Source organism: Celeribacter sp., from assembly GCF_048270365.1.
Classification (GTDB): domain Bacteria; phylum Pseudomonadota; class Alphaproteobacteria; order Rhodobacterales; family Rhodobacteraceae; genus Celeribacter.
The window spans coordinates 335,607-390,588 of sequence record NZ_JBLWTA010000001.1 but is presented as its reverse complement, the minus strand read 5'-3'; the positions used below and the strand labels follow the sequence as shown (position 1 = coordinate 390,588).

At 61.4% G+C, this 54,982-nt stretch carries 60 protein-coding genes (2 of these 60 only partly in view); 43 read left to right on the top strand and 17 right to left on the bottom strand.

Annotated elements, in window-relative coordinates:
• Window positions 1-847 carry the 3' portion of a LysR family transcriptional regulator gene (locus ACN0X0_RS01945; RefSeq protein ID WP_417262999.1) on the top strand. The gene continues 71 nt to the left of window position 1, outside the view, so only the last 847 of its 918 coding nucleotides appear in the window; its start codon lies off the left edge, out of view; the stop codon is at window positions 845-847.
• A gap of 38 nt (window positions 848-885) precedes the next feature.
• Here ACN0X0_RS01945 and ACN0X0_RS01940 read toward each other — a convergent pair whose 3' ends face one another.
• From ACN0X0_RS01940 to ACN0X0_RS01930, 3 genes are all read right to left on the bottom strand, one after another.
• Window positions 886-1,260 (bottom strand): hypothetical protein, encoded by a 375-nt coding sequence (locus tag ACN0X0_RS01940; RefSeq protein WP_417262998.1) that lies wholly within the window; start codon window positions 1,258-1,260, stop codon window positions 886-888.
• Between the two features lie 3 nt (window positions 1,261-1,263).
• Window positions 1,264-1,887 carry a hypothetical protein gene (locus tag ACN0X0_RS01935; protein ID WP_417277791.1) on the bottom strand — a complete coding sequence of 208 codons (624 nt, stop codon included), beginning with the start codon at window positions 1,885-1,887 and terminating at the stop codon, window positions 1,264-1,266.
• Between the two features lie 142 nt (window positions 1,888-2,029).
• Window positions 2,030-4,369 (bottom strand): hypothetical protein, encoded by a 2,340-nt coding sequence (locus ACN0X0_RS01930; RefSeq protein WP_417277790.1) that lies wholly within the window; start codon window positions 4,367-4,369, stop codon window positions 2,030-2,032.
• A 262-nt stretch (window positions 4,370-4,631) separates the two neighbouring features.
• Here ACN0X0_RS01930 and ACN0X0_RS01925 point away from each other — a divergent pair, with 262 nt between their 5' ends.
• Window positions 4,632-6,911: a secretin N-terminal domain-containing protein gene (locus ACN0X0_RS01925; RefSeq protein ID WP_417277789.1), complete on the top strand. Its 2,280-nt coding sequence runs from the start codon at window positions 4,632-4,634 to the stop codon at window positions 6,909-6,911.
• Between the two features lie 60 nt (window positions 6,912-6,971).
• Here the strand turns inward: ACN0X0_RS01925 and sctT are convergent, their stop codons facing one another.
• A complete protein-coding gene (gene sctT, locus ACN0X0_RS01920) occupies window positions 6,972-7,787 on the bottom strand; it encodes a type III secretion system export apparatus subunit SctT (protein ID WP_417262994.1) in 816 nt (271 codons plus the stop codon).
• Between the two features lie 123 nt (window positions 7,788-7,910).
• Between sctT and sctW the strand changes: the two genes are divergently transcribed.
• The 9 genes from sctW to ACN0X0_RS01875 are packed head-to-tail and all read left to right on the top strand — an operon-like array spanning window position 7,911 to window position 14,398.
• Window positions 7,911-9,101 carry a type III secretion system gatekeeper subunit SctW gene (sctW, locus tag ACN0X0_RS01915; protein WP_417277788.1) on the top strand — a complete coding sequence of 397 codons (1,191 nt, stop codon included), beginning with the start codon at window positions 7,911-7,913 and terminating at the stop codon, window positions 9,099-9,101.
• Window positions 9,102-9,110: 9 nt separating this feature from the next.
• Window positions 9,111-9,491 carry a hypothetical protein gene (locus ACN0X0_RS01910; protein ID WP_417277787.1) on the top strand — a complete coding sequence of 127 codons (381 nt, stop codon included), beginning with the start codon at window positions 9,111-9,113 and terminating at the stop codon, window positions 9,489-9,491.
• Window positions 9,492-9,548: 57 nt separating this feature from the next.
• The gene (locus ACN0X0_RS01905) at window positions 9,549-10,127 is read left to right on the top strand and encodes a hypothetical protein (protein ID WP_417277786.1); all 579 of its coding nucleotides are present in this window, start codon (window positions 9,549-9,551) and stop codon (window positions 10,125-10,127) included.
• Window positions 10,117-11,115 carry a hypothetical protein gene (locus ACN0X0_RS01900; RefSeq protein ID WP_417277785.1) on the top strand — a complete coding sequence of 333 codons (999 nt, stop codon included), beginning with the start codon at window positions 10,117-10,119 and terminating at the stop codon, window positions 11,113-11,115. The genes ACN0X0_RS01905 and ACN0X0_RS01900 overlap by 11 nt, the downstream gene beginning before the upstream one ends.
• A gap of 22 nt (window positions 11,116-11,137) precedes the next feature.
• Window positions 11,138-12,067 (top strand): hypothetical protein, encoded by a 930-nt coding sequence (locus tag ACN0X0_RS01895; RefSeq protein WP_417277784.1) that lies wholly within the window; start codon window positions 11,138-11,140, stop codon window positions 12,065-12,067.
• Window position 12,068: 1 nt separating this feature from the next.
• Window positions 12,069-12,602 (top strand): hypothetical protein, encoded by a 534-nt coding sequence (locus ACN0X0_RS01890; RefSeq protein ID WP_417277783.1) that lies wholly within the window; start codon window positions 12,069-12,071, stop codon window positions 12,600-12,602.
• 26 nt (window positions 12,603-12,628) lie between these two features.
• On the top strand, window positions 12,629-13,084 hold the full coding sequence (locus ACN0X0_RS01885; RefSeq protein ID WP_417277782.1) for a hypothetical protein: 456 nt from the start codon (window positions 12,629-12,631) through the stop codon (window positions 13,082-13,084).
• Window positions 13,077-13,655: a hypothetical protein gene (locus tag ACN0X0_RS01880; protein WP_417277781.1), complete on the top strand. Its 579-nt coding sequence runs from the start codon at window positions 13,077-13,079 to the stop codon at window positions 13,653-13,655. Before ACN0X0_RS01885 ends, ACN0X0_RS01880 begins: the two co-directional genes overlap by 8 nt.
• A complete protein-coding gene (locus ACN0X0_RS01875; protein ID WP_417277780.1) occupies window positions 13,652-14,398 on the top strand; it encodes a hypothetical protein in 747 nt (248 codons plus the stop codon). The genes ACN0X0_RS01880 and ACN0X0_RS01875 overlap by 4 nt, the downstream gene beginning before the upstream one ends.
• On the opposite strand, the gene ACN0X0_RS01870 is transcribed toward ACN0X0_RS01875, so the two are convergent.
• Genes ACN0X0_RS01870 through sctV form a run of 4 tightly spaced genes read right to left on the bottom strand, consistent with a single transcriptional unit; the run spans window position 14,373 to window position 18,298 of the window.
• Entirely contained in the window at window positions 14,373-15,008 is a 636-nt protein-coding gene (locus ACN0X0_RS01870; RefSeq protein ID WP_417277779.1) for a hypothetical protein, read from the bottom strand. The two genes, ACN0X0_RS01875 and ACN0X0_RS01870, sit on opposite strands and share 26 nt — an antisense overlap.
• A complete protein-coding gene (locus tag ACN0X0_RS01865; RefSeq protein WP_417277778.1) occupies window positions 14,996-15,373 on the bottom strand; it encodes a hypothetical protein in 378 nt (125 codons plus the stop codon). Before ACN0X0_RS01865 ends, ACN0X0_RS01870 begins: the two co-directional genes overlap by 13 nt.
• Window positions 15,357-16,190, bottom strand: coding sequence for a MotA/TolQ/ExbB proton channel family protein (locus ACN0X0_RS01860; RefSeq protein WP_417277777.1), 834 nt, complete (start codon window positions 16,188-16,190; stop codon window positions 15,357-15,359). Before ACN0X0_RS01860 ends, ACN0X0_RS01865 begins: the two co-directional genes overlap by 17 nt.
• The gene (gene sctV / locus ACN0X0_RS01855; protein WP_417277776.1) at window positions 16,190-18,298 is read right to left on the bottom strand and encodes a type III secretion system export apparatus subunit SctV; all 2,109 of its coding nucleotides are present in this window, start codon (window positions 18,296-18,298) and stop codon (window positions 16,190-16,192) included. Before sctV ends, ACN0X0_RS01860 begins: the two co-directional genes overlap by 1 nt.
• A gap of 168 nt (window positions 18,299-18,466) precedes the next feature.
• Here sctV and ACN0X0_RS01850 point away from each other — a divergent pair, with 168 nt between their 5' ends.
• From ACN0X0_RS01850 to sctS, 11 genes are read left to right on the top strand one after another with little or no spacing between them, the layout of a single operon-like run.
• The gene (locus tag ACN0X0_RS01850) at window positions 18,467-18,856 is read left to right on the top strand and encodes a hypothetical protein (RefSeq protein ID WP_417277775.1); all 390 of its coding nucleotides are present in this window, start codon (window positions 18,467-18,469) and stop codon (window positions 18,854-18,856) included.
• Window positions 18,853-19,410, top strand: coding sequence for a hypothetical protein (locus tag ACN0X0_RS01845; protein WP_417277774.1), 558 nt, complete (start codon window positions 18,853-18,855; stop codon window positions 19,408-19,410). Before ACN0X0_RS01850 ends, ACN0X0_RS01845 begins: the two co-directional genes overlap by 4 nt.
• Window positions 19,411-19,414: 4 nt before the next feature.
• Window positions 19,415-20,197 (top strand): type III secretion system inner membrane ring lipoprotein SctJ, encoded by a 783-nt coding sequence (gene sctJ / locus ACN0X0_RS01840; RefSeq protein ID WP_226550556.1) that lies wholly within the window; start codon window positions 19,415-19,417, stop codon window positions 20,195-20,197.
• Window positions 20,194-20,853, top strand: coding sequence for a hypothetical protein (locus ACN0X0_RS01835; protein ID WP_417277773.1), 660 nt, complete (start codon window positions 20,194-20,196; stop codon window positions 20,851-20,853). The genes sctJ and ACN0X0_RS01835 overlap by 4 nt, the downstream gene beginning before the upstream one ends.
• The gene (gene sctL, locus ACN0X0_RS01830) at window positions 20,850-21,464 is read left to right on the top strand and encodes a type III secretion system stator protein SctL (protein ID WP_417277772.1); all 615 of its coding nucleotides are present in this window, start codon (window positions 20,850-20,852) and stop codon (window positions 21,462-21,464) included. Before ACN0X0_RS01835 ends, sctL begins: the two co-directional genes overlap by 4 nt.
• Window positions 21,465-21,468: 4 nt before the next feature.
• Window positions 21,469-22,833, top strand: coding sequence for a type III secretion system ATPase SctN (gene sctN / locus ACN0X0_RS01825; RefSeq protein WP_417262976.1), 1,365 nt, complete (start codon window positions 21,469-21,471; stop codon window positions 22,831-22,833).
• Window positions 22,830-23,315, top strand: coding sequence for a type III secretion system stalk subunit SctO (gene sctO / locus ACN0X0_RS01820; protein ID WP_417277771.1), 486 nt, complete (start codon window positions 22,830-22,832; stop codon window positions 23,313-23,315). Before sctN ends, sctO begins: the two co-directional genes overlap by 4 nt.
• Window positions 23,315-23,974, top strand: coding sequence for a hypothetical protein (locus ACN0X0_RS01815; RefSeq protein ID WP_417277770.1), 660 nt, complete (start codon window positions 23,315-23,317; stop codon window positions 23,972-23,974). Before sctO ends, ACN0X0_RS01815 begins: the two co-directional genes overlap by 1 nt.
• 11 nt (window positions 23,975-23,985) lie before the next feature.
• Window positions 23,986-24,957, top strand: a complete 972-nt coding sequence (locus ACN0X0_RS01810; protein WP_417277769.1) for a FliM/FliN family flagellar motor switch protein — start codon at window positions 23,986-23,988, stop codon at window positions 24,955-24,957.
• A complete protein-coding gene (gene sctR / locus ACN0X0_RS01805; protein WP_417263098.1) occupies window positions 24,950-25,594 on the top strand; it encodes a type III secretion system export apparatus subunit SctR in 645 nt (214 codons plus the stop codon). The genes ACN0X0_RS01810 and sctR overlap by 8 nt, the downstream gene beginning before the upstream one ends.
• 12 nt (window positions 25,595-25,606) lie before the next feature.
• Window positions 25,607-25,876, top strand: coding sequence for a type III secretion system export apparatus subunit SctS (gene sctS, locus ACN0X0_RS01800; RefSeq protein WP_417263099.1), 270 nt, complete (start codon window positions 25,607-25,609; stop codon window positions 25,874-25,876).
• 6 nt (window positions 25,877-25,882) lie between these two features.
• Here sctS and ACN0X0_RS01795 read toward each other — a convergent pair whose 3' ends face one another.
• The 4 genes from ACN0X0_RS01795 to ACN0X0_RS01780 all read right to left on the bottom strand — a co-directional run bounded on the left by ACN0X0_RS01795 (window position 25,883) and on the right by ACN0X0_RS01780 (window position 27,733).
• On the bottom strand, window positions 25,883-26,278 hold the full coding sequence (locus tag ACN0X0_RS01795; RefSeq protein WP_417263100.1) for a hypothetical protein: 396 nt from the start codon (window positions 26,276-26,278) through the stop codon (window positions 25,883-25,885).
• 79 nt (window positions 26,279-26,357) lie between these two features.
• Window positions 26,358-26,675 carry an EscF/YscF/HrpA family type III secretion system needle major subunit gene (locus ACN0X0_RS01790; protein ID WP_417263101.1) on the bottom strand — a complete coding sequence of 106 codons (318 nt, stop codon included), beginning with the start codon at window positions 26,673-26,675 and terminating at the stop codon, window positions 26,358-26,360.
• 1 nt (window position 26,676) lies between these two features.
• A complete protein-coding gene (locus ACN0X0_RS01785) occupies window positions 26,677-26,895 on the bottom strand; it encodes a hypothetical protein (protein WP_417277768.1) in 219 nt (72 codons plus the stop codon).
• A 139-nt stretch (window positions 26,896-27,034) separates the two neighbouring features.
• A complete protein-coding gene (locus ACN0X0_RS01780; RefSeq protein ID WP_226550568.1) occupies window positions 27,035-27,733 on the bottom strand; it encodes a Crp/Fnr family transcriptional regulator in 699 nt (232 codons plus the stop codon).
• 246 nt (window positions 27,734-27,979) lie between these two features.
• Here ACN0X0_RS01780 and ACN0X0_RS01775 point away from each other — a divergent pair, with 246 nt between their 5' ends.
• The 9 genes from ACN0X0_RS01775 (at window position 27,980) to sctU (ending at window position 37,140) form a co-directional block, all read left to right on the top strand.
• Window positions 27,980-28,918 carry a helix-turn-helix transcriptional regulator gene (locus ACN0X0_RS01775; protein WP_417277767.1) on the top strand — a complete coding sequence of 313 codons (939 nt, stop codon included), beginning with the start codon at window positions 27,980-27,982 and terminating at the stop codon, window positions 28,916-28,918.
• A 162-nt stretch (window positions 28,919-29,080) separates the two neighbouring features.
• Entirely contained in the window at window positions 29,081-29,821 is a 741-nt protein-coding gene (locus ACN0X0_RS01770) for a hypothetical protein (protein WP_417277766.1), read from the top strand.
• Window positions 29,811-30,257, top strand: a complete 447-nt coding sequence (locus tag ACN0X0_RS01765) for a hypothetical protein (protein ID WP_417263106.1) — start codon at window positions 29,811-29,813, stop codon at window positions 30,255-30,257. The genes ACN0X0_RS01770 and ACN0X0_RS01765 overlap by 11 nt, the downstream gene beginning before the upstream one ends.
• A 39-nt stretch (window positions 30,258-30,296) precedes the next feature.
• Window positions 30,297-32,213 (top strand): hypothetical protein, encoded by a 1,917-nt coding sequence (locus tag ACN0X0_RS01760; protein ID WP_417277765.1) that lies wholly within the window; start codon window positions 30,297-30,299, stop codon window positions 32,211-32,213.
• Window positions 32,214-32,215: 2 nt separating this feature from the next.
• Window positions 32,216-33,760 carry a hypothetical protein gene (locus tag ACN0X0_RS01755; protein ID WP_417277764.1) on the top strand — a complete coding sequence of 515 codons (1,545 nt, stop codon included), beginning with the start codon at window positions 32,216-32,218 and terminating at the stop codon, window positions 33,758-33,760.
• Between the two features lie 10 nt (window positions 33,761-33,770).
• The gene (locus ACN0X0_RS01750; protein ID WP_417277763.1) at window positions 33,771-34,244 is read left to right on the top strand and encodes a type III secretion system chaperone; all 474 of its coding nucleotides are present in this window, start codon (window positions 33,771-33,773) and stop codon (window positions 34,242-34,244) included.
• A 92-nt stretch (window positions 34,245-34,336) separates the two neighbouring features.
• Window positions 34,337-35,440 carry a hypothetical protein gene (locus ACN0X0_RS01745; protein ID WP_417277762.1) on the top strand — a complete coding sequence of 368 codons (1,104 nt, stop codon included), beginning with the start codon at window positions 34,337-34,339 and terminating at the stop codon, window positions 35,438-35,440.
• A 131-nt stretch (window positions 35,441-35,571) separates the two neighbouring features.
• Window positions 35,572-36,018, top strand: coding sequence for a hypothetical protein (locus tag ACN0X0_RS01740; protein WP_417277761.1), 447 nt, complete (start codon window positions 35,572-35,574; stop codon window positions 36,016-36,018).
• 9 nt (window positions 36,019-36,027) lie between these two features.
• The gene (gene sctU, locus ACN0X0_RS01735; RefSeq protein WP_417277760.1) at window positions 36,028-37,140 is read left to right on the top strand and encodes a type III secretion system export apparatus subunit SctU; all 1,113 of its coding nucleotides are present in this window, start codon (window positions 36,028-36,030) and stop codon (window positions 37,138-37,140) included.
• 66 nt (window positions 37,141-37,206) lie between these two features.
• Here sctU and ACN0X0_RS01730 read toward each other — a convergent pair whose 3' ends face one another.
• Complete coding sequence (locus ACN0X0_RS01730; RefSeq protein WP_417277759.1) at window positions 37,207-39,117, bottom strand: protein kinase domain-containing protein; 1,911 nt, start codon at window positions 39,115-39,117, stop codon at window positions 37,207-37,209.
• Window positions 39,118-39,128: 11 nt separating this feature from the next.
• The gene (locus ACN0X0_RS01725) at window positions 39,129-39,590 is read right to left on the bottom strand and encodes a type III secretion system chaperone (RefSeq protein ID WP_417277758.1); all 462 of its coding nucleotides are present in this window, start codon (window positions 39,588-39,590) and stop codon (window positions 39,129-39,131) included.
• Window positions 39,591-39,919: 329 nt separating this feature from the next.
• Here ACN0X0_RS01725 and ACN0X0_RS01720 point away from each other — a divergent pair, with 329 nt between their 5' ends.
• From ACN0X0_RS01720 to ACN0X0_RS01710, 3 genes are read left to right on the top strand one after another with little or no spacing between them, the layout of a single operon-like run.
• Entirely contained in the window at window positions 39,920-40,615 is a 696-nt protein-coding gene (locus tag ACN0X0_RS01720) for a response regulator transcription factor (RefSeq protein ID WP_417277757.1), read from the top strand.
• Window positions 40,616-40,647: 32 nt separating this feature from the next.
• Window positions 40,648-41,916 carry an FIST N-terminal domain-containing protein gene (locus ACN0X0_RS01715; protein WP_417277756.1) on the top strand — a complete coding sequence of 423 codons (1,269 nt, stop codon included), beginning with the start codon at window positions 40,648-40,650 and terminating at the stop codon, window positions 41,914-41,916.
• Entirely contained in the window at window positions 41,913-44,135 is a 2,223-nt protein-coding gene (locus ACN0X0_RS01710) for a PAS-domain containing protein (protein WP_417277755.1), read from the top strand. The genes ACN0X0_RS01715 and ACN0X0_RS01710 overlap by 4 nt, the downstream gene beginning before the upstream one ends.
• Here the strand turns inward: ACN0X0_RS01710 and ACN0X0_RS01705 are convergent.
• Window positions 44,110-44,916, bottom strand: a complete 807-nt coding sequence (locus ACN0X0_RS01705; RefSeq protein ID WP_417277754.1) for an ABC transporter permease — start codon at window positions 44,914-44,916, stop codon at window positions 44,110-44,112. The genes ACN0X0_RS01710 and ACN0X0_RS01705 overlap by 26 nt on opposite strands.
• 98 nt (window positions 44,917-45,014) lie before the next feature.
• Here ACN0X0_RS01705 and ACN0X0_RS01700 point away from each other — a divergent pair, with 98 nt between their 5' ends.
• Entirely contained in the window at window positions 45,015-47,111 is a 2,097-nt protein-coding gene (locus ACN0X0_RS01700) for a 4Fe-4S binding protein (protein ID WP_417277753.1), read from the top strand.
• On the top strand, window positions 47,108-47,992 hold the full coding sequence (locus tag ACN0X0_RS01695; protein ID WP_417277752.1) for an FAD:protein FMN transferase: 885 nt from the start codon (window positions 47,108-47,110) through the stop codon (window positions 47,990-47,992). The genes ACN0X0_RS01700 and ACN0X0_RS01695 overlap by 4 nt, the downstream gene beginning before the upstream one ends.
• A 3-nt stretch (window positions 47,993-47,995) precedes the next feature.
• On the opposite strand, the gene ACN0X0_RS01690 is transcribed toward ACN0X0_RS01695, so the two are convergent.
• Both ACN0X0_RS01690 and pedF read right to left on the bottom strand, forming a co-directional pair.
• On the bottom strand, window positions 47,996-48,898 hold the full coding sequence (locus ACN0X0_RS01690) for a substrate-binding periplasmic protein (protein ID WP_417277751.1): 903 nt from the start codon (window positions 48,896-48,898) through the stop codon (window positions 47,996-47,998).
• Between the two features lie 6 nt (window positions 48,899-48,904).
• Window positions 48,905-49,591 carry a cytochrome c-550 PedF gene (gene pedF, locus ACN0X0_RS01685; RefSeq protein ID WP_417277750.1) on the bottom strand — a complete coding sequence of 229 codons (687 nt, stop codon included), beginning with the start codon at window positions 49,589-49,591 and terminating at the stop codon, window positions 48,905-48,907.
• A gap of 149 nt (window positions 49,592-49,740) precedes the next feature.
• Here pedF and ACN0X0_RS01680 point away from each other — a divergent pair, with 149 nt between their 5' ends.
• The 7 genes from ACN0X0_RS01680 to ACN0X0_RS01650 all read left to right on the top strand — a co-directional run.
• Complete coding sequence (locus tag ACN0X0_RS01680; RefSeq protein WP_417277749.1) at window positions 49,741-50,919, top strand: ABC transporter substrate-binding protein; 1,179 nt, start codon at window positions 49,741-49,743, stop codon at window positions 50,917-50,919.
• Window positions 50,903-51,871 carry a YVTN family beta-propeller repeat protein gene (locus ACN0X0_RS01675; protein WP_417277748.1) on the top strand — a complete coding sequence of 323 codons (969 nt, stop codon included), beginning with the start codon at window positions 50,903-50,905 and terminating at the stop codon, window positions 51,869-51,871. Before ACN0X0_RS01680 ends, ACN0X0_RS01675 begins: the two co-directional genes overlap by 17 nt.
• Window positions 51,872-51,953: 82 nt before the next feature.
• Complete coding sequence (locus ACN0X0_RS01670) at window positions 51,954-52,394, top strand: hypothetical protein (RefSeq protein ID WP_417277747.1); 441 nt, start codon at window positions 51,954-51,956, stop codon at window positions 52,392-52,394.
• A 21-nt stretch (window positions 52,395-52,415) separates the two neighbouring features.
• Window positions 52,416-53,132, top strand: a complete 717-nt coding sequence (locus ACN0X0_RS01665; RefSeq protein WP_417277746.1) for an ABC transporter ATP-binding protein — start codon at window positions 52,416-52,418, stop codon at window positions 53,130-53,132.
• Window positions 53,129-53,920 (top strand): ABC transporter permease, encoded by a 792-nt coding sequence (locus ACN0X0_RS01660; RefSeq protein ID WP_417277745.1) that lies wholly within the window; start codon window positions 53,129-53,131, stop codon window positions 53,918-53,920. Before ACN0X0_RS01665 ends, ACN0X0_RS01660 begins: the two co-directional genes overlap by 4 nt.
• Window positions 53,921-54,012: 92 nt before the next feature.
• A complete protein-coding gene (locus tag ACN0X0_RS01655; protein WP_417263127.1) occupies window positions 54,013-54,582 on the top strand; it encodes a tetratricopeptide repeat protein in 570 nt (189 codons plus the stop codon).
• 128 nt (window positions 54,583-54,710) lie between these two features.
• A protein-coding gene (locus ACN0X0_RS01650) for a c-type cytochrome (RefSeq protein ID WP_417263128.1) crosses the window boundary here: on the top strand, window positions 54,711-54,982 show its 5' portion. Its footprint extends 127 nt past the window's final position; only the first 272 of its 399 coding nucleotides appear in the window; its start codon is at window positions 54,711-54,713; its stop codon lies beyond the right edge, outside the window.

Sequence of the window (54,982 nt, the reverse complement as noted above, 5' to 3'; positions counted from 1 at the left end):
GCTCAGGATTTCGCAAAGTTCGATCACCACCGCCGTGCGCGAGTTGGAACAGGATCTCGACGCCATCCTGTTCGTGCGCACCGCGCATGGCATGGAGTTGACGCCGCCGGGGCGCGAGCTTTTGGGGGCGGCGCGCGAGATCATGGAAAAGGTCGAAATGGCGCGCAATGTGGTGCAGGGGCATTCGGAGATCGAAGGCACGATCAACATTGCCGCGACCTATACGGTGATCGGATATTTCCTGCCCTTCCACCTCGACCGGCTCAAGCATCGGTTCCCCAAACTCGACATTCGCCTGAGCGAGTTGAACCGTGAGAGCATCGAGGAGGGGTTGGTCACCAATCGCTTCGATATGGCGGTGCTTTTGACCTCGAACACGCAAAGTCCCGAATTGGACACGCAAACCCTGTTGCGTTCACCGCGCCGGCTGTGGGTGCCACAAAACCATCCGTTGCAAATCAAAGGTCAGGCGCATTTCGAGGAGATCGCCGAGGAGGATTACATCATGCTGACGGTCGATGAGGCGGCGCATACCTCGATGAAATATTGGGGGCCGACGGGCTTGGTGCCCAAGGTCAAGCTGCGGACCTCTTCGACCGAGGCGGTGCGTTCCATGGTCGCCAACGGGCAGGGCGTGACGATCCTCTCCGATATGGTCTATCGGCCCTGGTCGCTTGAGGGGCGGCGGATCGGCACGGTGGTGGTGGATCGCGACATCCCGTCGATGGACGTCGGTCTGGCCTGGCGCAAGGGGCAGGAATGGAGCGAGGCGACGCGCATGTTCTTTGACTATTTCAGCGAAGTGTTCCAGGCGCCGCAGATGGGGCATTTGGGGGTGAGAGGCTAGGGGCCTGAGGCGAAGGGCCTGAGGCGAAGCGAAACGTTTTAGCCCCGCATCAGCTCCGCCAGCGCCTTTTGCACCTCTTCGTCCAGCCCGGCTTCTTGCTGCAAGAGCGCTCCGGCGGCCTGCATCGCGGGCCCGTCGCCCGAGGCAAATTTCTCCGCCAGCGCAAGTCGCGTGGCGCTCAGAGCGGATGGGGTGATCAGATCGGCAGAGATGCTCTCGGGCACCACATCGAGTGCGAGGCGTTCATCCAGCGTATGGCGGGCCAGAATCGCATCGAGCGCCTGCACCTGCGGTAGGAAAATCGCGCGCGCGACGGGGCTGTCGGTTGGCAGATGCACATCGTCTTCGGCCCGCAGCCGGTCGATGCCGCTGACCCCGATGTGCATCCCGGCAATGCGTGTAGAGCTCGCCAAGGGTCAGCTCCCTTTCAGCGCATCGGCAATCGGACGGGTGCGCCGATCGGAGAATTGCTGTTGCAACAGTTGCTTTTGCGAATAGCGCAGCACATTCACGAATTTCGGGTTGCGGCGGGACATATGCGCGGCCCCCGACAGGTGCTTGCGGGCCTCTTTCAGATGACCGAGCGCGCCGTCGATGGTGCCCAAAAGCGCCAGAGAACGCGGTTCTTCGGGCCAGACGCGGGTCAGGAAACTGGCCACGCTATGTGCCATCTTGTTCTGGCCCATCGCATGCAATTGCGTGGCAAGACCATACAAAGACTGAATTTTATGTTCGGCCAGCGCCGCCGAGGACAAAAAAGCGGTCGCGGCCTGTTCGGCCTGACCGGCGGCGGCCAATTCGCAGGCGGTGAAATAGTTGGCGTCATTCCAGACATCGGGTTCTGCGGCGCGCAACATGTCAAGAAGCTCGAAGACCTCGAGGCGCGTCGCCCCGCTTTCAAATCGCACGCCCGTCGCTGACGTCAGGTCAGGGGTTTCGTGCTCAGGCAAAAGGCTGCTGATGACATCGGGCATGTCCAATCCCTCGAAGTCCGTCAAGGCTCCGGGATCCAGAACCCTGTCCAGCATGGTATTCAGCATATGTCCATTTCCTTGTTTGAATGGAACCGGCGGTTCGGACATGATTTCGCATCATCACACTGTCAGAGTTCATCTGTCCTATATTTATCATTTAACACACCCCGACGTCGATAAGTTCCGCAAGGCGTGGGCGGTGCGGCGCTTATTCGGACGTGCTGACCTTCCAGCTCAACCTATCCGGGTAAAGCGCGACCTGATATCCCGAGGTCAACCGCAACAGCACCCCCAGTTCGCCAATCGAAACGATGCGGCTGTCGAGGGTCGGGGCCGAGCCTTCGTGCAATTTGCGACCGTTTTCCAGCATGACGTAACGTGCGCCACTTAGATCGACACCGGTCATCACCAGAGGAAAACGCGGCGTGTCTCTGAAGATGTAATCGGCAAATCTGTCGTTGCGTTCGGTTTCCTGCAAAAAGGTCGAGGAGGTCGCGAGCCGCATCGAAAAGGGGCTGACCTCCTGCATGAGGCAGGCGCGCAGGCGATCCGGCGACAGCGCAGCTTCGAGAATTGTCTGACGGGTCGCGTCGTCGAACCCCGACAGATCGGCATCCCTCCCGAGGCTTAGAATATCGAGCCAGAGCATGACGGCGGGGAGCGTTTCGGCGTGCAGGCTGGCGCCGGGCCAACATTGTCCCTCTGTGGAGAGGTCGCGATACGGCTGGGCGGAGAGAGGGCGCGGCCCCCGCAAAAGGGTTTGGCCGTCTTGCAAGGCCGCCTGTTGGCGCTGCGCCAGATTGAACAGTTCCGGCGACAGCTGCGCCAGCCCGGGCAACAGGGCCTGCGCCGTCTCAGACAGCGCCAGATCCCCGGTGTCCGTCGCGGCAAAGAGACGGGCGCTTGCGCTCATCAGCTGTCTTGAGCGCGGATCGTCGGGCGCACCGACCGGGAAGCGTTCGTAATCGGTGCCCGTTGCGGGCAGGGCGCTCAGCCCGGTTTGCGCCTCTGTGTTGTCCTGAAGCAGGGCGGCAATCGTGCCCGCGGCGGCGGAGCCGGGCATCGCAATTTGAGGGGGGATACCTGCGGAGGAGAATTGCCCGGCCTGAAGTGCCGACAGGCTGGTCACCCGGCCGTTGGTTGCCGACGCGACGATGGCATCGACCACATCGGGGTTGTTTGCGGCGTAATCGGAAATCACCGAGGCGATCAGCGGCGGCACTGTGGTGCGCGTCGGGGGGCTGTTCGGTGCGCCACCGCTTGCGCTCTCTGCCTCGGAAAGCTGCGGGTCACTGTCTGGCGTGAACGGTCCAAACACCTGATCCGGGCCAAGGGTCACGCCATCGGTGAGCGATTGTGACGAAAGCTGTCGTCCGCCCAGAGCCCCGATGATCTCGCTCTTGCCGACCACGAGAGGCACGGAGTTGTCGCTGACCGGCGCGTTTTCCAGCGTCACGAAAGACCGAAGCGGCACGTCGTTGGCAAAGCGTTTGGCGTAGGCCTGTACGAAACCGACCCAATTGTCGGCCTTTTCCGCAGGGATCACGCCGGTGGTCTCGATCAGCATGCCATCGAGGCGGGCGATCACCAGATCGGTCAGGGACAGCCGGTTGATCAAGGCTTGCACTTCGGCAAGATAGGTGCCGGCGGTGCGGATGTCATTTTGCACGGCGCTGAGGCCAAAGACCTGTGTGCGAATGGTCGTGACGATCTCATCGGTCTCTGCCGGATCGAGGTGCACACCTGCAAGCGTCACCACACCATCCGGCGCCAAGGAGGCCGTGAGATTGGGGTCTTGCGCGCTCAAAAGCCCGTCGATGTCGGCCTGCATCGCGTCGAGGGCCCAGATCCGCCTGTGGACGTTCAATCCGGTCTCGGCGATGGCATTCTCCACTGCGCGCCGTTCTGCCGCGCCGGGCACATAGCCGGTGACGATGAGCCTGCCGTCGGCTTCGGCGGCGGCGTCCAGCTCTGCCGGGAAGGTCAGGGACGCAAGCACGCTGCGCAGCGTGGCGATCTCGCCTGCGGTGTCGGCCGATTGCGCGGAGGGCGAGGTTTCTTGCGGGGATTGCAAGGCGACCCCTGCGACGCCGAGCCCCAACAGAACCACGAGTGCCGCCGCCGAGGCTGGCATGGTCCAGCCTTCCAGTTTCGGCAGCGACCAGGATTTTGCGTTTTTCGAAGCCTGCGCGGCTGAGGCGCCCGGGATCAGAAGTTCCGCCCAATTTGCGCCTTCGACGCCCAAGGCAAAGCGCGTGGTCGCGGCGGTCACCACGTCGAGCTGGGCGATCTCGCGCCAGTCCTCGCCGCCCGGTTCGATCACCAGACCCGAGGCCATGGAGAGCGGTGTCCCCAAGGCTTGCAGCGCGATCTTGCTGCCGCTCACTCGAATGCGCCCCTGAAGCGCGGGCATGGCGATGTCGATCAGCCGCAGGTCGGCATCCTCGCCCGATCCGAAACTGTAAACGCCATCGGACAGCGCGACCTCGGCGCCGGATTGGGTGCCGTTGAGAAGTTTGAGAATGATGGTGCGGTCGGTCTCTGACATGGTGATCTTTCGCCCCCTCCGGGGTGCTGCGCGACGGCGCATTGCGGGCTGATTTGCGGGCTGAAGCTAGGGAAAGCGGGGCCTTGCGTCCACGTCTTGTCCCTTTTCGCGCGACCGCTGGTGACAAATATCACTTGTGGACCGACGGCATGCGCCGGGGACCGTAGGATCACTTTTTTCCTCCCCAGAGGCCGATATAGTTGCCGCAAAACAAACGGGCGCTGTTTCTAGTGGTGCATGCGTCGTGGCAGGAGTTGAGAATATGGGCATGAACGGTTTGCGGTTTCTCGGGGCAATGTCCCGGCCGTTGCGATATGGGGTCGTGGGCGTCTGTTTTTTGCTGGCCTCTTGTACGACGTCGGGCACAAGCTCTTCCGGTGCCGCGCCGCAACTGGTGTCGGCGCATCCGCGTGGCGGCGGGCCTGAGGTGATCACGGTCGCCCGCGATGAGACCGCGCTCAAACGCTTTTTCTCGGCGCAGAACCTGCGCGAAACCGTGTTCTCCGCCCAGCCCACGCCGCGCCTCGCCTCCTCAGGCGCCCAGCCGACCGGCTTTCTCGACACCCGTCAACTGAATGCGCCGGGGGTGACCGGCGCCAATGCCGAGGAGCAGTTCAACTTCGACACCTCCATGTTGGTGATCGAACCGCTGCGTCGGCAACAGATCATCGGCGGCGAATGGCAGGCCGATCTGGGCCGTGGCCCACGCGTGGCGCTGGACTACACCAACGAGCCGTTGCGCAACGTGACGGAGAATGTTCTGGGCGGCATTCTGGGCGTGAACTACATCGTCTCCGACACGGTAGAGGGCACGGTCACCTTCCGCTCCGAAAGAGAATTTTCGAAATCCGAGCTGTTGCAGATCCTCTCTGACATTCTCGCCAGTCGCGGCTATCTGATCCAGTATTTCAACTCGGTCTATCACATCGGGCTGCCCGAAGAGTTGGAGCAGCTTACAGGGCTTCGCGGACGCAGCACGCTTGAGAGCGATCAGACCTATGTTATTGAACTGGCAGGACCTTTGCCGGAAAACCTTGCCGAAGTGGCGGGTTCTTTGGTGCCGCCGGGCAATGTTGTGGCCGCGGTGCCGGGCAGCAACAATCTTGTGGTGCGGGGCGATCCGTCGCAATTCCAGTCAATCGAAGACATGGTGCGGATGCTGGCCGGGCGTCCGGGGCGGTCGCAAAAGCTGGCTATTTTGCCGCTGCGCCATGCCGCGCCCAACATTGTCGCGACGCAAATGGGCGATGTCTATGCACAGCGTGGGCTGGGCGACGCCTATTTCCTGCCGATTGAACAGCGCAATTCGCTTTTGATCGTGGCCGAAAGCCAAGCCGCCGTGAATGCCGCGCGCGAACTGGCTGTCGGTCTCGATGTGAACAACCGCGACGAGATCGGCCTTCGGGTGATCCAATTGGCGCACCTCGATGCCACGGAAGCCGCAGATCAGCTCAACGAGATTTTCGGCGGCACCGGGCAGGCGGGGGTCACGAGTGAAACCACCGGTGACATCTCGGACATCGTGACGGCGGCCTCGGAAATCGCCAATTCGGGAACGTCGGCGCGGGGGGTGAGCAGGAATGGCGCCAATGCGCCACGCTTCTTGCGCAATGGTGAAAGCGAAGACCAGGACGAGGCCGCGCCTGCGCCCCGTGTGGTGTCCGGCAATGCCGTCACCTCGCCGGTGCAGATCACCGCGAACACCCGCAACAATGCCCTGATGGTGCGCTCGACCTATGCCGATTTCAAACGCATCAACAATGTGGTGCGGGTGCTCGACACGCCGCAATCGCAGGTGGTGATCGAGGCGACCATCGTCGAGGTGACGATCAATGATGCGCTGCAATATGGCGTTCAGGCCTTCCTCGAGACCAGCGGCGTCTCCGTGCGCTCTTCCAGCTCGACGGCGGCCTCTGACAGTGGCGGGGCTGGGTTCTCTGCCATTTTGGGCAAGGACAGGAACCGGCAGCTGGTGCTGAGCGCCTTGCAATCTGCGACCAATGTCAAAGTGATCTCTTCGCCCTATCTGACGGTGACGAATGGCTCCATGGGCCGTCTCGCGGTGGGCGATCAGATCCCCTATGTCACCGCGTCCCAGACCTCGAGCTCGGGCGGCGATGTGGTCGTGACACAAGAGGTGCAGGCCAAGGATGTCGGTGTGATCCTTGAGGTCCAGCCGACGATTTCGCCCTCCAATGGCGTGACGCTCGATATTTCGCAAGAAATCAGCAGCGCCGCCTCTATCGAAACGGCCGCCGGGGCGAACCCCATCGTGTCTCAGCGCAGCGTGCAGAGCCAGGTCAATGTGCAATCGGGCGACACGATCCTCTTGGGCGGGCTTATTCAGGAGCGCTCGGAGAACAACGAAAGCGGTGTGCCGGTGCTGCGCAAAATCCCGGTGCTGGGCAATGCGTTCAACCAGACGGAAAACACCCAGGTGCGGACCGAACTGTTGATCCTCCTGACCCCGCGCGTGGCCCGCAACAACAGCCAGATCAACGACCTGACGCGTCAGTTGCAGTTGATGTCTGCGGCGAATTGATCGCGGACGGATGTCTGATCGGCACGCCTCTGTCTTGAGAGGGGCGTGCCGTGGTCGGGCTTATTGCGCCTGACTTGCGACGCGCATGATGGTGTAGAAGGTCTCGAGAAAGCCCCACATCTGATCCTCTTGCCCCAGCGCATAGCGGAACAGGAGCGGGATGTAGAAAATCAGGATGAACACGGCGATGGCGCTTTTGATCGGCATCGCGAGGATAAAGACCTGAATTTGCGGCGCAAAGCGGCTGACCATGGCCAGCGCGAATTCGGCCAGAAACATGATCGCGATCACCGGCCCGGAATAAAGCACGACAAGCATCATGCCGTGGTCGAGCACGGTGAGCAAAAGCTCGGGAAAATCGGTGATGGCCAGTGGCAGGGCCTGAAAGATCGGCCAGCTCGTGTAGGACCGGTAGAGCATCTGGATCATCACCAGAAAGCCACCGACCGAGAAGAAATAAGTGATGAAAGCCTGCGAAAACAGGATGCCGAGGGGCGAGGCCTCATGGCCCTGAAGCGGGTCGATGGAGGAGGCGATCGCGGCGCCACGTTGGTTGTCGATGTAATTGCCCGCCGCCTGCATCGCCCAGAACATCCAGAACACCAGATAGCCCATGACAAAGCCCAGAGCGACCTCCTTGGCGAAATAGATCATGAACAACCCGGTGTTGTCGCGCAGCGCTGGCGCAAAAGGGATCGCAAGCGGCGTGAGTGGCAGGGCGATCACCAGAATCGCGACATTGCGCGCCATGCGCGGCACGGCGGTCGGCGCAAGCAATTGCGAGGCCGCGACAAAGGCATAGGCGCGGGGCAGGCACAGCAAAAATGCCGCCAGCATGTGTTCGCTCTCGCGAAACAGGGCAACGATCTGATCCAAGCTAAAGGTCCCTTTTTGACATCTGCATCATGCACGCGCGCGCGCGCGTGACTTGTGTCGTCTGACACCGCGCTGAGGGTCAGGGGCGTGCTAGCCTGAGGCGACCAAAATGAGGGACCCATTGTGAGCATCACCTCCGCCAGAGAAACCGTTCAGAGTCAAATCGCGACCCATAATGCCGCATCTCCCGTCGGCAGTGACGTGATGGCAGGGCAGGCCGGAAAGTCGCGTCTGTCCGGCGAAAGCGTGCAGGTTTCGCCCAGTCAGGCCGACATCACCGATGCGCTCGAAGAGCTGGGCATGGCGGCGGCCACGCGTGGCAAATCCGATCTCGACAAGATGAAAATGCGGCGCGGCGCGGCGGCCAACCTCGATGCGCTGGGTCGTATCGCGGAGTATTACGACAAGCTTCCCGACATGCCATCCGACGACCGGCGCCGTGAGTTGGTGCGGGAGTTTAAGGGCTATGAGGAACTGTTCCAGAATGGCGGTGACGGCTCGAATCTGCCGACCGCCGAAGACCTGCGCGAGCTGTTGCAGAGCTTCGATGGCGACATTGCACATCAATTCGCAGCGCTTGAGAATATCCGTGAAGAGGCGGTGCAATCCGGCGCGCCTCAGGCCTATGTCGCGGTGCTCGACACCCTGCGCGAAGACATGCGCCGCCCGGAAAACGCCCGCGAGATCATGGCGGGGTTTGCCTCGGCTGGACAGGCGCAGAAACTGGCGGGTGAGCTTGGGACAGAGCCAGAAGCCTATCGCAATTCCTACCGCGAAATCCTGCGCGAGACGCCCAATCTCGGGCGGTTGTTCGGTGCGTTGCGCCAGTTCGATCTGACGCAGAACTACGATCAGGTGATCGACAGTTTCATCGCCACAGCGGGGGCGGATATGTCCAGTTTCGGCCCCTCGACCGATGCGGTGCAATTGGGCGGCGTGGTCGCCGAGCTGTCCAAGCTCAAAACCCTGCGCACTGTGCTCGATATGTCCGTGACGGTGGGGGCCACGCTGGATCGCATGTGCCCACCGGACGGCAAGGCCGCCCGTCCCGATGGTGAAGAGATCGCTGCGCGGATGTTTGGTTTTTCCACGATGCCGACGCCGTCGATGGCCGAGGCCGAGAAATTGATCAAGCCCTATGAGGCGGAAGAGGCCGAGGTGCCGGTCGCGGCGATCAACCTGTTGCGCGATCTGCATGGCCAGTTGCCCGATGCGGTGATGCCCTCGGATGCGGCGCGGCTCGGCCAGTCGCGCATTCTCATGACACTCTCGGATCGGCTCGTCGCCGCCGAAGACGCCGCTTACGAGGCATAAGGACACAGTATGACAACGCTTTCCAGACCGGCGACCTCCGCCGTGAGCCGTTTCGCCGAAAATATGGGGCTGACCGCTTTGCCCGCCACGGACGGCAGCTTTGGCTTCGATTTCGAACGCATGGGGCGGGTGTCGATCACCGGCTCGGAGAGCGGCGATGTGTTGGTGTCTCTGACCCGGCGGCTATTGCTCGACGGGGTGCAGAACCTCGCGCATTTGGCCGGGCAGGCGGGGATTTCCGATCTCGACGGGCAGGTGATCCATGCCGCGCGCAACCGCTATGACCAACCGGTGCTGATTGCCCGACTGCGTGAAGAAGAGCTTGAGACCTCGCGCATCGAAACCGTGATTTCCGATCTCGACGGGCGGTTCGCAGCGCTCGGGTGGTGAGGCTTTGGTGTGACCAATGTCACCCGGTATTTTTTGGCGCGCAGATAAGGTGACCGCATGACACAGCGCACTGCAGAGACATATGTGGCCGAACTCCTCGCCCCCGAAAACCGGGAGGCGGTCGAGGCCATTATCGCCGCCACTGAACGGTTTGAGGTCGAGTCCGGCATGGCCGAGAACCCCGTCTATCAGGGGCTGAAAGAGGGCCGGACCCTGGCACAGATCCGAGGGATGAGCCGCGAGGACCTCGAGGTGCTCTACGGCTACGGCTACACGCTTTTGACCCAGAAGTTTCTCGACAAGGCGTTGGTGATTTTCAGCCATCTCGCGCTGATCGATCCGCTGGAAGCGCGCAATCACTATTGCCTTGGCGCCTGCCTGCAACAGCAGGGCAACATGCGCACCGCGCGCGACGCTTTTGCGACGTTCATCGCATTGGACGCCACCAACCCCGAGGGGCTGATGCGGCTCGGGGAATGTTTGCTGGCGGAGGGGGATCGCGAGGCGGCTGGCGATGCGTTCCGGCTGGCGCTCGGAGAGGCCGAGAAAGGCCATGGCACGGCGAAATCGCGCGATGCGGCAGAGGCCCGGATCGCGATGCTTGACTTGACGACGGGAGACCAGAATGCGGATTGAAGATAGGGGGCCGCTCGGCGGCACCGGTGCGCTCGGCCCGGATGCGGAAAAAGAACGCGAGGTGCGCTCCAAAGGGACGTCGGGGGCGAGCGGTGCTGTCCCGGACGCCGTGCGCCCGAGTTATGCCAGCATGCTGGAGGGCCTCGCCGCCTTTGCGCCCACCGATCTGGGCACGGATTTCGAAGCACGCCTGGCAGAAATCGCTCAGAAAATGCAGGACGCGAAAGGCGAGGCCGATATGGATCGGTTGAGCAACGAACAGGAAACCAAACGCAACCAAATCCAGGAAAACCGGGACCGGCTCGATGCCGCGCAGGGTAAGATGGAAGGCTCGGCTGTGGCGGATGATGCGGGACGTGTCAGCGCCATCATCGGGTCTGTGGCGGCGGGCCTCGGCGCTGCGGCCATGATGGTCGTCGGGGCGGTCGTGACAGCCGTGCCGGGGCTTCAGGTGCTCGGTGGGGCCATGTTCATCGGCGGCATGTTTATGGCTGCGGGGGCGATCAATGGTCTTGTCGCAGGGGCCAGCGACAGTGGCATGGGCGTGACTGGCAATTTTCTGACCGCCATCGGGGTGGAGGACGACGTGGCTGCGGGCTGGGATATGGCGGCGACCATCACCTTGGCCGTGGGGGCCGTGGTCTCCGCCGTCGTCGGGACTGCGATCTCGGGGGGCGCGGGGGCACCTGCGGCTGTGGGGGCCATGCTGACCTTGGTCAATGCGGTCAACGCCGCGACATCGAGCGTCACGGCGGTCGCGACCAGCACCTCTGGCCTTGTCGCCAATGCGCTGAGATCCGATGCCGCTGAAATGCGCGCCCAGACCCAAGAGTCGCAAGCGGTCATCCAACAGATCGATGGCCTCATGGAAGAACTGATGGATTTCCTGAGAACCTCCACGGACCAAGTCAACGCCTTGCTCGACAGCGCCATGCAATTGCACCGCGACACGGGCGACAGCCTGTCACGCACCCGTTTCGCCGGGTGAGACATCACGAAAGGATACGATCATGCCTATTCAATTCATTCCCGGCCTTGGCGCAACCACCGGTGCTCAGCCCTCGCAATCCGAAGATATGGCCCCGACAAAGGGGGATGCACAAGCCGGCGCAGGGGCGCTGAGTTCGAGCTCTCCGCTTGAGGAGATGAGGGCCCTGTTCGAGTCCGCTCTCTTGAACAACGGAAATCGCGCGGGCCAAGACGGGGCCGCGGGCGGTGCTGGCGCGGAATGGGGCACAAGCGATCTCTTTTCTGACCCCAATGATTTCGATTTGAACGGCAGCTTTGGACGGTTGGAAGCGGCCGCAGAGAAACTGACCCAAGCCGGGATGGATCCGCTTGAGGTGTTGAATGAGCTTCTGGGCGAATTGGGCGCCGCCGAAGATCTTGCGGCGCTGATGATCGAATTTGCCTCCATGGGGCGTCAAAACGCGCTCGATCAACGTCTCAGCGCGCGCGATCAGGCGCGGGCCGATCTGGAGGGACAGGCGCAAACCATGCGCGAGGCCGCCGTCACGCAGCTCGTGGTGTCCGTCGTCTCGACCGCCGCCGCCGTTGGGGCGTCGGTCGTCTCCTTCAAAGGGGCGGGGCAGGCCGGCAAGCTGGCTGGCGCTGCGAAAGACGCTTCTATGGAAGGGGCATCAGAGATGTCCACGGCGCTCAACACGCAGGCCCAGAATGTCAGCACGCGGGCACAGGCCGTGTCCGGGTTGATCAATGCGGGCTCCTCTGCGGGCGAAGGCGGCGGCAGTATGATCTCGAAGAACATCGAAGCCGGGGGGCAGGAACTGGCCGCAAAAGCGCAGACCGAACAATCGAATGCCGAATTGGGCAAGAGCGTCATGGACGATTTCAAGGACTTGGTGCGCTCCATCATTCAGTTCCTGAAAGATCAACAACAGGCCGAGATCGATCGCATGGCCACAACCACCCGGATTTGAGATGCAACGCAGTTTTCCGTCTTCGCGAGGCCCCGAGGTTGCCGATGCCGTGACCCACATCTGGCAGGTGCTGGGCCTCTCCGCTCCGATGGAGCCGATCGGCGCGCGGTTCGATTTCGAACTTGAGGACACGCCTGTCGAGATTGCGCGCACCCCTGATGGGGCGGCGCTTCGGATCACCGCCACGCTCGGTCACCTCGCTGGCGACCCGCATCTGTGCGAGGATCAGCTGTCTCGGCTTTTGCGGCTCTCGCTTGCGCTGGTCGGCGTGAACCGTGCGGTGCTGAGTTTTCCGGCGGGGCAGGATGCGGCACGGATCGCCGAGCTGTCGCGCCCGGATCATGCGCCCGAGGCCGTCTATGCGGAGATCGTGATCGCCGAGGCCGCAGAGGCGGTCGAGGCGCTGCGCGAGTTGATGCAGTGGCGCAGTTTTGCCGGGGATCTCATCGCGCCGGTGGGCCAGTCCCCCGACGCGGGCGCCGCTGTGGCCCCTCAGGCGCCTGACCCTGCCGATATGGTCATTTTCCAACCTTGAACCCCCTGCCGATGAGAAACTCTGACATGTCCCCTGATACCCTGCCCATTGGTCTCGCCGCTCAGTTTGGCCTGTCCCGCAACGATCTGTTGCCTGTCGCCCGACAAGCGCGCCAGAAATTGAACAGCGGCCAGCCGAAAGAAGCGCTTTCGCTGTTCGGTCAGCTGGTGCTGGGCTGCCCCGATGATCGCGATTTTCAGATCGGTCTGGCCCACGCCGCTCTGGCCTCAGACGAGCCTGAGCTGGCGCTTCAGGCTGCGACGGCGGCCATCGTTTTTGAGCCGACCCGCGCGGATGGCTATCTTTTGTCGGGCCGTGCCTGTCTGGCCCTCGAAGAGTTCGGCGCGGCCGAGGAGGATTTCGCGGAGGCCGTCACCCGCGCTGCCACCACCACGCCGGAGGGCGAAAGCCAGACCGCCATCGGCCAAGTGGCGCAGAGCTGTCTGGACGCGCTCAAGACTGCTTTGATGGCGCATGGCTGATCTCAATCTGACCCAGGACTTAACCCATGACCTGACCCCGGCGGAGCAGGTGGCGATGCGGCAGGCTCTGGTGGGCCTCGCCGGGCAGACGGGGTTTGCCTATGACCGTGTGTTCGACGCTCTCACGGCGGGGCAGAGCCTTGTCGAGGCGCTGAACCTGCCGCCGGAGATTGTCGATTTACTCTATGCTCAAGCCTTCGCGCGGTTCAACGCGGGCGATATTTCGACGGCTCAGAGCCTGTTTCTGGCGCTCACGCTGATCGCGCCGGAGGTGCGGGATCATTGGTTGGGCCTTGGCATTTGCTTGCGGCGTTCGGGCGAGGCGAAGGGCGCACCCGAGGCGGCGCAGGCCGCGTTTCTCAGGGCCGAAGAGATCGCCCCCGACGATCCGGCGGTGCAGTTTCACCTGACCGAGCTGATGTGCCAGCGCCGGGACTGGCGTGGGGCCGAGGGGCATCTCAAACGTTTCATCGCTTTGCCCGAGACGGCGGCGCGGCTTCGGTTGATCCCGGAGATGCGCAAACTCGCCACCCTGCTCGAAACGCAACTGACGCGCAAAGGCAAAGCATGAGCGGGCCGGAGGGGCTTTCCGATCTGCTGCACGCCGTGCTTCAGCGCGAGATTGACCGGCTGGACATCGATCGGCCTGAAAATGACCGGCCTGAGAATGACTGGCCTGAGAACGACTGGCCTGAGAACGACTGGCCTGAGAACGACTGGCCTGAGAGGGCCGACATCGAGACAGAGGAGGGGGCGACCGCTGAGATCGCGCCCGGTCTCGGTGCGCTGTTCGTGTCACATTTTCCCGCAATGGAGAGGTTTTCCGAAGGGGCGGCCCTGAGCCTCTCCGAGCTAAGCCCGCCCGTCGATTGGCGCGATACGGACGGTGCGGCGCCGACGGCCTTTATGGAAACGCTTGTGGTGCTGAACGCCGCCATGGTGCCCGGCTGGCCCTTCGCGTCGAGCCTGCTGCGCGATGCGCCGATGCTGCCTCTGCCTGTGAAACCCGTGGTGTCCGAGCCGGGGGGCGAAATGTCAGAGAAAGAGCGCACACAATATCTGGCCAGCCTCATGGCCCCCTATCGCGAGGCGTTGTTGCGGCTGCGCAAGCTGTTGCGCGACATCGAACGGCTGGACCCGGCGGAGGCGGAAGGCGCTTTTCGGGCTTTGATGCAAATGCTTGGCATGGTGGCGCAGGCGGTGCGCGAGGCCTTGGACCTCAAAGATGCCGGGCTGCGGGTGGCTGAGGAGTTGGCGCTGGCCAACCCGTCGCCGCAAGGCCCCGGATCTAAGCGGCATCGCTACCGGCTTTGAGCGCGCGCCGCCTCATCAACCAGAGCAGGGCGCAAAGCCCAAGAGCACATCCAAAGAGGTTGCTCAGACGGAAAACAAGGGTTTGAAGCCGCGGCCAGAGTGCGGGCGAGGCGGATGCCTCTTGTTCACGTGGCATCACATCGCCTGCGCCTTGATGCAAGAGGGTCGCCAGACGCGCTTCGAAGCCGTCACGCGAGGCGCCGCTGTTCGCGAGGGCCAGAAACCCCTGACGCCAGCCTGCGGGTGTGGCCAGAGCTTCGGGGACGGTGATTTCGATCCACTCCTGCCCCTGCAGGGTTGCGGCAGCCTGATCGTAATGCGCGTGCGAGAGGACGAAAAGGAGACCTGGTTGCGTCGGATCGGGCCACTCTGACACCGGGTGCAGACCCGTCTCATCGAGATCGTAGACCGTCACACCGGGGTGCAACCGCGCCCAAAGGGCATCGACCAAGGCGGCGGGGCCTTGGGGCGTTTGCCGATGGCCCGCCGCGTTGTTAGGCGGAGGCATGAGCGCGACCAGCGTCAGGGCCACCATCGAGACCGCCAAAAGATTGGCCGCCATATCGGGAAGCCAGCGCCACGAACTTTGGGGCGGGGTCACGGCGCGCATGACAAGTGCCCCTCGGACAGATGACGCTCGCAGGCCGTGCTGCGGCGGATCAAGGTGATCTCTTGCCCGCCAAGCTGCGCCAGACGCGATTCCGTCAAAAACGCCGCTTCGCGCCCGTCGGGGTCGATGATCAATGTGACGGGGGCGGTTGTGAGGAGGGCCGTGCTGAGCGCATCGAGGGGGATGTGCTTGGAGGGGGAAAGCCAAAGCCCGGTTTCACTGGCGATCCAAGAGGCGGTGGGGGCGGGGGCTTCGCCGTTTGGCAGGACGCGCAAAAGCGCCATGAGCACCATCAACACGCCCGCCAGCCCCAACATCACATCGGCGCCGATCAGCGTGGGGAAGGCGTCACTCTTGCGCCGCATCTTGATCCGTTTCTCGATCCGATTCTCGATCTGCTTGGGGCACAAAGGTCTCGACCAGCGTCAAGACCATGGCACCGCCCAGCCCAATCAGCGTGGTTTCAAATGCACTGCCCAGCCCGCGCAGCATCTCGGTCAGGGCGGGGCCATCCGGTGTGCCGCCTGCGAAAATCTCCGGCAGGGCGGACAGCGCGGTCATCAGGCCAAAGATCGTGCCGAAAAATCCCAAAAGCGGCAGAAGGCTTGAGAGCACAGTGGCAAAGCGTTCTGTGCGCGGGGTCCAGTGGCCTGCGAGCGATGCGGTGACGGTGAGCGACAGTGCCGAGAGAAAGGTGAGCCAGAGGCAGAGATGCACCGGGGTTTTCAACATGTAGGGTAAGAGCGCGGGGGCGATCAGGCTGCTGAGGGTGGCGAGGCCGAGGGTAAGCGCGGTGCCAAGGACCCCCCCGTCGCGCGGTTGCGGCGCCTGCGTCGTGAGGCGGGGCAGCCAGATTGTGAGACACAAGAGAAACAGCGGCCAGGCCTGAAAGCGTGACAGGTCCGGCGCGGGTGTGCCTGTCGTGCCCCAAAGCATTGCGACGGCGGCCCCGATGGCGAGCAGGGCCAAGAGGTGATCGGTCAGGTTTTGCAAGGTCGGGCGCCAGAGCATCCCGCCAATTTCGGCGATCACGGCCAAAAGCGCCAAGGCATCGAGGCCCGCGCGCAGAGGGTCCGGCACCAGCCCGCGCCCCAAAGCGTAAAAGATCAGTGCCAGCGCCGAAAAACCGACCCGAAAAGGGGCATCGTTTGGGCTGGGCCCGGGGGCTTGGCGCGCCGACATCAGGACAGCTCGATGCGTTCGAGCGGCTGAATGTTCACCTGCGGGCTCAATTCCTGAAACGACAGAACTGCCAAATCGGGGAATTCACGCTCGACGATCTTGCGCATGAAACGGCGGATGTCCATCGGTGCGAGCACCACGGGTTTAAGCGTGTGACGGCTCAGATCGCCCACGGTCTTGCGCAGGGCCGCGACCAGTTTCTTATGCGAATCCGGCGACAGCGTCAGATAGGAGGCGCCCGAGGTCTGACGGATCGCGCCGCGCACCTCATCCTCGATGGTTTTCGACAAAAGATAGGCCGAAATCACACTTTGGCCGCCGGCGAATTTATGCGTGATGTAGCGGCTCAGAGCCGAGCGCACATGTTCGGTCAAAAGGATCGGGTCCTTTTCGCGCTGGCCCCATTCGACGAGCGCCTCCAAAATGGTGCGCATGTCGCGGATGGAAATTTCCTCCATCACCAGACGCTGCAAGACATCGGCGATGGTGATCACCGGCAAGGTGCGATTGGCCTCGCGCACCAGTTCCGCGAAGTTCTTTTCCATCTCGCCCATGAGATACATGGTCTCCTGCACGCCGATGAATTCCCCGGCGTGGGATTTCAGCATATGCGCCAGATGATAGGTCAGGATCGCGGGCAGGGTGAGGGTCTGAATATCGGCCTTTTGCAGCAAGGGCTCGTGTTTCGCCGCCACCCAGAGGCTTGGCATATTGGGCAGGAAATCGTCGCCGCGCTCGAAGGGAATGTTGAACATTTCGAGATTGGCAGGTGTTTCGCGCACGATCATGTAGCCGGGGCGAGAGCGACCGACGGCAACGGGTATCTCATTGACCAGAATGCGATATTCGTCTTCGTCGAGCCGGTCGTTCAGGCGCAGGTGTACCCCCGGAAACGGCACGCCGAGATCGAAATAAAGCGCACGGCGGACCTTTGCGACCTCGGCATCGAGGCGGCGGGGTTCGATATAATTGCGCACCGAGGTCGAAATGTCGACGATCAGCGGCACGGTGAGGGCAAAGGTGACCGGCTCGACCTTTTCGATCGGCTCGGCCTTGCTGTCTTTCGGCAGGGTCGGCAGTTTGTCCGGCTGATTGGCAGGGGCCAGAGCGGGCATGAACTGGCTGGTTTCCATGTCGGACAGCTTTTTGCGGCCCTTGGTGATCAGCACGCTGCCGACGCCCGTGAGCGCGGCCAGACAGAGGAACACCATCGTGGGAAAGCCGGGAATGGCGGCAAAGCCCAACAGGATGCCAGAGGCGATCAGGAGCGCCTTGGGCTCGTTCATCAACTGACGACCGATGTCGGTGCCGAGGTTTTCATTGTCGTCAGAGGTCACGCGCGTGACGATGAAACCGGCGGTGATCGAGATGAACAACGCCGGAATCTGGCTCACCAGACCGTCGCCGATGGTCAAGATCGCATAGACGCTCACCGCGTCGCCCGCGCTCATGCCGTGTTGGGTGGTGCCGACGGCAACGCCGCCGATGATGTTGACGAAGATGATGATCAACCCGGCGATGGCATCGCCTTTGACGAATTTCATCGCCCCGTCCATGGCGCCGTAAAGCTGGCTTTCCTTTTCCAGCTTGCTGCGGCGGGCTTTGGCGTCCTGAATGTCGATCATGCCGGCGCGCATGTCGCTGTCGATGGACATTTGTTTGCCGGGCATGGCGTCGAGCGAGAAACGCGCGGACACCTCGGCCACGCGTTCGGAGCCTTTGGTGATCACCAGAAAGTTGACGATGGTCAGGATGAGAAAGATCACCGCGCCGACGACGAGATTGCCGGAGACCACGAAATTCCCGAAGGTCTCGACGATCTTGCCCGCATCCGCCTGCAACAGGATCAGTCGCGTCGTGGTGATCGACAGGGCGAGGCGAAAGAGCGTGGTCAGCAGGAGGATCGAGGGAAAGGCGGAGAATGCCACCACCTCGGAAAGGTAGATCGCGACCATCAGAAGGATCGCGGAAATACTCAGGTTGATCCCGATGAGCACATCCACCAGCTGCGTCGGCAGCGGCAGGATCATCATGAACACGATACAAATCAGCAGAAACGCAAGGATAACGTCATTGCGTTGCGAAAGTTTGGTCAGAAATTTCTGCACCGGGGCCCGTCCTTGAAACATAGGAAATCTGGGCGCGAAACGCCCCTGTTTCGGCCGGTGTATCCGCGCTGCGCTCTGCGCAAGTGTGTCAAACTTCATTCCCGATCTTCGGGAGCTGTGGCAGGTCGGGTTCATAATTCGTAAACGAACGGGACAAAGAGCGTGGGTATGAACCTTGACCGCGACGCCGCACGGCTATTGGCCGAGATCGGTTTTCTGGGAATAGGCCGGGGCGAAGGTGCCGCTGCGGCCAATATTTTCGCGACCCTGCGCCTGCTGCGCCCTCGGGACGATGCCGGACCCATCGGTCTGGCGCTTGCCGCGCTTGGGGCGGGGGCCTGCGATCAGGCACAGGACATTCTCGCGCGCGCGCCTCAAACCGAAGCTGTGGTGGCCTTTGCCGTCATGGCCCATGCGATGGGCGGGGATCGGGCACAGGCGGATCTGTTGTTCGAGGACCTGCGCGCCATGCATCCCGACGCAGGGCTTGTGGCCATGGCCGAGGCGGCGCTTGCCGGGCCCGGCGCGGATCAGGAATTAGAAGGACAGGTTGGATGACGATCACCACTGAGCTGGGACAGTCCGTCCTGACACTCACGCAACCTGCCTCCGGAGCTTCGGCCTCGGGCGGCAGTCTTGCCAATTTTGAAACCGCGATGCGCAAGGCTTTGGCCTCGCAAGATGAGGTCGCGCCTGCCGGGTTCGAACCGGTGCAACTGGCGCAGACCGGCCCTTTGACCGACGTGCCGCAGGCGGGGGCGATTTCTCCCGTTGGGGCTGCGGAATTCGACCCGCTGAACGCCCCCGTTGCGCCGCAACGGATCGAGGGGGCCACCGCCGCCGACACCCGCGCCGCCAGCGGACTGGGTGTCGTGGGGGCTGCCGAGGGCGCGCCGGGACAGACCATTCTCTCCGGGCTCGAACGCCTGCGCGGGGCCTTTGACGGCAAGATCGGAAGCGTCGGCGCGCGGATGGAAAACACCGAAATGAGCGTTCAGGCCATGGTCAGCCTGCAGGCCGAGGTGGTGGAATATTCCGTGCTTGTGGATGTGTCTTCGAAACTGGCGGGCAAGTCGACACAGGCGATGGACAGCCTGATGAAAGGCCAGTGACCGTATGAGACGCCCGCTTTTTCGCAGCACGGCTACGGCCCTGACGGCGCTTTTCCTGCTGACCGCCTGTCAGACTGAGATCTATTCCAACGTCTCTGAGCGCGAAGCCAATGAGATGCTCGCGGCGCTTTTGGCGCAGAACATTTCCGCCTCGAAAACCGCGATCGGCGACGGTGTGTTTTCGCTCTCCGTCGAAGAAAGCGAATTGCAACGGGCCTTGACCGTCCTCGACAACAAAGGTCTGCCGCGCAGTTCGCGGGAAACCATCGGTCAGGTGTTTTCCGGCGGCGGTATCGTGTCCTCGCCCTTCGAGGAACGCGTGCGCTACATCTATGCGCTGGGGGAGGACGTGGCTCAGACCCTGCAGGAGATCGACGGTGTTCTGGTCGCGCGGGTCCATATCGTGATGCCCGAAGAGGCGGCGCTGGGCCAGGAGGCGAAACCCGCCTCTGCGGCGGTCTTTATCAAACAACAAGCGGGCTATGATCTCGATTTTCTGGTGCCGCAAATCCGCCGTCTGGTCGCCAATTCGATCGAGGGCGTGAACTATGAGGCGATCACCGTGGTGTTGGTCGAATCCACCGCCGAGGATATTTCCGCGATGCCCGATGCGGTGCCGACCGTGCGCACCATGGGGTTGGAGATCGGGCGTGGATCGGCCACGGCCTTGCGCACGGGGGTGATCCTCGGGACGCTGATGTTGATTGCCGCGCTGGCCGGGGTGGCGGCGCTGGCTGTGATGAACCATCGCCTGCGCAAGGCTGCTCCCGCCGCCGAGGAGGCATGATGGCGCTGGCGCTCGACACTGAGAGGGGCCGCGCGACGCTGCGCCTGTCACGGCTTTTGGCCGATCCGCTCGCCGTGTTGCCGGAGGGTGCCGTCGCCGTGCCGGGCCTGTTTCGGGCGCCGGGCTTTCGGGCTTTGGCCCCCAAGGCACTGGCCGGCACATCCGCAGGGGTCTTGCTACGTGAGATTGCCGAGGCGACGCGCCGTTTGCCGGATCGTTTGGCGCCCGAGATGACGCAGGCGCTGGCCTTGGCCCTGGCGCCCGAGGGGCAACAGGCCAAGGCCCGTCGCTATCTCGCCGCCGCCATCCATGCGCCGCGTCTGCGCGCCGCGCTTTTGAAAACCGAACGCGAGGCTATGACCGCTTTGCTCGGGGCGGGTGCCTTTGATTTTGCGCTGCGCGAAGGCGCGGTGTTCTGTCATCATCTCGCGCGTTTCGACGAGAGGGCGCTGCTGACCGGCGCAGATTTTGCGACCCATCCGGTGGCTGAGACCGCGCATCGGCTGATGGCGGCGAGCCTCGCCGCAAGCCTGCCGGTCGCGGGCCATGTCTATGCGCTGCGCAGCACGGGGGCGCCGCTGAGCGATCTGCCGGAGCTGACAGAGCTTGAGATCAAACAGGCGCTCCGCGCGATGGAGCGGGGGAGAGCGGCATGAGCGACGTCTATCGTTTGAACTCTTTGGGCCTCTCCATTGCAGCGCCCGACGGCATCCTGCGCGCCGAAACCCTTTCTGAGATCGCGGGCGCTGAGGCCTTGATCCGCACGGCCGAGGCCGAAGCTGCGGCGATCCGCAAAGCCGCTGAAGAGGTCTATGAGGCCGAGAAAGCGCGTGGTTTCGCCGAAGGTATGGCTGAGGCGGAGCGTCAGGCCGCCGGGCGGATGGTGAGCGAACAACAGGCCATCGACCGGCAATTGGCGACGATGGAGCGCGATCTGGGCCATTTGGTGCATGACTGTGTCACGCGTGTCATCGAACAATTCTCCGATCACGAGTTGACGCTCGATCTGGCCCGTTCGGCGCTTGCGACCATGCGCAACCAGCGCCGCGGGCAATTGTTCGTGTCCCCCGATATGGTGGATGAACTGCGGGCTGCGCTTGCGGGGGTGTTGGATGAATTTCCTGAGATCGAACTGATCGACGTGATTTCCGATCCGGGGCTGGAAAGCCCGAACCTGCGGCTCGAGACCGATTTGGGCGTGGTGAGTTTCGTGCTCGACGACACTTTGGCACAGCTGCGCAGCCTTCTTGAAATGCAGGAGGGCTAAGCGGGTGTTGGACGAGACCGAGATGCCGCATCGACCGAAAGCCGACCTGTCGCGTCTGGCCACAGCGCCCGACCGGCTGCGGGCGCGGGCGATGCGCTGTCAGCCGTTTCGTTTGACGGGGCGGGTGAAAAAGGTCGTCGGCACGATCATTCACGCGGTCGCCCCCGAGGTGCAGGTTGGCGAATTGGTCAATCTTTACACCCGTGAGACCGGCCATCGTCTGGCCGCCGAAGTGGTTGGGTTTTCCGGCGCCGAAGCACTTTTGTCGCCGATTGGCGACACGCAGGGCATCTCGCCCTCGACCGAGGTCTATCCCACGGGTCAGGTGCAATCCGTCGCGGTGGGCGCGGGGCTTGTGGGGCGTGTGCTCGATGGCTTTGGCAATTTCATCGACGGGCTCGACACACCGTTCACACCCGAGGCCCATGTGCCGGTGTACCGGGCGCCGCCCGACCCGATGAAACGCCGCATCATCGACAAGCCCTTGTCGTTGGGCGTGCGGGCGCTCGATGGGCTTTTGACCTGTGGCGAGGGCCAGCGCATGGGGGTTTTCGCGGCGGCGGGCGGCGGGAAATCGACGCTGTTGTCGATGCTGGTCAAGGGCGCGGATGTGGATGTCACGGTGCTGGCGCTGATTGGTGAACGGGGCCGGGAGGTGCGCGAATTCATCGAGCACGATCTCGGACCGGAGGGCCTTAAACGTGCGGTGATTGTGGTCGCGACCTCTGACAAATCCTCGATGGAACGCGCCAAAGCCGCCTCCGTCGCCACGGCCATTGCCGAGTTCTACCGCGATCAGGGCAAGCGGGTGCTGTTCCTTATGGACAGCGTCACGCGTTTCGCCCGGGCGCAGCGTGAGATCGGTCTGGCGGCTGGCGAACCACCGACCCGGCGCGGCTTTCCGCCCTCGGTTTTTGCCACTTTGCCGCGGCTTCTGGAGCGCGTGGGGATGAGCGAACACGGGTCCATCACGGCGCTCTACACGGTGCTGGTCGAGGGCGACGACATGAACGAGCCGGTGGCGGATGAAACGCGCTCGATCCTCGACGGTCACATCATTTTGTCGCGCAAACTGGGGGCGCAAAACCACTATCCGGCGATTGATATTCTGGCCTCGAAAAGCCGGGTGATGACCAAGGTCGTCGATCCGGAACATCGCAGCATGGCTGGGCAGGTCAACGAGTGGATGGCACTGTATCAGGATGTCGAACTGCTTGTGAAGATTGGCGAATATCAAAAGGGCAGCGATCCGCGCACCGATAAGGCGATCGAGAAACACGATGCGATCCGCGATTTTCTGCGTCAGCAGACGGACGATCTGATGCCCTATGACGAGACGCTGGCCAAGCTGCGGGAGTTGACCCGATGATCATCCAGTTTCGCATGTTGCGAGAGGTCAAAACCCTGCGTCAGGACAAGGCGATGCGGGCGCTTGAGGCGGCGCGCAGGGCGCTCAGCGAGGCCGAAGAGCGCGCCGAGGCGCTGAGCCGTTTGGTGGAGGAGAGCGCCGCCAGCCTGCCGGACCGTGAGCGGGCGTTGTTTACGCCGATCCTTGGCAAGGCGATCGGCACGGAAGATGTCGATGAGGTTAAAACCCGGGTGCTGGCCCTGATCGAGGAGCATCAGCGGCTCAGTGACCGGCGCGACAGGGCGCGAGATCATGTGCGCCGCTGCCATGAGCGGCTCAGCGCGGCACGTGTCGAACTGCGCAAACGCGAGGCGGAGTGCGAAAAGATCGACACGCTGTTGGACGAGATGTGGCGGGGCGCGCAAGACGCGCTCACCGCAAGTGAAGAAGCCGAAATCGAAGATGTGTTCAGCCGCCCGCGCGGCATGGGAGGGCTGCACTGATGGAAGTGAGATCTCAGACTCCGCAGGATCAACAAGAGCGTGGGCTGGAACAGGATGGCTCGGCGCGTCAGCCGATGCAGCAAGGTCTGCAACAGGGGATGACCCGTCAGGACGGCCGTACCGCGCAGGATCAGCAGGCGGCATTTGCAGAGGTTCTGGGGCAGGCGCTGTCTGCCCAGCCTCTCGCGACGGCGCGTGCGGCGGAAGACGCGCTCGAGGAGCTCGTGACGTTGGCGCCTATGGTTGCCTCGCCGCTTTCTGTTCCCGTGCCTGCCGTGGCCGCCGCACAAAACGCCCCGCATCCCAGCGCCTCTGCGCAGGCGGTGCAGGTCGCGATGGAGGGGCTTGAGGCCAAACAAAGCGTGCCGACGGCCGATCTGGGGGGGCTGCGCTTTTCGCTTGGGACGGAGATCGCGGGGCTGCGCGAAGCAACGCTCTCGATGACGACCTCCGCCATCACCGTGACGCTGCACAGCGCAGCAGGCGCGAACCCCGCAGAGATCGCCGCCGTCGCGCGCGACATGGCGGCGCAAATGCAGCTGCGCCACCCGGACAAGACCGTGCGTGTGGTGTCGGATCGCGAAGAGGAAGAGGTGCGCGGCGAGGCGGAGTTTGACCCGTTCCGTGGCCCGGTGACCGGCAGCAGAGGTGCGCGATGAAAGATGTGCGGATGGATATTCTGACACTCACGGATCAGCTTTCGATCTGGAATGCCGCCTGCGGTTTTCTGGGCCGGGCCTTGCCCTTGGCCGGTGGCGCAAGCGTGATGCTGCGCCTGTCTGAGCCCTGCGCTGAGACGGCGTTTTGGTCCGAAGAGGCGAGCAGCGGGATTTGTGCCCGGCTCGAGATGTTGGATTTTGCCGGTCTGACCGGTGAAGCCTTTGATATGGCATCGCTTTCGGCTCTCGATCCCGAGCTCTCAGACGAGATCGCCCGCGCGGGTCTGGCGGCTCTTTTGCCGCTTTGGGGGGCGGGCGATCTGCGCGTGGCTCAGGCGCCTGAAACGGCGGAGCTATGGCTGCGTGCGGCGATCACCCATGCGGGCGGCGGTACAAGTGCGGTGCTGCTGGCGGGGTCACAGGCGGCCTTTGTGCGGGCCTTGGTCGCGCGCGGGATCACGGAGCTGGCAACCGCCTCGAACGAGAGCCTGGCCGCGCAGATCCCGGTGCCGGTGACCTTGGAGAGCGGCGGGCTTGAGATGCGGATGGGTGCGCTGGAAAGCCTGCGTCCGGGGGATTGCCTGATGGCAGGGCCGGTGCCCGATGCCTGTTGTCTGCGCGCTGGACGGTGGCGGATCGAGGCGCAAAAAAACGAAGAAGAGTGGAAGGTGACGAGAATGAGCGATGCGCCCGAGGATATGCCGGTCGCGACCCAACCGGTCGAGCAGAGCGTGGCGACAGAGATCGGGGACATCCCTGTCACCGTTGCCTTTACCATCGCGGAGGGCGAATTGCCCTTGTCTGCCGTTTCGGCGCTGACGCCTGGCGGTGTGTTTCCTTTGAGCCCGCCCGCGACCGGGCCGGGGATCGAAGTGGCGCTGAGCGTGAATGGTCGCAAGATCGGCACGGGGCATATCATCACCCTCGATGAGCAGCCCGTGGTGCGGATCGCGAGCCTGTTTGGAGCGGGCGGGGATGATTGATCCGCTCAATCTGATCCTTGCGCTGGTGGTTGCGGGGCTTGTGCCTTTTTTGGCGGTGGTTGCCTCCGCCTTTATCAAAATCTCCGTGGTGCTCCTTTTGGTGCGCAACGCCTTGGGGGTACAGCAAATTCCGCCGAATATGGCGCTCAACGCGTTGGCGATCATCATCTCCGGCTACATCATGGCGCCGGTCTTTGTGGAGACCTTCAACATTCTGTCCAACGGCGATTATCGCTTTGACAGTGTCGCGGAGGTACAGCGCACCTTTTCGGCCGCCAAAGACCCGCTGTTGAACTGGATCAATCTGCATTCGGACGAACGCGAACGGACCTTCTTTGTCCTCGCGGCGAAAGAAATCTGGCCCGAGAGCCTGCAAGCCAGCGCCAATGCCGACAATCTGGCCGTGGTGCTGCCGGCCTTCGTCGTTAGCCAGCTGCGCGAGGCCTTCGAGATCGGCTTTCTGCTCTATCTGCCCTTTATTGCCATTGATTTGATCGTGTCGAACATCTTGTTGGCGATGGGGATGATGATGGTTTCGCCGCTCACGATTTCACTGCCGTTCAAGCTGTTTCTCTTCGTCATGGTCGATGGGTGGTCGCGGCTGATCCTCGGTCTTATTCAAACCTATGCGGTGTAGGAGGGCAGGGCGATGACACCGGCTGAGGCCACAAATCAGATCACCGAAGCGATGATGCTGGTCATGATCCTGTCGATGCCGCCGATCGTGGTGGCATCGCTTGTGGGGATTGTCGTCAGCCTGCTTCAGGCCCTGACGCAGGTTCAGGAACAGACGCTGTCCTTCGCGATCAAACTGATCGCCGTGGCGATCACCATTGCGGCGATGGCGGGGATTTTGGGGGCTGAAATGTTGAACTTCACACAGGGATTGTTCGACAATTTCCCCAGAATGGTCAGGTAGCGCGCGTTATGGCGTTGCGCTTTGGCGCATGTAGAAATCAAGTGCTGCGCGCCCCTCTTCGTTCAAGTCTCCATGCAGAGCAAAGAGGCTGCGCGCCTTGATGTAGGAGCGCATGCGGATGCGGCGGCGGGTTTTGGCGCCGAGATTCACCTTGGCGGGTTCCACCTCTTCGCACAGCGCGACGGCGTCCAGGGCGGCGGCGTGATTGCCCAGCGTGTTTTCGGCGACGGCAGAGGCAAAGACGATCTCAGGCGTGCGCAGCCCGGCGGCCATTGCGCCATCGATCAGGACCTTGGCCTCATCGGCGCGCTGATGTTGCAGCCGCACGAAGATGGCGATCATCAGGAAATCCGCCTCGCGCGAGTTGAGGTCGGTCAGAATCGGTATCATGTCTCCGCGCATCTTCACGCTCCTCATAGCAAAAGGAACGGCCACCGGGGCCGTTCCTTGATGGTCATGTGGCACCCATCACCCAAGGTGCTTATGCAACGTTGCGCACGATGGTCTTGAGCGTATCCGCGACGGTTTTGAGCATGTTGGTGCGCAGGTTCGTCACCGCCGACCAGGTGTTCATCGCCATCTGCATGGCGTACATTTTCTCCGTGTCGGAGAGGTTGGCGTTCTGTTCGATCTCTGCGATGTCGGCCTCAATCGCGGCGGTCTGGGTCTGGAGATACTCCTGACGCCAGATCAGGTCGAAGCCGTCGCGCGCCGCATAGTTGTAGCCAGTCGAGCTGGAGCCCGAGCCCCAATCGCTCGGATTGATCCCCCAGGAGGCTGTCGTGTGTCCTGTCGCCATTTTATCTCTCCTTATGACCTTGTGCGGCCAATATATGTTTGCTGGCCGTGATGGCCGTGAGGATGGATTGCGCCTTGGCGTAATCTTCGGGGGATAGCCCCGCGTCGATGGCCTGAGCGGTCTCATTGCCGAGCGTGTCGAGACGGGACAGGCAGTCGCGCAGAGCTGCGGGTGCCTCATCCGTCATCAGTTTTTCTTCCAGTTCCGAAAAGCCGAACACGCGCGAACCTCATTTGTGTAACGTGACTGTGCGGGTAATCTGCCCCGAATACGCTGAAAGGGCTGTATCAAATGACACCGTTTCGTCCGTGATTTGGAGGCCTAGGACGGTGGCTTAGACGGTGGCTGAGATCGGGGCCTCAGTCGGCGTTGGCCGCGATGTCTTCGAGCCGCATTTTGTCGCACAGCAGGATATGGCGGTCTTCGAGTGCAATGATGCCCTGTTTTTCCCAGCTTCTGAGCGTCTTGTTCACATTCTCACGTGTGCCACGCGCCATTGAACCCAAATCTTGCTGGGTGATGATCGGACCGAGGCATTCAAGCATTTCGCCCTTGTAGCGGATGCGGTTGCCCAGGGTGCTTGCGAGTTGCAACAGAACATGGGCGAGACGCAGCGACAGGTTCGGCAGATAAAGCGCGCGGGTCAGATGCACATGCTCGCGGTAGCGTTTCGCGATCACCCGCGCGATGGCGCCGTGCACCCCGTGGGACAGATCGCCCAGATGTTTGAGCGCGTTGAGATCGAGGTGCAGCACCTCGGCCGGGCCGATGGTAAAGGCCGTGTCGCAGTTCGGGCTGGCGTCGAACACACCGGCCTCGCCGAAACTTTGCCCCGAGGGGACGACAGAAATCAGCGTCACCATGCCGTTTTCGTTGATGTAGGTCAGGCGCACGTAGCCCGACAGGAGGATGTGGAAATGCGTGGTGGGGTCTTCTTGGAAATAGATCACCGAGCCTGCGGGATACTGCACCACTTCGCAAAACCGTGCGAGTTGTTCTGCGGCCTCGGGCTCAACTTTCAGGGCCTGATCGAGGGATGTCAGGATGCAGGGTTTCACACGGATTGCTCTCCATTCGGCCGAGGACGGCATGCTTAAAATTCCGCAGGTTTTGCGGTTGCTCATTCTTTCGGCGCACAGATGAATCTCCCAAGTAGTTAAATAATTTGGAGATTTTTTTCTATCCGAATGGTTTATCTTTTTATCAGGAAGTTTATCATTTCGCGTGTTGCTTATCACACTGAATGATGTTGATTTGTGAAATTGATTAACCGGTAAAATATCACAACAGGAGTTTTAGGCGACATGCGGCAGTTGGCTTGGCAGGTCGGAAGCGATGGGGATATGATCCTTCCCGGTAGGGCGGGGCATATGAAATTTCGCTATTATCCCAGCGGTATTTCTCTGGCCATGTCGGCCATCCAGATGGATGAGGATACCCAGATCAATTTTGCGGCGGACCCGACGGGATGTCAGGTGTCGGCCCAGTATTTCATCGTTGGAGATTCAGAAATTCACCTCGGCAATGGCGAAGTACGGCGCTGGTTGAGCGACACTGCGATGGTGATCCGCTCCGACACGCCCGGGTTTCACCTCAAGATCGGTGCCGGACAGGTGCTGCGTCACGTTTGTATTTCCATGTATCGGGACAATATCCAGAGCCGGATCAAATCGGTTTTGCCGCCGTCGCTCGAAGCGTTGATTCAGCGCGAAGGCCCTGTCGATGTCGGCATTTCCCTGCGTGTGACCGAGCAGCTCAAATATCTCGCCAACGAGCTTTACAATTCGGAAACCGACAGCGGTCTCGACAGTATTCGCTCTGAAACCAATGCGATCCGTTTTCTCATCGAGGTGCTCGATCTCTACGGGCAGGACAATGTCGAGGAATTGCCCCAGGCGCCCACTGTTTCGGGGCTGCGCAAGGAGATCCTTGCGACCATCAAGGGGCGGATCGACCAGACCCCCTCGATCGATCTCGCCGAGGCGATCTCTGAGGACGGAAACCGCATTTCCACGGGGCTTTTGCGTCAGCTGTTTCAGACCGAATACGGCATCTCTTTGGCCACCTATCAGCGCAGCGCGCGGCTGAATGCAGCGCGCAATCTGCTTGAAAACGACGGGGTGCATGTGAAAGAGGCGGCTTTTGCCTGTGGCTATTCCCACATCGGCAATTTCACCCGCGCCTATCGCAACCATTTCGGCGAAGCGCCCAGCAGCACGCGCAAACGTGTCGTGGGGCACTGAGGACGACCGTTTTCGGTCTTCGTATTTTGGCCCTGAGTGCGGCCTCTTATCCCGGCCCCGATCCTTGCCCTGATCCTCGCGCTGATCCTCGCCCGTGTCATTTGTTACACGGGCGGGACGCAGATGTCCCTAAGGTGATCTCAGATCAACGAGGGGAAGATTATGACGACGCCACTCCCATCCATCGGCGCGACGGGTGCCGCGCTTCAGCCCGGTGAAACCGCCGAGGTCACATCCGGTGCTCAGTCGCCGCTTCCGACGCCGAGTTATGATTTTGGCGTCAATGTCGCCGGCACGGCGGCGGCGCTTGGATTGTCGCAACCCCGCAATGTGCAGGATCTGGAACTGGCCTACGCGCAGGTCGCAAGCGAGATTGACGCCACGCGCAGCCAGAACGGCGACCTGACGGCGGCGGCGGATCTGTCGAAAAAGGCCAGCGATCTCAGTGTGATGGGGCAGGCCGGGGCGGCTCTGAACTCCATGTCGCCCTTCGTCGAGGATGAAGACGATCTTGCGCTTTTGGTGAGCTTTGTCGTGTATCTCTTCAATGCGGTGTTCGGCATGATCTCCGACACGGCGCAGAATTCCGGGGCGGTGGACACCACCGACACGTCGACCGAACGTGGCATTGAGACGGCCATTGGGCGTCCGTTGCAGACGGAAGAGGGGCTGTTCGACGATCAACTGAGCCGGGACATCGCGAGCCTTGATGACATCGCTGTCGCCATTCCTGAAAACGAAGGCGACGCGACAAAAGTTGCGGAACGCACCTCGGCTTTCGCATTGGCGCTGGGGGCCGTGGCGGCCGGACTGGAGCAGGTGATGGCCACCGCCGTGCCGCAGAACGCCGGGGCCATGGGACCGTCGTCGCAAGAAGACGGGCGGGTGCGCCTTGCCGTCTGACCGCAAGACCTCCTCTCGCCAGACCATCCGGCAAGAAGTCCGGCAAGAAGTCCGGCAAGAAGACTGGGCCACCCTGCTGCGGCAGATGGGGGGACAGCTTGATATTTTGGCGCGCCATCCGTTCCTGCGTGGCGATTTGGAAGCCGAAAGTCGGCTGCGTGCCATGCTGCGGGCGCGCGATCTGGAGGCCCTCGACAAGGCGACGGATCATTTGGCCGATTACCTGACCGCAAAGCGCGATTTTCAGGCCGCATTGGAGGCCCGGCGCAAAGGCCTGCCGCCACCGCCGCCGTCGCGTTCGATCGCGGGGCCGACGATGGGCCGGGCAGAGGCGCGCCGCGCCGCAGTTGCCGGGCCGTCAGGCGATGATTTTGAACTGGGCACGGCGTCTGGCACACCTGAGACATTCGACCGGCGCGGCCGGCTTCGGCTGTGACGCGAATGTGCCCGCGAACATTCTAAGAAAGACGAGACAATGGTGGACGTAAGCGAGCTTGGATACAGCAGTTTCTGGGAATATTTCCGGGAGGAAAAAGGCGGCATTTCCGGCACCACCGGGGATGATCAGGACCATCCGAGCGACACGATGCCTGGGTCCTCGGCGGGGTCTGGGTCTGACGGCTATAAGTCCGGTGCGCGTGAGGTTTATCCTATCTACGATGGGATTACCCACAAGCTTCCGGTGGAAAATCGTCCGGAAAGCTGGACGGTCGATGTCCCTGAAGACGGTGTTTTCCCACATGATTTCTCGACCTGGCATTCGGCCTATCAGGTGGAATATCTCGCCCTGCAACCGCGCAATGCAGAGGGCTTTCCGGAGGGGGTAGACGGGCTTCAGGAGGTCGTGATCGAGGTAGATGGGGTGACGCTCGCGTATTACGTCCTCTCCGATGACAATCGCGCGGTCAATTTGATGACCATGACCTTGGCGGAATTCAGTGCGCTCTCTGCGGCGGATCAAGCAAAATTTGCGATCAGATTGGAAGAATTGGGCCGGTTGACCGAGCTGGGCCTGACGCGAGATCTGAGCGGCGTCGAGGCGCGCATTCAAGAGATCATCGAGATCATCAACAGCAGCTCCGTGTCGATCCCGGCGGAGGACAAGGCGGTGTTTCTCGGTCAGCTCAAGCTTTTGGTCGAGGCGTTGGGTGGCACGTTCAGCACGGAGGGCACACAGGGCCTGTCCGCGGCAGTGGTTGCCGAAGACACCATGTTGCAGGCGCTGTCGAGCATTGTGGAACGCTTTCAGCGTGCGAACACATTCTTCGAGACCGAGGAAGCGGAACGGTTGCTGGCCTACATGCGCCGCAATGGGCGCAGTGCTGACAGTTTGGATAGCTATGGCTCGCAGGGATCGTCCGGTTTCGTTTTGAATTCTAGCAGTTCCGATTTCGGAGAGACGATCCGAAACGGCTATGAGGCCTTTATGCGCTCGGAGCGTGCCATTCTGACCTCCGACACACGCCGCGCAGCCATGGCGCACTCTAATTTCGCCGACCCGTCGATAGACGTGCCGGGGCTCATCACGCGGTATCAAACGCTTTATGAATCGCAAGCCGAAGCGATTGCGGATTCGGGCACGGATGAAATCCGGCAGCTGAACAAGTTGTTGCAGGATTACGCGGCGATGCAGCAGCTTGTGAACAAGCAACTGAGTTTTTACGACCCCAGCAAGGCGTCAGAGCAGCGACGGTTCATGAATGTTGGCTCTTTCACCTTGGCCGATGGCACCGAGTACCTCGATCTGCGTCAGAGTGTCGATGATATCACTGTGGAAGAATTTCTCATCCCCTATGGGGCAACGTTTCAGTTCTATGCCACGGATCCCGACGGGAACTATGATAGTTTCGACCTGCGCCACGGGATCGATCCCAAAGATTATGACTCAGACGATTGGTTGCACTATGCGGTGACGAAAGACATGCCGAAGTTCAATTTTTCCCTTATTTTCGACGGCACCAGCGACATCAAGACCTATGCCAATCAGCTGGGAAGGACCGATATTGCGCCGAATGCGACCCAGAATTGGGACGGAAACACTCTCGATCAGTCGCAGATGGCGGTGCTTTCGATGTTCGTCGAACAGGCCATTTTGGGCAAAGGGGACAATGCGCATCCGCTCGAAAAGCTTTACGGCGTGGATCGGCCGTCTATCGACATTATTGACTGGACCGACAACACATCGGACGGCTCACTGGCCTTGATGACCAGAAGCCAATGGGAAAGTTTTTCGACCTCGCTCTCCGAAAGCGTGACGATCCTCAACCAGCAAAACCAGATCAAGCAGAACGAAATCGATACGGCGACGAAACAGCAGAACCGGCATTTCGAACTTGGCAACAATGCGCTCAACAAGATGAACAACATCCTCATGTCGATCGGGCAGATCTGATCATGGCGATTGACACCTTCTGGACCACGCAAAACTCCGGCGCCTACGATCCTGTGCTCGATGAGACATTGGGCGACACCTTCGATGCGCCTCATACCTATTTGGCGGGGGCGTTGAGCGATGATGCCTTGGGCGCGCAGTTGGCCTCCGACGCGGCAGAGCTTTATCCTGTCTATGATGGCGCGACCCATGTGATGGCCGGACGGCCCAGCGATTTCGACAATCCGACGGCGGAAAGCTTTCTGAAATGGCATTCGGCGCATCAGTTGGCCTGGCTCCGCGAATATGGCACCGAGACCACGATCGATGGGCAACCCGTGCGCATGGCGACCTTCGGGACGGATGCCAACCCGTTGAACAATGTCACAGTGCTGTTGTCGCAAGACGGCCAGTCGGTGATCGTGGTGAACCGGTTGAGTGTCGAACAGATCGCGACGCTGCCGCTCGTGGATCAAATGGTGCTGGCGGGGCTCGATGCGTTTCGCGCGTTGATTGCCGATCTCTATAACCTGTCTCCCGCCACGGGCGAAGGCACATCGGATGAGGTCCGCATGGAGCTTCAGACGGTGATCCAGAACGCGATTGATCAAATCGCGGCGCAGGACAGCTACACCGACGGAGCGCGCGACAGGTTTCTGAACGACCCTTCCAGTCGGGGCGAGCTCTATCACTATCTGTTCACCGAACAGCTCGAGATGCTGTCCCTTCGTTTGGACAGGATGGCGGTTTTTGACATCGATACGATCGAGAAATCCATCGCCGATATTGTCGATCGTTTCACCCGGCTCGAACGCTATATGACGATGACGATGACGATTACGGAGGCCGGGACGGGGACATTGCCGACCCATTCCAACGGGTTGGATGGCGGCGCGTCGGTCGCGTCGGCGGCAGAGGTGTTTTTGACCATCGAGACCCGGATCTATGACGCGTTGACCCAGTCGCGCGACCTGTCCTTGTCGGGCAACTACAATGGCCGCGACACGGATGCGCCCGGGCTGATCTTTCTGTTCCAGACCTTCGCGACCTATGTGAGCGAGGCGGAGGCCGAGGGCAAAACCGAGGAAATGGACCAGAACAACAGACTTCTGGAAGATTACGCCAAGCTGCAGGAGCTGCTCAACGAGACGCTGCGCGCCTTTTCCGAACCCGGCGCGAGCGACAAAGTTGGGCTTTGCGGGGTGACGACGCTGGCGGCGCTGAAGGAGCTTGCGGCGGGGAATGCGCTTATTCTGGCGATGTTCGACACCCGGCTGGTCGATGCGGACAACAACACGATGCATCCGCTTGAGGCCGAAAAAGTCTTGAAGCGTCCGACGCTCGATCTGGTCGGAACAGACGGCAATTCCCTGACCCATTACACGAAAGAAGAGTGGAACGCCTTTGCCACCAACATCGGGGAAATGACCACTCTGATCGGGCAGGACACCGAAATTCGGATGTCTGAGCTGACGCAATTGGGCGAGATCAAGAACCGTCACTACGAATTGGGCAGCAATGTTCTGAACAAGATGAACAGCTTGATCCAGTCGATCATCAATATCTAAAGGAGCCTGCATGACCCTGCGCTGCACGCATGATGTCGTTTCCACCATCGCCGAGGCGTCGGGCCTCGACGATCTTGCCCTCAATGCTGAGGGCGTCTTTGAGCTGATCGTGGCCGACCGGTTGTCGGTCTATTTCCGTTTTGAGGGCGAAGAGGTTCTCGAACTGTCGGTCGAAGTGCCTGCGTTGCGCAAGACAAACGATCCTGCGGCGCTGCGCGAGATGCTGGCGGTGAATGCGACCTCGCCCAATGGTCGTCTCGGCATGGAGCCGGGCACGGGGAGGGTGTTTTTCGGACGACGTCTGATGATCGCCGATTTGACGCGCGCGACCTTGCTGAACCGTGTCGACGATTTCATCCGGGCGGCCGCGGTTTGGACCGACAACGCCCCGATGAATGCGGCAGAGGCGCTTTTGGCGCGGGCGGCACAAGACGTGCCCTTCACGGATCATGCTGTGCTGCATGATACGATGCTGCGCGCCTGACCTCTCACGGTCATATCAAACAATACCGCAACGTCTCTCAGGCAGGTCTATTCCAGAGTTTGAGAGACCAAGCTGACGAAAAGGATCGGATCATGACGGTCAATAAAATTGGCGGAGGGGCGCTGCCGCCGGCATTCGACACCACCGCACTGCCCCAATCGGCGGGGGACACAGCCAAGGTGGATTTTTCGTCGATGGACGAGATCCTCGCGTTCACCGGGATCGGCGGCAAACAGAAAGAGCGCCCGAAGATGTCCAAGGGCACCGGCGAGGGCGCACCGCGTCTCGATGGGGCGGCCAAGGAGCGCAAAGAGACGGTCGGCGACTTTATCACGAAACTGGCCAAAGGCATTGCCAAGTCGATTGGAAATGCCTTTGCCAAACTCGGTGGGGCCAATGATCAGCCGAAGTTTCATGCCACCCGCGCGCGCGAGGCGCTGCCGCAGGGGGCGGAGATCACGCATCCCGGAAAAAAGCCGATCAGCGAAGGTCATGCCTCTCATGAGAACCTCAAATCGCATCTTGAGGCGTTCACCGATGTGGGCACCTTTTTGCGTGGCAATGACAAGAGCCGCAATGCCGGGGCCGATTTCCTGCGCAGCCATGCGCGCTACGACGTGGCCGCGACAGATGCATTGATTGCAGCGGATAAGTCTTTGTCAAAATTGAGTAAATCAGTTGAGGGCGCGGAAGATTTCCTGTTTCTCAAGCGGGACAATCTGAGCGACGATCAAAAGGCGCTGGTCTATCAGGCGGCGGGCGAGATGCTTGGCGCGCTTTTGCCCGCCGAAGGCAGCGGCACGCGCGGGCTGGCGGATGTGTTCTCGAACGAGGCCAAAGACATCACCGGCATGGGGTTTTCATTGATTGCGGATGGCGAACGCTCTGGCCTGTCGCCCGAGGATCAAAAGGCGGTGGCGCATAAATTCATCAATTCCGAGACGGTCCTGCGCGGGCTCAATCCTGAGTTCATGACCATTCGCGCGGGGCTTGAAAAGGAACAGGACGGCGCGGCGTTGAATTTTGCCGTCAGCGTGATCCAAAGCGTCTTTTCCGGGGCACAGGAGCCGGGCGGCATTGCGCAAGACCCGGTGCAGGCGCCGCTCTACAACGACCTTTTCGCAACCTTCGCACCGCGCGTCGAAGATTTTTGTGCGGCGATGGGCATGCCGGAGGGATTGCGCCATGAGTTTTGAGACGCAGCGATTTGAGCCTGAGAGTTTTGAGCACATGTCTGAGTTTTCCATATCTGCCTGCTCCATGTCTCACCATGCCGTTTCTTCCACCCCCTTCGCCCCCCGTGTCGACGTTCGTAAAGGAGCTTGTCATGAAGCTGAATGACACTCTCAATATGTTGATGTATGCCTTCGGTGTCGATCAGGTGCAGGCGCTGGAAACGGGCGAGATGTCCTATCATTTCGGCGGGGATCAACCCTTTGGCGCTCTGGCGTTTCCGGGCAATATCCTTCGGCTTCACGTGCCCTTGTCGCTCAAAGCGACCGATGCGGCGGCGCTGACGCGGGTGTTGGAGGGCAATTGCCTTGGCATCGAGAGCGGGACGGGACAGCTGGCGCTGAGCCCGGAGAGCGACGGTCTGGCGATGGTCGATTTCATTGCACTCGATGCACTGGAAAAGGACGACGTTCAGATGCGCATCGTCGATCTGCTGCTCTATGCGGACTATTGGGAGACCATGGGCGCGGGGCTTTTGGGGCAGCAGTCCGCCAGCACATTCGCGCCCGAGGATGCCCTCATGACGACGATCCGCGTCTGATCGGCTGCGATGAGCGGAGAAAAGACAGAAAAACCGACCCCAAAGAAAGAGCGCGACGCCCGACAGAAAGGTCAGGTGGCGCGCTCGCAAGAGGTTGTGACCACGGTGTCGCTTTTCGGCGTGATCGCGGTGATCTGGCTGATGGGCGGGATGATCTGGGAAAAGTTGGTCGCGATCATGGACATCGTCGCCGGCCTTGCGGCGCGCAACGATGACATGGCGCTGCAAAACGGGTTGGCCGCGACCTTCAACATGGCGGTGTCGATCATGTTGCCGATCCTCGGCGTCGTCATGGCCTTTGGTATCGCGGCCAATTACGTTCAGGTCGGCTCTTTGTTTTCCTTGCAGGCGATTCAGCCAAAACTGGAAAAGATCAGCCCCGCCAAAGGGGTAAAGCGCATTTTTTCGATGAAACAGGTCGTCGAAATGCTCAAATCCATCTTTAAAATCCTGTTTCTTTCTCTGCTTTTGTACATCGTTCTGAAAGAGGCCATCGGCCCGTTTCTAAGCTCGATCAGCTGCGGCACGATCTGCGTTTGGGCGGTGACCAAAGTGGTGACGCTAAAGCTATTGATGGTCTCTGCGGTGGCCTTCGTCGTCGTGGCCGGGCTTGATTTCATGTACCAGCGCCACAGCCACACCAAGAGCCTCATGATGTCGAAGGACGATGTGAAGCGCGAATATAAGGAGAGCGAAGGCGATCCTGTGGTCAAAGGCCAGCGCAAACAATTGGCGCGCGAACTGGTCATGTCTGACGTCAAGAAACAGGTGCCGCAGTCTTCCGCCGTGGTGGTGAACCCGACCCATCTCGCCGTCGCGATCCGCTATGAGGAGGGGGAGACGCTTTTGCCGATTGTGGTGGCTAAGGGCCGCGAAAAGATCGCTCAGGAGATCCGCATGGAGGCGGAACTCGCAGGTGTGCCGATTTTTTGCAATGTGCCACTGGCGCGCAGCCTCTACGCGGACACGCCCGTGGATGGCTATGTCTCGGATGAGGCCTTTACGGTGGTTGCGGAAATTCTCGCCTGGGTCAAAGCCCATGAGGCGGAGCTCTATCAAGGCCCGCTCAAACACGGGGATCTCGACATGGAGCGCGAGGATCACAAGGCGCAGCGTCGCTGACGCATCCATGTCCTGACATGAAAAGCCCCGCAACATGCGGGGCTTTTTGGGTTTGTCGGGTCGGGATCAGGTGTCGAGCTCGGCTCCCCATCGGCGGATCGCGGCATCGTCTCCGGCCATGAGCGCCACCAACATCTGACGTGCGCTTTGGCTGCCGATGTCGATGCGCTGGAAGGCATCATGATCGAGCAGCGCCCCGAAATCCGTGGCGCGTTTGTCGGGATCGGGGTGGGTCATGAGGTTGACGAGATCATCGACATAACGGTCGCCCAAGGTGGTGCGCACCGCACCGTCATGCGCCCCGATGGGGGCGACGCTGTTTTCATGCAGGCCAATCTGTTGTTTTTCCGCCGGGGCGTCGAAGTTGAAATTTGTTTCCGACAGCTTGAAGTCCCCGCTCAACATATTCGCGGTCGTCACGCCGAGGGCGAACATGTCGTAGCTGCGGCCATCGAATTGTGTTTGTTCGAAATAATCGGCCTTCGAGACGTCCAAGAAGCTCTGTGCGATTGCGGATTTCATCCTTTTGAACGCCGCTTTATCCTCCACGCTGCGCTCCCCCGGCATAAAGAAGTTTTCGGCAAAGGCGCGCCCGGCCTCATCGGACTGGGGTTTCAGGGCGTTAAGCTCTTGCGACGAGTTCGACGCGTAGAGCACCTTGGGGTCTTTCCAGATGTATTTGTCGACATGATTGCTGTCGGTCAGGGTCGGCGTTTCCGTCATCACCGTGGTGCCGAAATCCGCGATTTTGCTGGTGCCGTCTTCGGAGATGAAAAGGTTCGGCTCTTTGAAATCGATGTGGGTCATCCCGGCGGTGTCATGCAGGTGTTGCATGCCCTTGATCACATCCACCATGACGGTTAGGGCCACGGTCTGTGCGGTTTTTTGCGAGATTTTGCCATCCGCCAGTGCGCCGGCAATGGCATCACGGGCCTGGGCGCCGTCGCCGGCCCCCGCCAGCGGCGTGGCAATGACGAAATTGCCCTCGCGTGTCCGGGCCGCCCCCGAAAACCCCAGGATATTGTCGTTTGGCTCGGCGGCGGCATGGCGATGGGCCTTGATCTCTTGGGCGAGACTGTCATGCGAAGAATCGTTGATCTCAAGCTCGAATTTCACCGCGAGGCTGCCGGAGCCGTCCTGCGCATCGTAGCGCACCACCTCGCCAAAGCCACCCTGAGCGAGTTTGGGGCCACGGTCATAGGCCTTGCCGTCGATGGTAAAAACCGCCATGTCGTCGGAAATCTCGCCGCCCAGCATTTTGTTCATCGTCTGCTGAACTGTCTGTTGGGCCAGCTCGCGCAGCTCGTCCTTGATGATCCGGGGCAGTTTGCCTTCGCCGGTGGCATTGGCCATATCACGAAATTTCGTGTTGAGCGCCGCCACGAGGTCTTTGCCGTCGCTGAGTTCGAAATCCGGGTGGAGCGCCCGCATCTCCGGCGAGCTGAGCGCGGCGGCCAGCGAGTCGGACAGCGTGTCAGCGATGCCCTGCGTGCTGTAATTTTCCAGCCCGTCGTCGTTCAGGCGTGCGATCATCGCGTCCCCGGCGTCCCGCACCGCGACACGGGCGTCGAAGGGCAACTCGCTCAGCCCGATTTTGCTGTTCTCCTGAGCGCGCTGGTTGGCCAGATCGCCCGACATGGCATTGGCGAAGGAGGCAATTTCCTTAAGCGCGGTGCTGTTCGGTTTGGCGAATTGCCGATGCTGGGTCAAGTTCCTGATCAGGCTTTTATCGGCAGAGCGCACGTCGTTTTCGCCGACCTGAGTGATCGCGCGTTTGGCCAGATCGATCCGGTCCTGCGCACGGCCCGACATTTTTGACAGAAAGCCGGATTTGTTGTGCGAGGCATAGAGCGTGATCGAGCCATCGTCATTTTGCTTACCTTTGAGGCGCATGCCATCGTTGAGCCCCTGCGCGAATTGGTCGAGCTGGGCGGCGGTGGTCGAGCTGTTGACGGTCAAAGAGGGTTTCAGTCCCATAAGAAGGCTCCTTATGCGCGCAGAATATGATCGGCGGTGAAATCGACCGGGTCGGCGGCGTTTTGCGTCAGAAAACGGGCCCATTGCGCTCGCGCCAGTCGCAGCGCATCGAGGCCGATGTTCAGGCTGTCGCTGTCGATGGTCGCAACCGGCAGATCGGTGATCAGGAAGATCTCGGTCCCGGCAAGGGCGGTGCGAATATTGCCACTTTCACGCCACATGAGGTTGTAGGCCAACAGCCCGTCCTTGGCGCGTTCCAGCGTTTCGTCTCCCGTGGCGGGCACAGTGGTGGAAAGCATCACGCGCTGGCCGATCTCGAAGAGTTCCAGGTCGATCTGTTCTTCGGTTTCGAACCCAATACTCCAGCGGCTTGCCGAGGTTTGCAGAACGGCGGTGATGCCAGGATTGGCGTCGGCCAATGCGACGAGCGCGTCGGACATGAACGTATCGAAGTCTCGGTCTTTGTCGGTCATTTGCGGATCTTTCTATAGGTGGTGACGATCCCATCTTGTCAGGCTGGCGCTCAGGCCGCTGTGTCATTCGTCTCAACCCTGTGGGGGTGGCAATCGGTGCCGCAACCGGTCCCATCGTGCCGGGATATTTGCCTGCCGAATTGAGCCCGGGTCGGTGGTGGAAATATATTGTTTTACAGTGGGTTGCGTGGGGATTTCCGGTTGTGGTGCCGCAGTGTGCCGCGCGCGGAAATAAAAATTCCTGCAATAAAATATAGACTTTCCGCCAATGTCAGAGAAGTTTTGTCTCTGTTAGGCTGAGGTAGAAACAGGTGAGAAATGGTTTTCCAATGAACGACAAACCCTCCATTCGCGTCGAAGGTGCCTTGCAAAATGCTTTGATTATCGACGACCACCCGCTGTTTTGCGATGCCTTGTCGATGACCTTGAAGGCGGGGCTTGGCATTGAGCGGGTGCAGACCGCAGGCGCGCTGGAGGACGCCATGGCGGTGCTGGACGGGGGGCTCGAGCCCGATGTGATCCTGCTCGATCTGAACCTCCCCGATGTGAACGGGCTTGATGGATTGGTGCGGTTGGTCAAGCTTTGCCCACGCACGCCGGTGGTGATCGTGTCGTCGATGGCGGAGCCGCGCGTGGTGCGTTCGGCCATTCGTGTGGGGGCGGCGGGCTTTGTGCCGAAACATTCGCCGCGCGATGTGTTTCGCAAGGCCTTCGAGCATATCGCCAATGGCGAGATTTACGCCCCCGAAGGGGCCTATTCCGAGAGCGACGCCAATATGCCGCTGAGTTCCGGCGAAGAGGCGCTCATTCGTCTGTCGCATCTGACGAAACAACAGGCGCGGATTTTGCAGTTGATCTGCGAGGGTCAGATGAACAAGCAAATCGCCTATGAGCTGTCCATCGCCGAGACCACGGTCAAGGCGCATGTGACCGCGATCATGCGCAAGCTCGGCGTGCAAAGCCGCACCCAGGCCGTGCTCATCGCGCAGGAAGCCAACTTCAACAGCCTCTTGCCTGACACCTGAGTTTGCGTCACCCTCACCTGAGGGAGGACATCATGAGACATCAGAACGCAGCTTTCGGTGCGGGGTATGGCGCGGGCTTTGGGCCGAGCTTTGGCGAGGGCGCGCCCATCGTGCGTTCGGCCGAGGTCGAGGCGCAGGACCCCGAGGCCATCCGCAAGTTGGTGCAAAAGCTCGGCAAGGGGCCGTTTTCCATCGTCCTGATGTTCATCGCGCCCAGTGTGGATCGCGTGGCTTTGGCGCGCCAGATCAAGGCCGAGGTGCCCTGGGGCCGGGTGATGGGCTGTTCGACGGCGGGCGAATTGACGGCGGAGGGCTATGACGAGGATAAAATCCTCGCGGTCGGCTTTCCGGTCGAACATTTCGGGGTGGAGACGATCCTGGTGCCCGAGCTTGAGACCTGCCTGTCGCAGGACCTGATGAGCGGCTTGATCCGCGCGCGGCAAATCCTGGCGCAACGTTACCCGCATTTCGAACATGAATTCGCGATGCTTCTGGTCGATGGGCTCTCGGAGCGCGAAGACGCCTTGACCGCTGCGCTCTCCTCCGGGCTGGGGCCTGTGCCGCTGTTCGGCGGCTCTGCCGGCGATGGGGTGCGGTTCAAGGAGACCTTTCTGCTCAATGGTCGTCAGATCACCGAGAACGCCGCCATGCTGACGTTTTTCCGCACCCATTGCCCGGTGCGGGTGTTTTCCTGCGATCATTTTCAGGTCACCGAAAAGCGCATGGTCGTGACCGAGGCCGAACCCGACACCCGTGTCGTCAATGAGATCAACGCCGAACCCGCCGCGGTGGAATATGCGCGTCTGATCGGTCAGGACCCGGCGGCTTTGAATGATCGGGTTTTCGCCGCGAACCCTGTGGTGGTGCAGGTCGGAGGCAAACACCATGTGCGTGCGATCAAAGCGGTGGAGCCCAATGGCGATATGTCGTTTTTTGCCGCGATTGATCAGGGCTTGGTGCTGACTTTGGCAGAACCCAAGGACATGGTGGGCCATCTGACCGATACGCTCGACACGCTGGCGCGGCCTGCGGCACCGGAGATGGTGCTGGCCTTCGATTGCATCTTTCGCCGGATCGAGGCGGAGCAAACCCAGAAGAAAACCGAAGTGTCCGCGCTGTTGCGCAAACATAAGGTGCGCGGATTTTCCACCTATGGCGAACAGATCGGCGCGATCCATGTCAACCAGACCTTCACCGGGGTGGCGATCTATCCGCCGGGCACGGCGATGAACGAGGGCGAATTGACGGCCTGTTCCGGGGCCACATCCGCAAATGCGCCCAAAGAGGGGGCGCCCAGATGACCCGCCCGTCCGATTTTGTCCTGAATCCCGCCGATTCCCCGGAGCGGTCGCGCGAAAAACTATTGAAAATCGTCGATGTGCTGATGAGCCAGACGGAACAGCGCTCGAACGAACACAGCGCCGCCTATGCCCAGTTTCAGCGCGCCGCCATGTTCGAGGAACAGGTCCGGCAGCGCACCGTCGATCTGGAATATGCGCTCGATCTGCTCAACGTCTCGAACGCGCGTCTGGCCGAGGCGAACCGCGATCTCGACACCGCGCGGCGCAACCTCGCCAATGCCATCGAGACGGTGCAGGACGGCTTTGCCTTGTTCGATTCAGACGACGTGCTGGTGATGTATAATTCGCGCTTTGCGAGCTTTTTGCCGGATGTGCGCGAAGCCCTTCATGAGGGGATCAGCTTTTCGAAATATGCCGAGTTGGTCGGCAAGTCCAAACATCTCGATCTGACCGAAACGGATACGGCCTACGCCTGGGCCGAACGTCGTGTCGAACGGCACCGGGACCGGCATGTGGTCTTCAATATTCATGTGGATGGCGACCGTTGGATCCAGATTTCCGAACAGCGCACGCCTGACGATGGCACGGTGATCTTGCAGACCGATGTCTCAGATCTGGTGATGACCGAACGCGAGACCCGAGGGCGGATGCTGGACGATCAGGCCCAGATGATCCGTGCCACTTTGGAGCATGTCTCCTTGGGTGTGTGCATCTTTGACAAGGACGCGCGGCTTGCGGGCTTTAATCAACGTCTTGGCTATCTGATGGGCTTGCCGATGTCCTTTATGCGGATCGGCGCGCGGTTTGACACCATGTATCAGCGGGCCGAAACGGCTTTGACACTGAGTGACGGGATGACGCCCGAGGCCTTGCTCACCTGGGTCTACGGACAGGCGCCGCGTGTGCCGATCAGTTTCGAGCTCAAACATGTCGACAACCGCGTGCTTGTGGTCTCCGCCGAGGATCTGCCGGATGGTGGCTTCGTGATGTCGGTGATGGATGTCACCGCTGAACGCAAAGCGATGGACGAGCTGACGCAGGCCAACGAGACGCTGGAGGCGCGGGTGATGAGCCGGACGCTTGATCTTGAGGACGCGCTGGGGCGAGCGGAACGCGCCAATGCCGCGCGCTCGCGCTTTGTCGCCGCCGCAAGTCACGACCTGTTGCAACCTCTGTCCGCCGCCAAGCTTTTCGTTGCCTCCGCCGAGGACGATGTGAGTAGCCCGCTGGCGCAGGAAACGCTGGCCAAGGCGCAAAATGCGCTGGCCAGTGTCGAAAACATCCTCTCCGCGCTGCTGGATATTTCCAAATTGGAGGCCGGGCGGTCTGCGCTTGACATCATGCCGGTGCCCTTGGCGCCGATGCTGATGCAGCTGCGCGAAGAATACCTGCCCGCCGCGCGCGCCAAGGGCATCGACTTGCGTGTTTTGCGCACCGATAAAATCGTTGAAAGCGACCCGACGTATTTGCGGCGGATTTTGCAGAACCTGATGTCCAACGCGATCCGATACACCGAGGAGGGCCGGGTGCTCGTGGGCGCACGGCACAAGCCGAACGGGCGTGTGCGTCTTGAGGTGCGCGACACCGGACCGGGCATTCCCGAAGCCTCGCAACAGGCGATTTTTCAGGAATTTCATCGGCTTGGCACCTCGGCTTCGGCCTCTGTCGGCATGGGGCTTGGGCTTGCTATCGTGGATCGGGCCTGCGCGCAGCTGGGTCATCCGATCCATCTGCACAGTGTGCTGGGCAAGGGCACAGTGTTCGGCATCGATCTCGCTGTGACCCGGCATGTGGCGGCGCAAAATCTGGCCAGTTTTCAATCGCCCCCCACGGCCCCGGATCAGGCCTTTGGGCTGATCGCGCTTTTGGTCGAAAACGACGCCGATGTGCGCCGTGCCATGACGCTTTTGCTCGAAAAATGGGGGCTTGCGGTGGTGGCGGTGGAAAGCGGCGAAGAGGCGCTGTCGCTGGTGGCTGAGCTGGATGTGGTGCCCGATCTCATGCTGGTCGATTATCAGCTTGGCGAGGGCATCGACGGCATCGAGGTGATCCGCCAGATGCGGGGACTGTACGGCGCTATTCCGGCCCGTCTGGTGACCGCGAACCGCTCGCCCGAGGTGGTGCAGCACAGCGCGGGGGCGGGCGTCAAAATCCTCTACAAACCCATCGCGCCACAGGACCTTGAGCGCTTTGTCATGGCGCCGCAGTCCGAGCCGTGAGGCCGCCTGTGCCCCCCTCTGCAGTGCCCCGCCAGCGCCCGGCGGCGCGTTCCCACGGCTGGATCACCGCGACCTCGATCACCAGCATGACGGCCACGAAACTGAGCGCATAGGCCAGCACATGCGCGGTTTGAAAATTCTGAAAATGTAGATGAATTTTAAAGCCTATCCCATTGGAACGGCCCAGAAATTCCACGACAAGCACGATCTTCCAGATCATCGCCAAACCGTTGCGTCCCGCGATTGCGAGATAGGGCGCCAGTTGCGGCAGAACGACATGGCGCAGGTAGCGCGCGCGGGGCATCCGGTAGAGCCCCGCCATTTCATCGAGCCGCCGATCCCGCGCGGCTGTTCCATCGCGCAGCGTCACCGTCACCTGCGCCAGTTTGTTGAGCGTGACGGCGGTGATCGCGGCCACCTCGTTGAGACCAATCCAGAGATAGCAAAGCACGATCACCACCAGCGCTGGCAGGTTCAGAAACACCGTCACCCAAGGGTCGAACAGGCGATTGAGACGCGGTGACAGGCCGAGCAAAATCCCAAGGGCGGTGCCAAGCACCATGGCCGCCGTGAAGGACAGGATCACGCGGGTGAGCGTCGCCTGCATCTGCGGCCAGAGCGTGCCTTTGGCGATCAGATCGGCCAACACCGTCATGACCGCCAAGGGCGACGGCAATATCTCCGGGTCGGCTTTGACCCAAGCCGCAAAGGCCCAGAGCGCGACCAGCCCGCCCAAGGACAGGGCCGTATATTTCACTGACGTGATCCGCGGGTTTTGCATGACGTCCTCCCGAAGTGACTGTAGCGCGGGGCGGGTCGCAGGGCGTGCTGGACTTTGGTCGTATTCGCCGCGCGCACGGGCGTTGTTAGCGTGATCAGATGCGCAGGCTTATTGTCTCATTTCGGGCGCTGATTTGGATCGTGCTCACCTCACTCCCCCTGTCGGTCATGGCCGCCGGGCCGGAGCCTTTGCCGCGCGACGAGATCGCGGAGCTGATTGTCCCGCCCTATGCGTTGGGGGAGGAAATTGACAACCGAGGCGTCTATCAGCTTTTGAACTCCGGCGGCGCCGAGGTGGGCTATGTGTTCGAAACCGGCCCGCTGGCGCCTTTGCCCGGTTTCTCAGGAAAGCCGATCAACGCCTTGGTTCTTTTGGATAAATCGGGTGTCTTTATTGATGTGAGATTGCTGTCGCAATATGAGCCGGTCTTTGTGTCGGGCCTTGGCGAGGCGCCGTTTCGCGAGTTTCTGGCGCAATATCCGGGCCTGTCGATCACCCAAAGCCTCGTCGTCGGCGTGCCTTATGGTGCGGGCGGTGGCGGATCCGATCTGGTCTATCTCGACGGTGTCACGAAGGCCACGGCCAGCGTGCGGATCGCGCATGAAAGCATCCTTGCTGCCACGCTGATCGTGGCCCGCGACAAGATGCAGGGGCTGGCGACATCCACGCCCGCGCGCCCCGATCCGGACATTGAGGAGGTGCTGACATGGGCCGATCTCGTGGACCAAGGCATCGCGCGGCGTCTTTCCGTCACCAACGCTGAGCTGGACGCCGATTTTGCCGGCACGCTTTGGGCCAATGACGACCCGGAGGCACAGGCCGACCCGGAGGGCCGCTATCTCGATCTATGGCTTGTCGATATCGGTGCGCCTTCGGTGGCGCGGGCGGTTCTGTCCCCCGGCACCTATGCCGAGGTGCAGCGCTTTCTCGAGGTCTCGCCCGAGGCCGAGCCTCTGTTGGTCATGGACGCCGGACGGCACGGGTTGGTGTCGGAGGAGTTCGTGCGCAACACTGCGCCGGATCGGCTGTCGGCGGAGCAGGGCGGCTTTCCCGTCGCGCTGCGCGATGCCGACATCTGGGTCGAACTGGCCGCCGATGTGCCCGAACCGGCGAGTGCGATGATCCTGCGCGCCGACCGGCGGCTGGGGTTCGATCCGATCTCGGAGTGGGTGCTTAAGGTACAGGCCGTGCGCGAACACGGCATGTTCCAGCCAGAGATCGGCGACACGCATTTCGAGCTGGCTTACACAGCGCCAGAGCGGTTTTACAGCGTGCCCGAGGTGCATAAACCGCTGCCCGCCTGGCTTGAAGCGGCGTTCAATCGCAAGGCCGACCTGATCGCTCTGGCGCTCTTCCTGACCACGCTTTTGGTGCTTGTCGGCCCCTTGATGCATCGCTTCGCTGCGCAGAGGTATTTCACCGCGATGCGGCTTGGCATCCTTTGCTTTGTGATCGGCTTCATCGGCTGGTGGGGGCAGGGGCAATTGTCCATCGTGACGGTGCTCGCCGTGTTGCGCGCCGCCGTGGGTGACGGTAGCCTCTCTGTGCTTCTGTATGACCCGTTTTCTCTGATGATCTGGGCGGTGAGCCTCCTTGGGTTCGTGCTGTGGGGACGGGGGCTGTTTTGTGGCTGGCTTTGTCCGTTCGGCGCGATGCAGGAGGTGCTGCATCATCTCGGCAAGGCTTTGGGACTACGTCAACGCGAGGCGAAGCCGCTCTGGGATCGACGTTTGAAGAAAGGGAAATACATCGCGCTGGCGGGGCTGATCGTGGTGGCCTTCGCGGCCCCGGATCACGCCGAAAAGGCCGCCGAGATCGAACCGTTCAAAACTGCGATCACAGTCTATTTCAGGCGAGAGTGGATTTATGTCGCCTACGCGGTGTTTTTGCTGGCGTCGAGTTTGGTCTTTTTCAAAGGATTCTGCCGCTATGTCTGCCCCTTGGGCGCGTTCATGGCGATTGGCGGCCTGCTCAGAGGCCGCGACTGGATCGCGCGGCGCGAGGACTGCGGCAGCCCCTGCCAGCTCTGCCGTGTTAAATGCCGCTACGGGGCGATCAAGAAGACAGGAGAAATCCAATATAATGAATGTTTCCAATGTCTTGACTGCGTCAAAATCCATGACGACCCGACCCAATGTGTGCCGCTGGTCTTGGCGGCAAAACGTCGTGACAAATCACAGGAGATTGCCGCATGACACTGTCCCGACGTCGGTTTATCACGCTTTCCGCCTGTGCTTTGGCGACACCCGCATGGGCCGAGACGGGGCGTTGGAAAGGCTATGCCTTTGGCGCGGAAGTCTCGCTCGAATTGCGTGGTGCGGCGGGGCTGATCGAGGCGGATTTACAAGCGGTGATCGGGGAAATCCGTGCCTTGGAGCGGCGCTTTTCGCTCTATGATCCGGCCTCCGATCTGTCGCGTCTGAATGCGCGTGGGGAGGGGGCTCTGTCACAGGAAATGCGCGAGATTTTAGAGCTGTCACATCGGGTTCATGCTGTGACGGGCGGTCTGTTCGATCCAACAATCCAGCCGCTTTGGGAGGCTTTGGCGCAGGGCGGAGATGTCAAAGTAGCGCGCGATTTGATCGGTCTGGATCGTGTCACGCGTGAGGCGGATCACATCAAGCTGGGTGCGGGGCAAAAGCTCAGTTTCAACGGCATCGCACAGGGCTATGCGACGGACCGCATCGCCGCTCTATTGTCTGCGCGCGGATATGACGATGCGCTGATCAACATGGGGGAATTCACCGCTTTGGGCGGGCCATTTCGGTTGGGTTTTGAGGACCCCGAAGCCGGGCGTCTGGGCGCGGTTCATCTGAACGCAGGCGCGATGGCAACCTCGAGCCCGAGCGCGATGACGGTGGGCGGTGAGACCCATATCCTGCATCCCAAAGGCGGGGCGCCCATGTGGTCGACCGTGACCGTACTCGCAAAAGGCGCGGGCAAAGCGGCGCTGGCGGATACGGCCTCGACCGCCTTTTGCCTGATGCCGCGCTCTGAGATTGCGACGGCCAAGCAAAAGCTCGGCCTGTCTCGGGTGTACCTTGTCGATGTCGCGGGCAATCTGAGCTCGCTGTGACCCTCACCGCTCAGGCGGCAGAAAGCTCAGGCCATGTTCGGCAAAAATGGCTTCGATCCGCCCATCCGCCAGCGCTTTTTCAATCGCGTAATCGACCGCATAGCCCAGATCGCGGTGCTGTTGGTTGACGGCGACGCCCACGGTCCAGCTGTTGCGCACCAGACCGGGCAGGGGCGGTTGATGGACGCCGAACCCCTCGCTCAGCCCCGCCTCGATCACCGCGAGAGGTGCCATGACGGCCATGGTTTCGCCCGAGGTCATGCCCGCGACGGCCGCATCCGAAGAGCGGTAGCGATGGATGGCGTCCCCGATGGCACCGCGCCCGACAGAGGTCAGATAGAAGTCCGACAGGCTGTCGTTTTCCACCGCCACTGTGTCAAAGCGAAAATAGGCGGGCGTCGGTTTGGCGTCGGGATAGTCGGCCTCACTATAGCCGATGGCCAAGGCCTCGCCCGCATATTGTCCCGTGAAAACAACCTGTTCGATCCGACAGGTCAATTCGCTGTCATAGGGCACATGCAGCATGACGTCAGAGACGCGGCCGTCCACTGTGGCGCCTTTCCAGACGTAATTGCGCAGATCCGCGTCGAGGGTCTCATCCGCCTGCACGAGGCGAAAGCGGGGCGTGACCCCCAGGTCTTCGGCGATGATCCGACCGATTTCGACGTCTATCCCTATGGCCTTACCGCCCTCTTCATAGGACCAGGGCGGGAAGTCTTCGTAGAGGGCGAATTCGATCCAGCCCTCGTCGATGATGCGGTCGAACTCGCGGCCGACATCCTGCGCAAAAGTGTTCTGCGGTTTCGGGCCGGGGACATAGTCCTCACAGCGCGCGAAAGCCGGCCCCGCGAAAGCGAGACCGGCGAGCAGGGCCACGAGAGGGCCCGATGTGATGTGACGGCGCATGGTGGTTCACTCCGCCGCAGAGAGGCCCACCGTCAGAAGATCGGCGGTGTGTTTCCACGTCGCGGGATCGTCGGTCATGTTGCGCGCGGCCTCAAACGCCACGCTGTCGGCGACCGGCGCGCCGGAGCCGGTTTCGACATCGTCGGCGATGCTGGCAAGCTCTTCCTGCACGGCGGTCGGGTTTTCGACGTCCCCGGCCAGAAGGTGGTCACGAATTTCCGTCAGACGCGCCATGTGATCATCCAACGCGCCATCGTCGGGGCGGGTTTCGACATAGGTGCGGATCGCCCAGGCGGCTTTTTGACCCAGCAACTCCCCGAAGGCGGGCATCTTGGTGACGCCGTTCTGGGTCATGCCGTGCTGGAAGCGCTCGACGAACCATTCGTCGCCATATTCCTCGGCCTCGAGATAGCGCAGATCGGGGGCCAGACCGCCCGACACAACGCCCAGACCATGACAGCGCGCGCAGTTCTGGTTGTAGCCGGACGAGCCGATTTCAATCGCCTTGAGCCAAACCTCTTCGCCCGCCTCCTCCGCGCGGTAGGGGTTTTCGGTCAGCCATTCTTCGCCCACATCGGGCAGGGCATCGGTGTTCACCGGCTGCGGCGTCACATCGCCATGGGCGAAGGCGACGGTTGCGATTGCGGTCGTGAGTGCGGCGAGCAAAGCGGTGCGTTTTACAGCGTTTTTCATTGGGTCCTCCCATCGTTTTCCCATGAATATCTCTGCCGCGAAGGCGCGCGCCATTAGACCTTGGTGCCACTGTCGAAACAGCCATGCGACTTTGGTCGTGGTTCGCCTCTGACCCTGCGCCGCATAGGGTTTTGGGAGGGAGGACGACGATGATAAGGACTTGGTGTGCCATAGGAATTATGGCCTGCGTCTCTGTGATGCCTGCTGATCTCAGGGCAGAGCAGATCGAGATTTCAATCGGCTATCTGCGCTTGGAGACCCCACCGCGTGCGGTTCTGTCGGGGCTCGATCCGATCCCGCCTGCGCGTGGTATCATTGGGGCGGAATTGGCGCTTAAGGACAATCAGACGACGGGCGGGTTTCTGGGGCATCATTATACGATGGATGTGGTGTCACTCGCGCCCGAAGGCGATGTGATCGCCGCCGCGCAGGCGATGTTCGGCACGCATGATCTCGTGCTGCTCGACATGGCGGCGAGGGCGCTGTTGCAGGTGGCGGACCTGCCTGTCGCACAGTCGGCCTTGCTGTTCAATGTCGCGGAAAAAGCCCCGGCCCTGCGCGACGGTGACTGTCGCGCCAACCTGTTTCACACCGCGCCGGAGTTGGGCATGGAGGCGGATGCCTTGATGCAGGTTTTGATGGAGAAACGCTGGACCAAACTGGCGCTGATTGAGGGGCCAAGCGCGGAAGACGCAGCACTTGCGCAAAGCTATCGCGATGCGGCGCGGAAATTCGGCCTCAAGATTGTCTCGGAGACGAAGTGGTCTTTTGACACCGATCTGCGGCGCGCCGCCGCCCGCGAAGTGCCCCTGTTCACGCAAGATTTCAAGGCGCATGACGTGGTGCTTGTCGCCGACGCGCATGACGATTTCGCCCGCTACATCGAACACAACACATGGGAGCCGCGCCCGGTCGCAGGGGCCGTGGGGCTGGTGGCGGAGGCCTGGGCGCCTGTCGTCGAACAATGGGGCGCGGCGCAGTTGCAAAGCCGGTTTCAAGACCTCGCGCAGCGCGACATGACGGCGGAGGATTACGCCGCCTGGGCCGCTGTGCGGGTGATTGGCGAGGCGGTGACGCGGACCGGATCGGCGGCGCCCGACGTGCTGCGCGACTATATTCTGTCAGACGGGTTTGAACTGGCGGCTTTTCAGGGCAGGCCTTTGAGCTTTCGCACCTGGAACGGCCAGATGCGCCAACCGATCCCGGTGGTGAACGCCCACGCGCAGGTAGCCTCGGCGCCGCCGGACGGCTTTGAACATGCCCGAAATCCGCTCGACACTTTGGGATTGGATCAAATGGAAAGTGACTGCCATGATTTTGAAAACTAAGATGTCTGCCAGTCTTTTGGCGCTCGCGTTTGCTTTGCCTGCGACGGCGTCAGAGATTTGGGTTAGCAATGAAAAAGACGACACGCTGTCGGTGATCGACATCGACACTTTGGAGGTCGTGCGCACGATTGAAGTGGGCGAACGCCCGCGCGGCATCACCTTTAATTCGGATCACACGCGGCTCTATATCTGTGCCTCCGACAGCGATGCAGTGCAGGTGATGGACCCGGAAACGGGCGAGATTTTGCACGATCTGCCCTCAGGCGAAGACCCGGAGCAATTCGTGCTGCATCCCGATGACCGGCACCTCTGGATCGCCAATGAGGACGACGCGGTGACCACGGTTGTCGATGTCGAAACGCGCAAAGTGGTGGCCCAGATCAACGTCGGCATCGAGCCCGAAGGCATGGCCGTGTCGCCCGATGGCAAGACGGTGATCACCACCTCTGAGACCACGAATATGGCGCATTGGATCGACACGGGCACGCATGAGATTTACGCCAACACCTTGGTCGATGCGCGGCCCCGTCATGCGGAATTTGTCAAAGATGGCAGCGAGCTTTGGGTGTCGTCAGAGATTGGCGGCACGATCACGGTGTTTGACACGGTGGATCAAAGCGAGACCGGTAAGATTCACTTTGAAATTCAGGGCGTTCATCCCGATCTGATCCAACCCGTGGGGTTCGAACTGACGCCGGATCACAAGACCGCTTTCGTGGCGCTGGGGCCGTCGAACCATGTCGCCGTGGTCAACACCGAGACGCTTGAGGTCGAGGACTACATCCTCGTCGGGCGTCGCGTTTGGCACATGGCGTTTTCGCCGGATCACAGCCAGCTCTTTACCACCAACGGGGTGAGCGGCGATGTCACCGTGATCGATGTCGCCTCCCGCAAGCCGGTCAAGACCATCAAGGTGGGGCGGTTTCCCTGGGGCGCCGCAGTGCGCCCATAAATATCGTGGGTGCAGCCATGCGCCCGTAAGTGTCGTGGGCGCAGCCATGCGTCCGTAAATGTCTCAAATAAAGGAGTATTTCATGCGTTATGCACTCATTGCTGCCGCACTTCTGGCCGCCACATCCGCTTTTGCTGACGACGATGATACCCCCGAATTCGGCCTTGCCGGCATCCTGTCGGCCTCGAATTCCGAAGACTTGCCGCCGATCCTGCTCTCCGCCGGGCAACCGCTGGCCGACGCGCCGCTCAAGCTCAAATCCGGCACCTATTATGAGATCGAGATTGAGGCCGACGGCTCGCAAGAACTGGCGCTCGAAGGGGCGGGGTTCTTTCGGGCGATCTGGATTGATGAGATCGTGATCGAAGGGCTGGAAATCCGGCCTTTGGGCATCGACAGCGTCGAATTTGATGAGGCGGGCACGATGGAGATCGGCTTTGTGGCCATCAAGCCGGGGCGCTACGAATTGCGTGTGCCGCAATCTTCGGGCGATCTGCAACGGTTGGAGATCACGATTGAATAAGGCGGGCGAATGAGCGGGCGAATGAGCGGGTTAAACGTCGAAAATATCACCCACGACTGGGGCGCGAAACGCGCTCTGTATCAGGTGAGCTTTTCGGTCGCCCCGGGTCAGTTTTGCGCGCTTTTGGGGCCGAACGGGGCGGGGAAATCGACGCTTTTCGGTCTGTTGACGCGGTTGTTCACGCCCCGCACCGGGCGGATCGAGATCGCAGGGCATGACGTGTCCCGTGACCCGCTCCGGGCGCTTACGAAAACCGGCGTGGTGTTTCAACAGCCGACGCTCGATCTCGATTTGTCGGTCTGGCGCAACATGCTGTATTTCGCGGGGTTGCATGGCATCACGGGCCGTGCGGCGCGGTTTGCGGCCTCCGAGGCCTTGGACCGTTTGGGCATGGAGGAACGCGCGCGCGAGCGGGTGCGGGATCTCAATGGCGGGCATCGGCGACGGCTGGAGATTGCCCGTGCGCTGATGCATCGACCCGAGGTGTTGCTGTTGGATGAACCGACCGTGGGGCTGGATGCGCAGACCCGCAGTGATCTGGTGGCGCATGTGCATGGGCTGGCAAAAGACACCGGTCTGGCGGTGCTTTGGGCGACGCATTTGACCGATGAGATCTGGCCCGGCGATCAGCTTGTGGTCTTGCATCGGGGCCGCGTGTTGGAGCGGGGCGAGGTGCCCGTCACCGGTGCTGCTTTGACCGCGCATTTCCTGAGATTGACCGAAAGCGAGGGCGCATGAGACATGCCTTAGCCGCACTTTGGGTGATCTGCCACCGCGAGGCGCTGCGCTTTCTGGGTCAACGTGCGCGGATGCTGGCGGCGTTGGTGCGTCCGCTGGTGTGGCTCTTTGTTTTCGCGGCAGGCTTTCGCGCCGCTCTGGGCCTTTCGATCACGCCGCCGTACCAGACCTATATCACTTATGAGACCTACATCGTGCCGGGGCTTTGCGGCATGATTTTGCTGTTCAACGGCATGCAATCCTCGCTCTCTCTGGTGATGGACCGCGAGATGGGGACGATGCGGCTTTTGCTCACGGCCCCTCTGCCGCGTTGGTGGCTTTTGAGCTGCAAGCTGATCGCAGGTGCGCTGATTTCGGTGCTTCAAGCCTATGCGTTTCTTGCGATCTGCGCGCTCTACGGCATCACGTTTTCACCTCTGGGCTATGTCGCGATCCTGCCGGCGCTCTTCCTCACTGCTCTCATGGTCGGCGCCTTGGGCATCGCTTTGTCGTCCACAATCAAACAGTTGGAGAATTTCGCAGGGGTGATGAATTTCGTCATCTTCCCGATGTTCTTCCTCTCCACCGCGCTCTATCCGCTTTGGAAAATGGCCGAGGCCTCGGCGCTGTTGGAGATGATCTGTCGCCTCAATCCCTTCTCCTACGGGGTCGAAAGCATCCGGTTCGCGCTTTATCTGACGCCCAATCCGCTGGCTTGGGGCGTTTGTGTGGGGGCGTCGATTGCCTTCATGGCGCTGGCGCTTTGGGGCTATGATCCGGCGAAGCGGCTGATCGGGCGCAAGGTTTGATTTTGCGACTTTGGTCGTAGGTCGCCTTGGACCTTTGTCGCATTCGTCGTGCGGGAAGTCTCTGGCATGCTCTGAGACGGGAGGACTGTCACATGAAACGCATTTGCCTTGGGCTGGCGATGGCTTTTGCCGTACCGCTCTTCGCCGAAGATTTACCCATGGAGCTCGGCCCCGACACCCATGTGGACGAGCAGGGCACGCTCAATCCGCATGAGATGTCGATGGCGCAGGTGATGGAGAACATCCGCGAGGGCGACACCGGCATGGTGATCTGTTCGCAGGGTTATCTGATCACGAAATCGGGGCGCCACGAATTGGCGCGCGAGCTGTTTTCCAACTGTGCGGACGCGGGTTGGACCGGGGCGATGACTTGGATGAGTCAGCTCGATGACAACGGTCTGGGCGCGCCGCAAGACCTTGGGGCCGCCGCCGAGTGGAACCGCAAGGCGGCCGAGGCAGGCGATCCGGTGGGCAAGTTCAACCACGGGCTCGATCTGATGCGGGGCTGGGGCGTGGCGCGCGACGAGGACGCAGGCCGCGCGCTTGTGGATGAGGCGGCCAATGATGGCCTAGCCGTGGCGCAGCGGTTGCAGCGGGCCGGGTATGATCTCGACGAGGTCACGCCCGACGCCGATGAATGGCGCTATCTCAACCTGTTTTGACGCGAAATTACGACCAAAGTCGTAGAAGCCCCCCGACCAATGTCGGGGGCTTTTCTTGAGGCAGGTCAACCCTTTGGCGGGGCCTCCCGCGCGATGATACCTCAAACAGTCGCGTAGGAGAGACCCCCATGAAAGCCAAACACATCGCCGCCGCCGTGATCCCCGTTGTATTTCCGGCACTCTTTGCAACCGCCGCCTTTGCGGGCGAATATGACGCCATCAAAACCGCCGCAGGGGCGGAGTTTTTCGACAAGGAATGCCACCGCTGCCACTCCGTCGATGCCGACCGCGCGAGCTATGGCCCGCTTTTGACCGGCGTCGTCGGGCGCGCGGCGGGGACGTTCGAGGGCTACCCCTATTCTGAAGCTTTGAAAAACGCGGGCTTTGTCTGGACCAAGGG

Coding starts and splice junctions, on each gene's coding strand:
- ACN0X0_RS01790 (WP_417263101.1), bottom strand. CDS start 26,675: ATGGCGACAGGACACACGACAGCCTCCTGGGGGATCAATCCGAGCGAT.
- ACN0X0_RS01675 (WP_417277748.1), top strand. CDS start 50,903: ATGATTTTGAAAACTAAGATGTCTGCCAGTCTTTTGGCGCTCGCGTTT.
- ACN0X0_RS01810 (WP_417277769.1), top strand. CDS start 23,986: ATGGATATTCTGACACTCACGGATCAGCTTTCGATCTGGAATGCCGCC.
- sctL (WP_417277772.1), top strand. CDS start 20,850: ATGAGCGACGTCTATCGTTTGAACTCTTTGGGCCTCTCCATTGCAGCG.
- ACN0X0_RS01845 (WP_417277774.1), top strand. CDS start 18,853: ATGACGATCACCACTGAGCTGGGACAGTCCGTCCTGACACTCACGCAA.
- ACN0X0_RS01730 (WP_417277759.1), bottom strand. CDS start 39,117: ATGGGACTGAAACCCTCTTTGACCGTCAACAGCTCGACCACCGCCGCC.
- ACN0X0_RS01815 (WP_417277770.1), top strand. CDS start 23,315: ATGGAAGTGAGATCTCAGACTCCGCAGGATCAACAAGAGCGTGGGCTG.
- ACN0X0_RS01745 (WP_417277762.1), top strand. CDS start 34,337: ATGACGGTCAATAAAATTGGCGGAGGGGCGCTGCCGCCGGCATTCGAC.
- ACN0X0_RS01880 (WP_417277781.1), top strand. CDS start 13,077: ATGGCTGATCTCAATCTGACCCAGGACTTAACCCATGACCTGACCCCG.
- sctR (WP_417263098.1), top strand. CDS start 24,950: ATGATTGATCCGCTCAATCTGATCCTTGCGCTGGTGGTTGCGGGGCTT.
- ACN0X0_RS01935 (WP_417277791.1), bottom strand. CDS start 1,887: ATGCTGAATACCATGCTGGACAGGGTTCTGGATCCCGGAGCCTTGACG.
- ACN0X0_RS01835 (WP_417277773.1), top strand. CDS start 20,194: ATGATGGCGCTGGCGCTCGACACTGAGAGGGGCCGCGCGACGCTGCGC.
- ACN0X0_RS01890 (WP_417277783.1), top strand. CDS start 12,069: ATGCAACGCAGTTTTCCGTCTTCGCGAGGCCCCGAGGTTGCCGATGCC.
- ACN0X0_RS01690 (WP_417277751.1), bottom strand. CDS start 48,898: ATGCGCCGTCACATCACATCGGGCCCTCTCGTGGCCCTGCTCGCCGGT.
- ACN0X0_RS01865 (WP_417277778.1), bottom strand. CDS start 15,373: ATGCGGCGCAAGAGTGACGCCTTCCCCACGCTGATCGGCGCCGATGTG.
- sctJ (WP_226550556.1), top strand. CDS start 19,415: ATGAGACGCCCGCTTTTTCGCAGCACGGCTACGGCCCTGACGGCGCTT.
- ACN0X0_RS01770 (WP_417277766.1), top strand. CDS start 29,081: ATGACGACGCCACTCCCATCCATCGGCGCGACGGGTGCCGCGCTTCAG.
- ACN0X0_RS01725 (WP_417277758.1), bottom strand. CDS start 39,590: ATGACCGACAAAGACCGAGACTTCGATACGTTCATGTCCGACGCGCTC.
- ACN0X0_RS01775 (WP_417277767.1), top strand. CDS start 27,980: ATGCGGCAGTTGGCTTGGCAGGTCGGAAGCGATGGGGATATGATCCTT.
- ACN0X0_RS01905 (WP_417277786.1), top strand. CDS start 9,549: ATGACACAGCGCACTGCAGAGACATATGTGGCCGAACTCCTCGCCCCC.
- ACN0X0_RS01700 (WP_417277753.1), top strand. CDS start 45,015: ATGCGCAGGCTTATTGTCTCATTTCGGGCGCTGATTTGGATCGTGCTC.
- sctO (WP_417277771.1), top strand. CDS start 22,830: ATGATCATCCAGTTTCGCATGTTGCGAGAGGTCAAAACCCTGCGTCAG.
- ACN0X0_RS01875 (WP_417277780.1), top strand. CDS start 13,652: ATGAGCGGGCCGGAGGGGCTTTCCGATCTGCTGCACGCCGTGCTTCAG.
- ACN0X0_RS01850 (WP_417277775.1), top strand. CDS start 18,467: ATGAACCTTGACCGCGACGCCGCACGGCTATTGGCCGAGATCGGTTTT.
- sctU (WP_417277760.1), top strand. CDS start 36,028: ATGAGCGGAGAAAAGACAGAAAAACCGACCCCAAAGAAAGAGCGCGAC.
- ACN0X0_RS01660 (WP_417277745.1), top strand. CDS start 53,129: ATGAGACATGCCTTAGCCGCACTTTGGGTGATCTGCCACCGCGAGGCG.
- ACN0X0_RS01720 (WP_417277757.1), top strand. CDS start 39,920: ATGAACGACAAACCCTCCATTCGCGTCGAAGGTGCCTTGCAAAATGCT.
- ACN0X0_RS01860 (WP_417277777.1), bottom strand. CDS start 16,190: ATGTCGGCGCGCCAAGCCCCCGGGCCCAGCCCAAACGATGCCCCTTTT.
- ACN0X0_RS01670 (WP_417277747.1), top strand. CDS start 51,954: ATGCGTTATGCACTCATTGCTGCCGCACTTCTGGCCGCCACATCCGCT.
- ACN0X0_RS01680 (WP_417277749.1), top strand. CDS start 49,741: ATGATAAGGACTTGGTGTGCCATAGGAATTATGGCCTGCGTCTCTGTG.
- ACN0X0_RS01750 (WP_417277763.1), top strand. CDS start 33,771: ATGACCCTGCGCTGCACGCATGATGTCGTTTCCACCATCGCCGAGGCG.
- pedF (WP_417277750.1), bottom strand. CDS start 49,591: ATGAAAAACGCTGTAAAACGCACCGCTTTGCTCGCCGCACTCACGACC.
- ACN0X0_RS01740 (WP_417277761.1), top strand. CDS start 35,572: ATGAAGCTGAATGACACTCTCAATATGTTGATGTATGCCTTCGGTGTC.
- ACN0X0_RS01900 (WP_417277785.1), top strand. CDS start 10,117: ATGCGGATTGAAGATAGGGGGCCGCTCGGCGGCACCGGTGCGCTCGGC.
- ACN0X0_RS01665 (WP_417277746.1), top strand. CDS start 52,416: ATGAGCGGGTTAAACGTCGAAAATATCACCCACGACTGGGGCGCGAAA.
- ACN0X0_RS01715 (WP_417277756.1), top strand. CDS start 40,648: ATGAGACATCAGAACGCAGCTTTCGGTGCGGGGTATGGCGCGGGCTTT.
- ACN0X0_RS01695 (WP_417277752.1), top strand. CDS start 47,108: ATGACACTGTCCCGACGTCGGTTTATCACGCTTTCCGCCTGTGCTTTG.
- ACN0X0_RS01655 (WP_417263127.1), top strand. CDS start 54,013: ATGAAACGCATTTGCCTTGGGCTGGCGATGGCTTTTGCCGTACCGCTC.
- ACN0X0_RS01705 (WP_417277754.1), bottom strand. CDS start 44,916: ATGCAAAACCCGCGGATCACGTCAGTGAAATATACGGCCCTGTCCTTG.
- ACN0X0_RS01795 (WP_417263100.1), bottom strand. CDS start 26,278: ATGCGCGGAGACATGATACCGATTCTGACCGACCTCAACTCGCGCGAG.
- sctS (WP_417263099.1), top strand. CDS start 25,607: ATGACACCGGCTGAGGCCACAAATCAGATCACCGAAGCGATGATGCTG.
- ACN0X0_RS01870 (WP_417277779.1), bottom strand. CDS start 15,008: ATGCGCGCCGTGACCCCGCCCCAAAGTTCGTGGCGCTGGCTTCCCGAT.
- ACN0X0_RS01910 (WP_417277787.1), top strand. CDS start 9,111: ATGACAACGCTTTCCAGACCGGCGACCTCCGCCGTGAGCCGTTTCGCC.
- ACN0X0_RS01930 (WP_417277790.1), bottom strand. CDS start 4,369: ATGTCAGAGACCGACCGCACCATCATTCTCAAACTTCTCAACGGCACC.
- ACN0X0_RS01895 (WP_417277784.1), top strand. CDS start 11,138: ATGCCTATTCAATTCATTCCCGGCCTTGGCGCAACCACCGGTGCTCAG.
- ACN0X0_RS01710 (WP_417277755.1), top strand. CDS start 41,913: ATGACCCGCCCGTCCGATTTTGTCCTGAATCCCGCCGATTCCCCGGAG.
- ACN0X0_RS01885 (WP_417277782.1), top strand. CDS start 12,629: ATGTCCCCTGATACCCTGCCCATTGGTCTCGCCGCTCAGTTTGGCCTG.
- ACN0X0_RS01755 (WP_417277764.1), top strand. CDS start 32,216: ATGGCGATTGACACCTTCTGGACCACGCAAAACTCCGGCGCCTACGAT.
- ACN0X0_RS01760 (WP_417277765.1), top strand. CDS start 30,297: ATGGTGGACGTAAGCGAGCTTGGATACAGCAGTTTCTGGGAATATTTC.
- ACN0X0_RS01925 (WP_417277789.1), top strand. CDS start 4,632: ATGGGCATGAACGGTTTGCGGTTTCTCGGGGCAATGTCCCGGCCGTTG.